The organism is Rhizobium sp. 01T417 (genome assembly GCF_056398905.1).
On record NZ_JBFTQH010000011.1, the window covers coordinates 1 to 55,894 of the forward strand.

Genomic DNA, 55,894 nt, shown 5'->3' on the forward strand with positions numbered 1-55,894 from the left:
ATCATCTGCGCACTCAGAAGATCATCGCCTTCAATCGGCAGAACCTGTCGTTCACGGAACGCTACTTCAATGAGAAGTTCGCCGAATACGACCTCACCGCCAACATTGCCTTCAGCTGCGATGACACCTATGCGCTGGTGTCGCTGGTCTCTGCCGGGCTTGGTATCGGCTTTGCACCGGAATGGACGCTTGATCTTCCCAATCGCGGCTTTGAGCTGAAGAAGGTAAGCGGGATCGACTTTAGGATCGGGCTTGGGATCGCCTGGAATAAAGAGGATCCAACCGCTGGGCGCGATGATATCGTCGATATCGCACGGTCGCTGGCAAGGCGCGGCTGACAGCATAGCCTAGCCGGATGGCAGGGACGGTCGGTGCAGGGCACACTGGGTTAGCGCTGGCCGAATAGCGAATGACGGCTGCGGTCTGGATGTCGTCGTAAACACTCATCGCCCGACCTCGTCGTCATCAGCATATTATTCGACCGCGCGCTCCATGTCGGCGAACAAGGCGTCGGACATGGTGTCGATCGACCCGATCGCTCGGGCATCGGCGCCCTTCATGAGCCGCTCGTAGTCTTCTATGTTCAAGATAACGAGACGCGGTTTGCTGCGCTGAGTGATCGTCACGGGATGACGAAGCGCTTCGGCGATGATATCGCCGGATTTCCGCGAAAGATCGCTTGTCGTATAGGATCCGTTTCGGCTGGCCATCTCTTTAATCCTTCGAAGTCGTTCCCCGGACTATGATCAAAGTGATGCTGTGAAATCCAGCAATTACAGCAATGCTGTATTTGCTTGAAACGAGGCGCCGCTGTTTTCTCGGAGTCTCGTGATCCTGATAAGTCCTGTTTGGGCGAGACCAGATAAGCTCTCGACCATTCCTTACATCCCGGCAGATGCAATGGCGCTGTCGCTGGCTGGCGAACGCTCCTTCAAGGCAATGAGCGTGCAATGATGGATGGCCTTCGCTAACCGTGCGCGCTTGCCGAAGGCTGCCTCTTTCAAGGCGGTGACCAAAACCGTTGAGCGGGTGAACCAAACCTGGTGGATGCTGCCGGAGCGCGAGGTCGTTCCGATTAGGTGCTCGAGCGGACCGACGCGCACGTCAAGATGATGACGCCAATACTTGCGACGCACGCGCACTAGCAAAATTCTGAGACATCTGGGTCGAGGCCTGGTCTTGCGGCACTGATCAGGCGACAGCAGTGGTTGTACTGCGCAAGACGAGATGGGTCTCAAGAACGCAGCGCACGTCACGTATGGCATGGGACTGCAGCATGTCGAGAAGCAGCGAAACGGCGACGCGGCCCGCCTCGACGGACCGGTTCGAAACCGAGGTGAGTGCCGGAAAGGTGACGGCGCCCAGCACGTCATCGCAACCGATGAGGCTGAAATCGGCTGGTACGGAGACATGGTTTTCGGACAGTCCGGCCAGAACGCCCTGCGCCGTCACGTCGTCAAAGGCGACAGCGGCTGTCGCGCCAGTCGAAAGGATCGCCTGGACCACATTGCGGCCGGACTCGTAGCTTGGCAGGGCTGCCGCCACGATGTCGACCTCGATGCCGGCCGGTGTTGCCGCACTGCGGATTGCCGCGCGTCGCTGCTTGTTCGACCAGGAGTTTGCCGGCCCGCTGACATAGGCGATCCTGCGATGGCCGAGCTTCGCCAGATGCTCGACAGCCTGGCGCACGCCTGAGCTGCTGTCGATGAGGACACGGGGAATGCCCGCGATATCGCGATTGATCAGCACGAGTGGCAACTTTTCGGCATGGGCGCGGATACGGTCTTCCGAAAGTCGCGAGGACGCCAGCACCAGACCCTCGACCTGGCCGGCGAAACGCCCGACGAGCTTGTCTTCCTGCTTCGGGCTTTCGCCGGTATTGCCGAGGAAGATGCAGAAATCAGAGCGGTCCGCTTCGAGCTGGGCAGCCTGAATGAGGGGCGGGAAGAAGGGATTGGCGATATCGGGGACGATGAGGCCGACATTTCCGTGCCGCCCCGTGCTGAGCGCGCGGGCCGTGTGATTGGGAACATAACCGAGTGCCTCGGCGGCCTTCATGATCCTTTCGACGGTTTCCGGCAGCAGCATCCCGGGTCTCGTAAAGGCGCGCGACACACTGGAACGCGCCACGCCGGCCGCATCCGCGACCTGACTGATGGTAACGCCCTTGGCACGCTTTATCATGGTGACCGGAAACCCTTGCCCTCAGGCTCCGCTTACCACGAAGTTCGGAGCCGCATCAATCAACAGGCCCACACTGCCACTCAATCGCTTGACATGCAACCGGTTGCATGGAATTCTCCCTCCAACGAGAACAAAGGGAACTTGACTGGACGCCTGCGTCATTGCGGCTGTGCGATGCCTGTTCCCATGTCCTGACGTGGAGACCAATTTGAACCCTGCCACCGCTCACCGTCCGTCGCCGCAAGCAAGCCGGGTCATCGACCGGCTGACGGTCGAAAGCTTCGCCACACGGGCCGAGATGGGGGCTGCCGCTGCCGCAGACATTGCCGGCGCACTCGTTGGATGTTTGTCACGGCAGTCGAGCGTGCGCATGGTGTTTGCGGCCGCCCCCAGCCAGGCCGACATGCTTTCGGCGCTCGTCACTCAGCCAGGCATAGAGTGGCGGCGGGTGACGGCATTCCATATGGACGAATATGTCGGCCTCGATCCGGCCGCGCCGGCGCGGTTTGCCAATTGGCTCGACGCCCATGTCTTCACGCGGCTGCCGTTTGCCGCTGTCCACCGTATCACGCCGGAGCCGGATGCCGAGGCGGAGATCGCGCGCTATTCCTCGCTGATGAACGAAGCGCCGATCGACTTGATCTGCCTCGGCATCGGTGTGAACGGTCACATCGCCTTCAACGATCCGCCGGTTGCAGATTTCAATGATCCTCTGGACGTGAAGATCGTCGAGCTGGACGAGGTCTGCCGCCAGCAGCAGGTGGACGACGATTGCTTTCCCGACCTTGGATCGGTACCGCACCGGGCCATTACATTGACCGTGCCGCGCCTGCTGCGGGCAGGTCGTCTGTTCTGCGTCGTGCCGGGCGCGGTCAAGCGCGATGCCGTGTCGAAAACCCTCTACGGGCCACTCAGCACCAATTGCCCGGCCAGCATCCTGCGCAACCATGAGGCCTGCACCCTCTATATCGACAGGGACTCCGACCCCGATGCCTGAGACCGACACCATTGATGCCGATGCGCTTTGCGCCGATTATTTTGCTGCAACGCAGGCGCTGATGCGCCGGGTGCTGGAAGAGGAGAGGGGGCCGCTCGATCAGGCGGCGTCAAAGCTTGCCGATCAGATCGCCGTCGATCGCCTGGTGCATATCTACGGGCCGGGTGGTCACTCGAATCTGGCCTCGCAGGAAGTCTTCTTCCGTGCCGGCGGGCTGATGCACATCAGCGCCATCCTCGATGAAGGCACGCTGCTTTCGAACGGCGCGCTGCGCTCCATGGCGATCGAACGCACGCCAGGCTATGGCAAGGTGGTGATCACCAATCAGCGTCTCGGCGAGGGCGATCTGCTGATCCTGGTAAACGCTTACGGGATCAATGCCGCATTGATCGATGCGGCGCTGGAAGCGCGCCGGCGCGGCGTCTTCCTGATCGGCATCAGCTCTTTCCAGCATGCTGCCAACACCTCCCCCAATCATCCGGCCCGCCACCCGACAAAGCAGAATCTGCACGAAATCGTCGACATCGCGATCGACTGCAAGGTGCCGATCGGCGATGCCATTGTCCGCGTGCCCGGCATGGGCGAAAACATCGCGGCGGTCTCCACCTTCGCCAACGCCTTCACGCTGAACTGCCTCGTCATCCGCACGGTTGCGAGGCTCGCGGAGCGCGGCATCGAGCCGCCTGTCTGGCGCAGCGGCAACGCGCCGGGCGGCGACGAGGCAAACGCCCGCTTCATTGAAAATTTCCAGGGTCGGGTGAAGGCGCTCTGATGGTCACCGTCGACGGCATCGATCCTCGCAGCCAAAAGGGTATCAGCATCGATATCCTCGACGGGACGATAGCCGCGATCCGACCGGCAGAAAAGACGGACAAGAGCTATCTCTCTAGCGGCCTGATCGACCTGCAGGTCAACGGGTTTCGGGGCTTCGACCTTAATGCCGGCGCCGTGACGGAAAAGGTCATGCTGTCGCTCTGCGAGGAACTGTTGAGCGTCGGCGTCACCACCTTTCTTCCAACACTCGTCACGGCCCCGGAATCGGTGATCCTCCGGGCGCTCGAGGTGATCGCCAAGAGCCGCGCCGGCCACCGGCTGATCGCCGAGATGGTGCCAGGAGTGCATGTCGAAGGCCCATCGATCTCAAGCATGGATGGTCCGCGGGGCGCGCATCCCTTGGCGCATGTCCGGCCACCCTCCATGGCCGAATTTGAGCGCTGGCAGAAGGTATCCGGCAATCTCGTCACCATGGTGACACTCGCGCCGGAGCTGGAAGGCAGTATCGACTATATCAAGGCCCTGAGCGCAAAAGGCATCCTCGTCGCACTCGGCCATACGGATGCGACGCCCGATGAAATCCACGCGGCGGCGGCCGCCGGCGCAAGCCTGTCCACGCATCTTGGCAATGGCGCGGCGGCCGTCTTGCCACGCCATCCGAACGTCATCTGGGCGCAGCTTGCTGACGATCGCCTGACTGCCAGCTTCATCGCCGACGGCTGGCATCTGTCGGCCGATACGTTCAAAGCCATGCTGCGTGCCAAGGGCATGGAGCGGGCATTCCTCGTATCCGACATGGTGGCGCTCGCCGGCATGCCGGCCGGACTTTACGAGCAATTGATCGGCGGCACTGTCGAGGTCTCGCCGGAAGGCCGGATCGGTGTCGCCGGCACTCCCTATCTTGCCGGCGCCAGCCTGCCGCTTTCGGCAAATGTCGCGATCGCTGCCGAAATGGCCAGCATGCCTCTGGCGGACGCGCTTTTGCTCGCCACCCGCAACCCCGGCCGGTACGTCGGCGGGCGCGGGGGGCTGGATGTTGGTGCGAGGGCCGATCTCATCCGCTTCGACTGGTCGCAGGGCGATCGCACGCTCCAGGTCCAAGAGGTCTGGGTTCACGGTGAAAGGGCATTCTGCCGATGATCCGGGCCGGAGCTGCCATTATCGATATCACTCCGACGCCAGGCGTGCCGATGTCCGGCTTTGCGGCCCGGAGCCTGCCGGCCGAGGGTGTCCATGATGGCCTGACGGTCCGTGCGGTGGTGATTGGCGAAACTGCCATTGTGGTTGCCGACGTCATTGGTATCGATGCAGCGATGAGCGCACGGATCCGCAAGCGGTGTGCGCTCCCAGCCGAAAACATCGTCGTGGCGGCTCTTCACACGCACGGGGGCCCGGTTTCGATGGCGGGGAGGCTGAGCGTCGCCGCCGATCTGACCTATCTGGAGCGACTGGAAGATGCCTGCGTGGCAGTGATCGACAAGGCGGTCTCCCTGCGAAGGCCAGCGCGGATCACGGTCGGGCAGGGCAGCGACCCGGGGGTCGCCCGCAACAGGCGCCACCCCGGCGGGCCGGTGGACACATGCCTGCCGGTGCTGCGTATCTGCGGCGAGGACGGCGCGATGATCGCGGTTGTTACCGCCTATGCCTGCCATCCGGTCGTTTTGGGCGCCGACAATCGCCATTGGACTGCGGACTATCCGCATTTCGTCCGTCAGGCCCTTGAAGAAGCATATCCGGGGAGCGTCGCACTGTTCACGACCGGCTGCGTCGGTGACGCCAATACCGGTCACTCTGCCCATGCCTCGATCACGCTCTCGGCCAGTCAGGACCGCACGTTCGATACGGCCGGTCAGGTCGGCCGCAGGATCGCCGAAGCTGCGCTTCATGCCGAAGAACAGCCGGTGTCCGATCGGGCGAGCGCGCGCAACGGCACCGTTGCGCTTGGCTTTGAGCGGCGCGAAACGGAAACAGCCGCTGCCCTTGAACAACGCTGGCGGACTGAGGCTCTGACCGCTGAACCGGCACACAAAGCGCTGCTCAGCTATTGGGCCGACTGGGCAAAAACCATTGCGCAGGTAATGCCTGAACCCATTGCCGCGCGCGTTACGGTTCTCGACTGGGGTGGTGTGCCTGTTGTCGCCTTGCCAGGAGAAATCTTTGCCGAGACGGCACTGTCCATCCGTGCTGCGCTCGGACGCGACAGGCCTGCCTTCGTCATCGGTTTTGCAGATGACAATCCGGGTTACATCCCGCCGGCGAGCGAGTTTCGGTTCGGTGGCTACGAGGTCGATGAGGCGCACCGCTATTACGGGCTGCCGATGAGCTTTGCCCCGGGCGCCGCAGAAGCGCTTGCCGGATGCGCGATCGCACTTGCGACCGACAATTGAGGAGGAAGCATGGGGGGTACAGGTAAACGTCAAAAACCACGCAAGCTTGACACGCAACCGGTTGCATGAGAGCTTTTTGTCAATAACAACAAGGGAACAGAATATGAAAAACGCATCAGTCACGACCAGGATTTCCACCCGGGTATTGCTCCTGAGCGCAGCCCTTGCCGGCACGTTGACTGCCGGCGTGACGGCGGCTTCTGCCGAAACGCTGACGGTCTGGAGCGGCTATCCGGAAATGGCGCCCTTCTACCAGCACGTCGCCGATGGGATGAAGGCCAGCCATCCGGACCTCGACGTGAAGGTGGAGGCGATTGCCCTGCGCGAGCACGAGAAACGGGTGGCGCTCGGCCTGACCGGCGGTGGCCAGGAAGGCGCCACCGTCATCGAACTCTCGGGCTCAACTGCCACCCGCTACCTTGAAAACGACATCCTGCCGGAGGCGCCGGAAGACATTTCCGCCTTCGTCAAGGATCCCAAGAATTTCGATAGGTTCTTCACCGATATCGCCAGCTATGACGGCAAGGTCTACGGCGTTCCACTCTTTCGCGGGCAGGGCTCGCTTTTCTACAATACCGACATGTTCAAGACCGCCGGCCTGACCACGCCGCCGAAGACCATGGAAGAATACACCGAATATGCCAGGAAGCTGACCCAGCGCGATGGATCGGGCAAGCCGACCGTTTCCGGCTGGAGCTTGCGTCTGTCGGGGGGCGGCCAGGGTATTGCCGAGAAATTTTGGACCAACATGCATCAGTACGGCGGCGCGATTCTTGTTCCTGCCGGCGACGGCAAGTGGAAGACGGATTTCGCCAATGAGGCGGGCCGCAAGGCGCTCAAGCAATATCTGGAACTTGTCTTCACCGACAAATCGGTAACGCCGGAAATGCCGGCCGATGCCGATGCCTTCGAGCGCGGGCAGACCGCGATGTTCATTCGCGAATCCTGGGTCATCGGCGACATTGCCCAAAAGGCGCCCGACCTGAAATATGCGACGGCGCCGCTTCCGACGGGATCGATCGCGTTGCCGACCAATCTCTATGTCGTCGGCGACGAAGACGCGGCCAAGCTCGGCTGGGAATTCGCCATGGCTGCGAACTCGCCGGAAAACCTCGTCTGGCTGCTGCAGAATGTCGGCTGGCTGCCGAACCGTTCGGGCGTCGATTATGCGTCGGTCACCTCCAAGCAGCCGGCCTTTGCGGCCTTTGTCGACTATCCCGAAGGCTACAAGTTCTTCACGCTGCCATCGATCGGCCCGATCGAGGAAATCCTCACCCGGGTCGCCGCCCAGCTCGTCGTCGCCTTTGCCGATCCGTCGCTTGCTGCCGACGATGCCAAGATCGATGCTTTCCTGAAGAAGACGAGCGACGAAGTGGACACCATCCTCGACCGCGAAGGCCTGCTTGCGAAATAGTCGCTGGCAGTTTTCGTCAACATTGCCCGCCCGGGACAACGTGACATTGTTCCGGGCGCTTCAAAGGGTCGGGGTTTGCGCCCCCGTGTGCGAAGCCGCTCGTCTACGAGGTCACCTGAATGCTGAAGCGCAAACGATTCCTCTTTGCGATCCTCGCGATCCTGCCGACATTGGCGATCTTTGCCTATGTGCGGCTTTATCCAATTGTCGACACGTTGAGGCTCAGCCTTTTCCAGTGGAACATCCTGTCGAAGAACAAGCCCTTCATCGGGCTTGCCAATTTTCGCGAGTTGACTGGCGATCACCTGTTTCTGGATGCGTTGGTCAACACCACGATCATTGCCTTCGGGGTGCTGATCCTGACCATCCCGATGGCGCTGATCATTGCCGCGTTGATCTTCCACCGCACGCGCTCACGCATGGCCGGGTTTTACGAAACCGCGGTGTTTATTCCCCATGTCGTGTCGCTGGTCCCGGCCGCAATGGCCTGGAAGTGGATCTTCGATGCCCGTCTCGGGCCGCTCAATGCAATGCTGACCTTCTTCGGCATTCCAGCGCAGAACTGGCTGTTTGATCCGGTCCTCTCGGTCATCTGCATCATCGTGCTGTGCTCCTGGCAAGCACTCGGCTATGCGGTGCTGATCTATCTGGTCGGCTTCAAGAGCTTGCCGGTTTCGCTTTACGAGGCCGCCAAACTCGATGGCGCCTCGGGACCGCAGAGCTTCTGGTACCTGTCGATCCCGATGCTGAAGCCAATCACCCTTTACGTTTCGGTCGTGACGCTGGTTTCGGGCTTCAACGTTTATGCCCAGGCCTTCGTCCTTGCTTCCGATGCGCAAGGCGCGCCCGGGCGCCAGGTGCGGGTGCTCGTACTCGACATGCTGGAAAACAGTTTCCGCAATTATCGCGTCGGCTATGCCGCTTCCGAGGCCGTCGTGTTGCTCGTTATCGTCCTGGTGTTGACGCTGATCCAGTTCTCCATGCTGAGAGAAAGGGGCAGGGCATGACTGTCGAACTCGCCATGCTCCATGTCGAACCGACTGCCGACGAGTTGGCAGAGGGACGGCGCCTGCGCCGCAAGAAAAAGCTGACCAACCTTGCGATCGACGTGTTCCTGTTGACCGTCTCGATCCTGATGTTGCTGCCGCTCGTCTTCCTGGTTGCAAATGCCTTCAAGACGCCGGCGGAAATGCTGGCCTGGCCACCGACCGTCATTCCGCACGACCCGACGACCGCCAATTTCAAGACGGTTCTTGCTGACACGCCGCTTATCCACTGGATCGGCAACAGCATCGCATTCGCGGTGATGTCGACGATTGCGATCGTCGCGACCTCGGCGATTGCCGGCTACGTTTTTGGCAAATTCCGTTTCCGGACGATGAACATCCTCTTCGCGCTGTTCCTGGCAACCGCGATCGTGCCGTTCGAAGTCTACATGATCCCGCTCTATTTCGAGGCCAAGAGCCTCGGTATCCTCAACTCCGTCTGGGGCCTGCTGCTCGGTTACCTGGTGATGAGCTTCGGCATCTTTCTCATCCGCCAGAATGTCATCCATTCGATCCCGGACGAGCTTCTCGAGGCCGCGCGCATCGATGGCGCCGGTGAGTTCTGGATCTTCTTCCGCATTGTGCTGCCGCTGCTTCGTGGCGCGCTCGGGGCTCTTGCCGTGCTCGCCTTCTTCCAGGCCTGGACCGCCTTCGCCTGGCCGATCATCGTGGCGACGACGAGGTCGAGCTATACGATCGAAGTGGGCCTTGCACTCTTCCAGACCGGCTTCACCGTCGATCTTGGGCGCCTCAGCGCCGCTTCCGCCATCGTCCTCATCCCATCCATCTTGCTGTTTGTCATCCTGCGAAGGAACTTCGTTCAGGGCGTCGCCAGCACCGGTCTCAAGGAGTAACGGCAATGGCCTTCTTCGACGAGGCACGCAAGACCTATGTCGCGGCCAATGCCGGCACGCTTTATTGGGTGCTGCAGCGACCCGTGCTCGGCGGCGGGTTCTTGAATACAAAGCAGAATAGTCTGACGCTGAAAGACTATAGCGGGCAAGACGGCATGCGCGGCCCGGATTACACCTATGGCTGGATCCAGGGACGTGGGTTGGAAGCACTGGTCGGCCACGCCGGGTTCTTCGAGCGGGAACTGCCGCCACTGGCCGAAAAGCTCGATGCTGCCGGTCGGCGTCTTTACGATGTTCTGGCGGCTTTGCAGATGTCGGACGGCCATGCCTATTTCTGCTACGACCGCGCGATGGACGCGATTTATGCGGACGGCACCAACCGCACCTTCGCGCAAGAGAAGCCGGCTCTGATCTATTCCTATTCAGACGCCTTCGTCGCCAAGGCGCTGGTCGCAGCCGCAAGCCGCTACAGTCTGCCTGCCCTTGCCGATCATCTCGCCTATTTCGACAGGGTCATTGCTGCAATAGAGAGTGGACATTTCCAGATCGATGAGCGTCGTCCACTGTCACTCGACAGTCTCGCCGACCAGGCCGATGATTTCGGCCCGCGCATGATCCTGCTTGGCGCTGCAGGCATGCTGAAGCGCTTCGGCCATACTGCTCATCTGGAATTTGCCGATCGTTTCATCGCCCATGTCATCGACCGGCACTTCGACCCCGTGACGGGCCTGCTGCGCAATGTGCCAGGGGAGGATCTCTGCAATGTCGGCCACGGCATCGAGTTCGCCGGTTTCGCGTTTGACTATCTCGATGACAATGCCGATCCGGCACTGATCGAGATATTGGAGCGCATCGTTATCTCGTCTTTCGACACGGGTTTTGTCGAGCCCGGTATCGCATTGACCGTCTCGATTGCGAGCGGTCAGGCACAAAGCCCCTATTGTCCCTGGTGGTCGCTCCCGGAAACGATCCGGGCGGCTGCGCTTGCCCATGCGCGCACCGGCAGTGCCGGCAGCCTGCGGGTTTGGAATGCAGCCCATGCCGCTTTCTTCGAGCGTTACTGGCGCGGTACGCCGCCGATCGCCTACCAGACCATGACCAGGGACGGGCCGGTGGACTTCGTGCCCGCCACACCTGACCTCGACCCCGGTTATCATACCGGTCTTAGTCTGCTTGCGGCCATTCACGCCGCCGATTGCCTCCAAACGACAACTCGAAATTCAGGATAAACCCATGGCTTCCGTTGAAATCCAGAATGTCCGCAAGAGCTATGGCGACTTCGAAACCATCAAGGGTGTTTCCGTCGAAGTGCCCGACGGCGCCTTCGTCGTGCTGGTCGGGCCTTCAGGCTGCGGCAAGTCCACCTTGCTGCGGATGATTGCGGGGCTCGAAGAGATTACCGGTGGCACGATCCGTATCGATGGCCGCGTCATCAACGATGTCGAGCCGAAGAACCGTGACATTGCCATGGTCTTCCAGAATTATGCGCTCTACCCGCACATGACGATTGCCGAGAACATGGGCTTTTCGCTGCGGCTCGCCAAGACCTCGAAGGAGGAGATCGCCAGGCGGGTGGCCGATGCCGCGCGCATCCTCGGCCTTGCCGACTATCTCCAGCGTTACCCCAAGCAGCTTTCCGGCGGCCAGCGCCAGCGTGTCGCCATGGGACGTGCGATCGTGCGCAATCCCAAGGTCTTCCTGTTTGACGAGCCGCTTTCCAATCTCGATGCCAAACTGCGCGTCCAGATGCGTGCCGAATTGAAGGATATTCACGCCCGCTTCAAGACCACGACCGTTTACGTCACACATGATCAGATCGAGGCTATGACCATGGCCGACCGCATCGTCGTCATGCGCGACGGTATCGTCGAGCAGGTCGGTTCACCCCTCGACCTTTATGACAGGCCGGTCAACATGTTCGTTGCGAGCTTCATCGGGTCGCCGTCGATGAATTTCCTGTCGGCAAGGATCGGTGAGGACCGTCAGTCGGTCGTGACGGAAAACGGCATCCATCTGCCTGTCGGGCATGAGGCTTCGGTCGCATGCGGCGGCGCCGTCAGCTACGGCATCCGTCCCGAACACCTCACGATCGCGCCGGATGGGCAAGGCATTCCGATTGTGGTCACCAATATCGAACCCACCGGCTCGGAGACGTTCGTTCAAGGCACTCTCGACGGCCAGAAGATCTCCGCACAGCTGCGCGAACGTCTCTCTATCAAGACCGGCGAGGTACTCAATCTGACGCTTGCGCCGGCAAACAGTCATCTTTTCAACGCAGCATCAGGCATGCGGCTCCCATAGGAGATCGAGATGCCCATGCCGCCCATGTCTCTTCGGGCATGACAGCCGAAAGCGGCGAAAAGACCTCGGCTGGGAGCGACGACGAAGGAGGAGCGGGACAATGGCGAAGACAAGGGTCGCGATGATCGGGCTCGGTATGGCGGCGGGTCATCATGCCCGCGCCCTGCTGGATCTCTCCGACCGTATCGAATGCGTGGCCGCGTACAGCCGGACGTCCGGCCGGCGAAAGGCCTTTGCCGAACAATTTCCGACCATCCCGACGAGCGATAGCCTCGATGCGATCTTCGCGGATCTGTCCATTAAGGCGATCCTGATCCTGACGCCCCCGAGCAGTCACCTGGAACTCGTCCGTCGCGCTGCAGCGGCCGGAAAACATGTTCTGCTCGAAAAACCATTGGACATTTCCCTCGAACGCTCCGAAGCGACCGTAAGGGCGGCAAGAGACGCCGGCGTACTCCTCGGGGTGGTACTGCAAAACCGCTTTCTCGACGCGGCGCTCAAACTCGATGAAATCGTCAAGTCCGGGCGCCTGGGCGATCTTGTGGAGGCATCGGCTGCAATCCGCAACTGGCGACCGCAAAGCTATTACGACGCCGAAGGCCGCGGAACGATGTCGCGCGATGGCGGTGGTGTGCTGCTCACCCAAGGTGTTCACACGATCGACCTGCTCCTGAACTATGCGGGCACGCCTGCAGCAATTTCCGCATTCGTCCGCACGACCCCTATTCACAGGATGGAGATGGAGGACCTCGTGACGGCGGCCTTCTCTTTTGAAGGCGGCGCGATCGGATCGCTCAATGCGACTACTTGCGCCTATCCGGGACTACCGGAGCGTATCGAATTGATCGGTACGAAAGGTACGGCAGTCCTGACGGGTAACAGATTGGATGCAGCCTTTGTTGATGGCACCAGGGAAATGGCGGGTGGCGAAACGATCGGAAGCGGAGCGGGGGCAAATCCGATGGCGTTCGGCCATGAGATGCACCGCGCACTGATCGGAAATTTCATCGATGCGATCGAAAATGGCGGCCAGCTTCGCGTCAAAGGCGATGATGCGTTGAACGCTCACCGGTTCATAGACGCGGTCCTGGTGGCTGGCACTCGACCTCTTCCTGACGCGCGGCTTGATCGCTGATGGTGGCGCGGCAGAATGGTCGCTGCCGGCGGCGCCGGCTACCGCAGGATTTACGCCATCCAGTTTCGCGCTCACCACAGCGCGTTACGCGCTGTGGTTCTCCGACAGGTTGAGAGCGAGCTTCAATGGGACTGGGGTCCACCTATTGGATCAGGTGACCTATTCATATTCACTGACGACGGCCACGGGCCAACGTAGGTCTCGATCAACACCGTGGCGATGCCTTCGACCGACCGATGGCCCTGGTCGAAAAGCTTCACTGCTGCGTGGTTAAGAAGCCTGGATGCCTCTTTGTCCGGATCTACGTCGTAGTACCGATACCACTGCCTGACAGCTCTCGAGAGAATTAGAAAATCGGTGTCCTGCATTGCCGCCTCCTTCGAACAGGGAACAAGTAGTGCCACATTCTAGATCTTCAATCCCGAGACTCGATCACGAAATGGACGCAAACATCGGCCTCGACATTGCAGACCGTCGAAAGCCACGAAGGATCGAACGCATAGGTGAGTTGTCCGTTTCGGTCTTCTGAAAGAGCTTTTGATCCCATAGGCTGGCTTCACTTGTCTGTCGGTGGCGGTGCCAATTCACGCCGCGGGGGAGCGCCGATGACGCCGACGGAGGGCGTTTTCAGATGACATTCAAACTGCCGAGGTCATTTTCCAGGCTGCTGAAATCGCAGAAAATGTATCGAAAATTGCTTGCAAAGGCGCTTCGCACACCGACCCGAACCGTATCCAGAAAATCGCGCAGCCCGGTCGCAGCGAAGCCGAAGCTCAGCGAAGTGACCGGGTTCGGTAGCAATCCAGGACGGTTGACGATGAAGCTCTTCGTACCCGGCAAATTGCCGGCAAAGCCGCCATTGGTCGTGGTCCTGCATGGCTGCAGGCAGACGCCCGAAAGCCTGGATACGGGAGCCGGATTCTCCAAATTCGCTGCACTGCGGGGTTTTGTTCTCCTTTATCCTCAGCAGAACGAGACGAACAATCCGCAGCGATGCTTCAATTGGTTTCGGCCGAGCGCGGTGGCGCGGGACCGTGGCGAGTTGATGTCGGTCCGCCAGATGATCGAGTACACATGCCGCCACCATCGAGTAGATCGGTCCAGGGTCTACGTTGCGGGCCTATCTGCCGGCGGAGCCATGACTTCGGCGCTCGTCGCCACCTATCCCGATCTTTTTGCTGGTGCTGCCATTTTCGCCGGGATGCCGTTCGGCGCGGCAAGGGATGCAATATCGGCTATGCGCGGCATGAGGTCCGGTATCAAGCGAGAGCCTCAGCAGTGGGGCGACCTGGTGCGCAGCGCTTCTCCAAACACGAAAGAATGGCCACCGATCTCGGTATGGCATGGAACGGCTGACAGTGTCGTGAATCCGCTCAATGGACGCGCCTTGGTCTCGCAATGGCTCGAAGCGGCGGGCATGGACAAAGCGGTCGGGCGAACGAAACAGATGCCATGGGGCACTCTCGAGGAATGGAAACGGGGAGACCGTCTGCAGCTGTCATTCTATTCGGTTCACGGGCTGGGGCATGGGTTGCCGCGAAGGTTCTCAAATCAGAAGGAGAGGGTAGCTGATGCTTACGTCCTGCCGTCGGAACTGTCTGCGCCATTGGAACTCATGCGAGCATGGGGGTTGCGATCCTGGCGTGCCGATTGATCCGACGCGTTGTTTCGACGCGTGTCCGGTCGCGTAGGGAAGAAATGGCGGACTGTCGCAGCCTCCCTGACGCTCCCTCGTTTCCACCGGCGGCGAGAGTGTATCCGATTGGTCTCTCCCGAGGCGACTGCGCCAGTTGTTTTCGATAACGCCACTGGAAAGATTGCCGTTCTTCTCCGCGAGAAGAACCCGAAGTCCAAGAAGATTGTGAACGTGATTTGTCTGTATGACAAGAAGTCCGGAAAGGCTTCGATCGCCGAGTACCAATGGCTGGGGCAGTGACACTGATCTCGTGATCCGTATAGACCCTAGCGCTTCAAATCGGCGGCGATCATCTCGCTACCGATTTCGGGAGAAGATGGCCAGTGAGCCTGTCGGCGTGCCTGGAGGGATTCATACTCACTCAGCCTCGCGGGGTCGGGCTGTATGATTTGACCGTCCTTAAGGAAGGCGAGTTCGTCGTAGCCAGCAGGCATCGACCCGACGAACTCCGCCGCCTGAGCTAGGATCATCCTGAATGCGATGGCAACCTCGTGGGCATCGATCGTCGCGTCACTCATGACCCGATCAAAGTCGTCTTGTCGGTAGACAGCATTCCGGCCCAGTTGCTCGATGAGGCTTTCCGGAGTGTAGCCCGGATCCTTGGCTGGAGCTGCCCAGATGGCGGCGCCCAGTGGGAAGTGGTTTTTGTGGAGGTGAAGTAGATCGAGGACGTCTCTCGGCTCCTTGCGGGAGGCGGCCGCAAGAAGCTTGTTCGTCGCCAAGTCGAACATGTGCAGCTTGAAGCCGAACAAGTCGTCCGGGATGGACTCAAAAAATCGGTAGTCGCTGTCGATTACCCAGTCGAGCAAAGTGCTTTCGCCATCCTTCGTTACGATGGCCTGATATTTCTCGGGGTGCCGGGTTGGCCATCTGATCTCGAACCCGGCGGCTATCAACGACTTTGCATCGATCTCGACTGTGTTTCTCAGCATGTTGACACGGTCGTCTTCGCTGAAGAGGTCATGGAAAATGTCGATATCGTCGGAATACCGGGCACTATCCCTGTTGATGACAGTGCCGTCAGCAATATGACTGCCGGGATGCCTGTTAGCGGCGATAGTCGCCATCGCTTCTTGCTGAATTCTACGAAGCGGCACGGCAGGCCTCTTCGAGGCGGACAGCGAGCTGTCGCGTCGTCATATTGCCGTTGCGCTTGAGGCGGGCGACGGCGTCGAGCACGTCGGCCACGGTCGGATCCTGCATTTCTCTCGTTGACCACAAACACAGTGGGCCATACAGGGCGAATGCTTCGTGGTAGAGGGCGCGCGCGTCCGCCGATACGGCTTGCCGCACGGCGCTCTCCGTTCGTTCTCGTGCTAAAGCCCTCATTTCCATCAGCATCCGTGTCATCTTCTCTTTCAAGAAAATAGGATACGGCCGAGCGCTTCGCAAGCGGCCATACGCTGCTGGGACAGCGGCTCAGGCCGTCAGCTTCATGGCAGGTTGGTCTGTTTATCAGTCGTGATGTCGCTCCAATGCATCCCCGCTGTAATAGAAAGCTTGCCTGCCCAGGTTCACCTTCCTTCGAGATGATGCTGGATCCGTAAGGTTCTCGCGAAGTGATCATGATCGCGTCATTCGGTGCCGGACGCGCGAGATGCTGCGCTTCATCCCACGGAACGATGTCACGCGATGGCGGTGGTGTGCTGCTCACCCAAGGTATTCACACGATCGACCTGCTGTTGAACTATGCGGGCACGCCGGCAGCAATTTCCGCATTTGTCCGCACAACCTCTATTCACAGGATGGAGACGGAGGACCTCGTGACGGCCGCCTTCTCTTTTGAAGGCGGCGCGATCGGATCGCTCAATGCGACAACTTGCGCCTACCCGGGACTGCCGGAGTGCATCGAATTGATCGGTACGAAAGGTACGGCAGTCCTGACCGGTAACAGATTGGATGCCGCCTTTATTGATGGCACCAGGGAAATGGCGGGTGGCGAAACGATCGGAAGCGGAGCGGGGGCAAATCCGATGGCGTTCGGCCATGAGATGCACCGCGCACTGATTAGAAATTTCATCGATGCGATCGAAAATGGCGGCCAGCTTCGCGTCAAGGACGATGATGCGTTGAACGCTCACCGATTCATAGACGCTGTCCTGTTGGCTGGCACGGTAGTGAAGCAAGGGCCCGACCTTCACAGGTGGCCGGACCCTCCTAGTGCCGCCTCGGGGGGGCATATGAGCGCGGCCCGGGGGAAATAGTCGATTCGGACGTTCCCGGTCAATCACGAAACCATAGCATTGAAATGCGCATTTGAAGGGCCATCGGCGAGCGCGCGCTCGTTTCCCAAATCGGCGGGATCATCCAAAAGAGGTAGGAACGAAAGCGCGCCCTATCCGTTTTGGGGTCGGGCTTTGCTTAATCTCTCCCAGCGAAGCCTCAATGTTCCATTGCCCCGCAACCGCGACTGCCGGGTTCAAATACAAACTCCCACCCCGCTTCCTTCAGCGGGGTTTTTTCTGTTGGCGGCCTTGCGTGGACCTTGGCCTCGCTCGGCGGCCGCCGACAAAAATTGGGGGTCGTACGCGGGACTTTTACGACAGCGGGCGGCCTTGAATAGCAGCCCGTGTTCGCTCGAAACTGGGCGGCGAAATTGGCGACATTATGCTGCCAAAGTGCCTCTCGAGTTCCATAGTCAGATCTTCTTCTGATGTCATGCCACGGTGAAAAAGCCCGACGAGCAGTTTCGCTGCAACGTTATAGCTTTTGGGATTGGAAACGCTGTTGGCCGGGCCATAGCCAGCCGCATCCAATACGCCTTGCAGCATGAGGAGGTCTTTTGATTTCAGGACGACGTGCAGTTCGGAAGACATCTGGTCCTCCTTCTTTTGGGGCGAGGGCATTTTGCCCCGAAGCAGCAGCGCCCGTAAAATAGACTGCTGACCTACAGACCATGCTCCACGCTCTTTCCTCACGCAACTTAATTCACACAATCAATGTTTTTATTCGTCCTTTATAACAAAACCAAAGATTGTCGTTGCGTTTCATGCGAGGAGTGTCTATATGGCGGCTATCGGCATTGCTGATGAGCGCTGGAACATGTCTGTCGCTCGCAATCGCCGCAGTTGCTTTCTGCTTTTGACCACGGATGTACTGGCATTGGTATGAGTAGCGATGTGAGGAAGGTCGGTGCGGTTTAGCCCCGGCCTTTTTTGTTTGCCGAGATAGGCGCCAGGCCTCAGCGCTCACTCCTGATCGTTTCAGTCGCGAGGAAAAGCAGGTGCCCCGCAAGGGTTCTGGCGAACGCAGCCCTTGGGCAGTTTACAGTTTGGAAAGTGAAACGACGCAGACCGGAATATCTTGCCGTCCCATCTTTTCAGCGAACAACTTTGAGCTTTGTTCCGAGCAACCAAGGTCGCGCATGGAAAAGATCCTGGTGGCGTGGCTGACTGAGCGCTTCGCCGCAGTCACAAAGCTGATTGGGGCGTGTCGCCTAGGCGAGCCGGAACACTACCTTTGCATCAAGAGCCGCTGCAAGGAATGCGGACTGGGCTTCTCTCTGGGTTACTCCTCCTGCCATGGTACCAGCGCAGGCCTGCATCGCCGAGAAGAAGGCGCGGCCTTGTGTCACCGGCCAGTTCGCAAATAGCATGTCCAGGGCTTCATCTGCGGATGCAATGGTGTGCAACACATGGTTGCGTTCAACGACTAAAACGACCCAACCTGACGACACAGGGTCTCCGATTCCGCTTCAAAGGGACATACACTGATCGATCGGCAGCCACTCTTTAAACACCGCCCGTGACACGTTGTTCCCGCTATTTCGCGGGAAGACGAAGCAGGAGCAATTCCAGCAACTCTCGGGGCGCGAGCGTCGAATTCGACGACATGAGCTCTATGGCGACATTTGCGGCGGCTTGCGCCTGGATGCTTTCAGGATCGGTTCGGGTCGCCGTGAGGAAGCTCATCTCACGGTTCCCGCTCAAGGCAAGAGCACGTCGTATCTGGCCTTGGTCGCCAACTGCTCAAGGCCGGGCAGGGATGGTCGTGCGTGACGAGTAGCCGCATTAGGCGGGCGTCATGAGGCTTCCTATCTCCGAAGGGCAGAGACCATCATTCGGCTCATTGAGCGCAGGTCTCGCAGGGACGAAGCCCTTAACCTCCAACGATTTCGCTGAACTGTACGATTGGCACGATGTCCGTATAGTTTGCGACATCCGCGACGATCTCCGCGCGGTGAGGACCGAACGCCTCCTGGAATGTCTCAAGGGTCGGCGAGTAGATGTGGCACGCCGCGACGAATTCCGGCACGCTTCCTGGGTCGCGACCCCCGAGTCCCTTATCGACCTCGTAGCGCAGGCAGGCATCGCCCATGCGTTCCTGGATCAGTGGCAAATGGCGTGTGCGGTAGTAGTCGTGATCAAATTTCGAGCCCCCATCGGCCGGATAGTAGACGCTCATTTTGATCATGGTCGGGCTCCTGCTTGGGCGCTTCTTCACTGGTCCGAGGGGTTTATAGCCTGAGTCCATTATATTCGAGAAGCTGCTCGTAGTATTCCTAAAGGGACATCCCTACGCAGAGGGACGGGGTCACGTTAAGCCACGTGTGCGCGCCGGCCATTTCAAGAATCAACCCTGCGGCCCGGGTGGACTCGATCGGAAAAAACCTGGATTGATGCTTGTCTGGTTAACTACGGCCCCGACACGTCGACTGTCCCGCCGCCGCAATATCTCGTCGTCCCATAACCTGCTAGCTTCGGGCCTGTGGAAGAACGTTCTGGAAGTGCCACGCAAAATGGATCGGGAGGGACGTTCGAATGGAGGCATCGAGCACTAACAAGCCTTTTTTGCAGAAGAAACGCATCCGCGGGCTTTGGCTCGCAACGACGACCTTTTTTGTTGTCGTGTTCCTAACTCGTCCCCTGTACGCAGGAGCAGCTTTGCACCAACTATCTGAGAACATTGGCGTCGTTCTCGTCATCGCAGGTGTTCTCGGCCGTCTTTGGGCAACGCTGTACATCGGCCAACGCAAGAACAGACAGCTAATAACCACCGGCCCTTATTCCATAACCAGGAACCCGCTTTACGTTTCGTCGATGCTGGCGATACTGGGCGTGAGTTTGATGATCGGGTCCGTTTTGATCATAGCCGCTTTCGTGCCGACTTTCTTCTTTCTGTTCGCCTACGCCGCGCGGCGCGAGAGCGAATATCTCAGATCAAAATTCGGCTCTGCCTATGACGACTATGCGGCACGAACTCCATTTTTTATGCCGAACCCGCTATTGATGAAGCTGGACGCAGAAGTCACCTTCCGCACCTCGGCTTTGTCTACCGCGTTCCGTGACTCCCTTTTCTTAGTAGCGTTGATTCCTCTATGTAATCTGCTGGAGTTCCTGCACAACGAGGGATACCTCCGAGCAGTTTTCTATATTCCATGAGCGAGATTGTTTGATCTCAATTACTTTCGATTGATTTCGGAGCCAACGGAGCAGGCTCAACTACTCAGCGGTAGTCGGCTTGTCTCGGGGTGGAATCTCCGGCCAGCCCTACAGGACTAGTATTTCTTCCAGTGCGCCTTGTCCGCCTTCCCTGCACGAAGTGCACGCGGTGGTACATATGCGGGTCTATTGACCGCGCATGTCGCGACAGGCCCACTGTCGAATAATCAGCGCTTGAAAAGCTGGCCACTCATTTCGTCATCGTCGATAATGACCTTCAAGTCGCCACTGCGGAGTGTTGCGAAGGATCAACCTCTCGTTTGTACGAATAACTGTATTCATAGCCTATCGGTGACCCGAAGTGCATCGCGGAAAAGAGTGGGTGGTAGCGCAAACCAAGTGCCTCGAAGCGATGGAAGGTCTGCGAGAGGGCGGCGTCTGTCGCAGCAGCTATCGCAGCTGAGATGCTGATGATCAAGGAAGAGTACATTCAGCAGCGGCCGGAAAGGCGTTCTGCGAGACAAGCGGGGCAGCGGTCCGGAGATTCTATGAATGTCTGAGCGCTATCCAATCACCCAAGACGACACCATCCAGAAGCCCTTCCCGGTCACGGCAATAAGGCCGACAACGATGAGGAAGGCGAAAATAGTGCCAGGGATCTCGAAGCGGTTCACACCTTCTCCTGACACTTTAGGGCGGCATCTAGCATAAGCTCATAGCCCTCCTTCAAGCCTCCGCACACATGGCAGCCATAGCCGTAGTGGACTTCTTCGGGAGCCAGCATCTCGGGCGTTGGCTCGCGCATCGCTTCGATCGCAGCAACAGCCTTGACGCGGAACCCGCGCTTTTGGGTATCGTGAACGTCCGCCCACGTGATCTCGCGGCGAACGGCGTCAAACGGTTCCGCTTCGTAGATCGCCCGAGCAACCTTCTCGACCATATCCATCACATCACCTTCCGTGTAGAACCTTCAGCCTATCATAAGTCTCTTCCACCAACCGGGATGCTTCTCGGACATCAACCGCTTATCCATGGTGCGGCATGATCGTTCGCCTCTGCCAGGGAATGTGGTTTATCGCCCATATCCATTGGCCCTTCTTGAGGCTCGTGAGATCGAGGAAGATCCTCCCGAACTGTAGATCACCTTCCCATGCTGCAAAGTCTTGGTGGCTTTCGTCAAGCCACGTCTCTCGCCATTTGTGTTTGTTTCGATGCAGCGCCTGCTCGATAAACTGAGCGAGTTGGTCGGAACTCACGAGTTCCGGTAAGTTAGCGCTGGGCGGATCAGCCTGCCCGGACAGCACCGCTGACTTGGCGGTCCGGCGCGAGGGGTTAGGCGTGGGGCCGCACCTATGGCGCCATGTGGTCTCTTGGAGCGTCGTCTCTAGCTTGGCACAATTCCTCAACGTAATTGGCCAGCACCGGATCATTTGAGAGGTGCAGTTGAAACTCTTCGTCGTCCATTTGTCCCGAACGATATGCATCAATCAATGCCTGCTGCTCTTCGCTTAGAACACCTGTGTTGGGCCAGATGGCATCGAGCTCGGCCAGTTGGCATTTCAATCTGCTAGGGCTGTCGGTGCTATAGGTCGGCATGCGGCTCTCCTTTGATGGGAAAACTGATCAAAGGCCTTCGTGTTCCGAGTGCGCTTCGGTGCTCATCGTGACAGGTGCCTCATCCAACAGCGGCGGCCATGGCGTCAATCTTCATCGGAACACTCGCTGTTGGCTTCGTAGGTGGCGAGGAGGGTCAGCACGAAGGCGTATCGCGATGTGGTCGGAGCCCCCACGATTTGGCTCGGTCAGACGAGAGGTGTGAAGATCGGTGACACTCCCACAATGGACGAATGCAAGACTATGCTCGGTGACGCGCTCGTCGAGTTGGAAGGGATATGCGCGCCTGTCTCAATGTTCCCGTTTGCCCCGCTACATGTACGACGGCGACTATGACGGGCGGGATATCGTTACGCCCAACTCTGCTGGACACGGAAATACGACGGATACCGTCATGGCCACCGGGTGGTGCGACAAAGGAAAGTTTGCGATCAGGGCTGGACACTGCCCAATGGCGTCGAGCTCTTCGATGGCAACGAATCGGATGCGGGTGTCCGAGCCGGCCGGACCGGTCAGGGCAGGTCCACTGGTCCCCAATGTCTCGCAGGTAGAACACAGCGTGGTCCACCTCAGAGGTTTTAGAGCGCCGCCGGTGTGCCGCCAGGATCGAGGCGCCTCATTTCGAGCATCGCTTCGCAGGACGCATCGGCCAACAGAGATAATTGTTCTGGATCACGTACTCCCTGGCGGTAAATCTCAATGACAATGGCCGCGAGATGAACTCTGTCGTTCTGATCGTTGATCAAATGTTTTTGCGCGACGTCCTTCAGGATTTCATCACAGATGGACAAATCGTTCGATGTAAGCGCTTCGTCGCGTTGTCGCATTGTGTGGTTCCATGCCGTTAAACATTCGGTACTCAAACATGAGAAGGGCTTTCCGGGTCGGCGGGACCGGGAAAGCCCTCGATCCTTCGTCGCTCGTCGAGGTCTCGGGCGCGTGCGACTCGGATCAACCACAGATTGCCTTTTGTTCTTCACGGAAGAAATAGGACTGAAGCCTGATCCTCATTTGGACCTTAGTCTGACGGAGTGGCAAGCAAGACTGAATGCGCCTATCCTGGTGAGGCTGTCCGTCGAACGCAAATCGTTTGCCTTCGCGAACAACCGTTGTGTGGAACGGATTCGTTCTCAGCGACGCGGCCAGGCGGAAAGGCAAGGCTGAAAAGGCTATTGAGCCGAAGATGCCTTTACTGTGTTCCGCATCGTACTCGATACGGCGTCGCAGCGCCTGATCCTGCGCTTCCTTCAATATCTGGTAGACGAGGAACGTGAGAAGAGCGGCGGGTCGAGCCTCCGTTTGCATCCATATGTGCGACCTTGTGTGCGGTCGCACAGGACCGCTGGCCAAGATGGCTTCCTGACCGGATGCCGAGGACGGTCGGTGCCGGGCGCGATATCTTGGGTGGCACGCCGAGGCGCCGGTCGCGTTGGTGTTTGCCGCTTGAACCTGTGGATCCGCTTGAACCCGCGTCCCCCGCGTCCTGCTGCGGCTTTCGGTCCTGCCAGGCTCGCACTGGCCGCAACGGCGTTGCCGTCCTCCACTGGCGTTTCGGCCCTTCGGGTGCCGGCCAGCGCTTGAAGCCCGGCTTTTGGACCGCCGTAGCAGGTCGCGATGGTCGCGACCCCAGGAGGTTCCAACATGACAAGGCAGCAAACCAGCCAACGATCCGACATCCACAGCCGCATCACCGACAAGATCATTGCCGCTCTCGAACAGGGTGTCCGTCCCTGGATCCAACCCTGGCATAACGCTTATCCGTCCGATCCGGTCTCACGACCGCTGCGCTTCAATGGCGCACCCTATTCCGGGATCAACGTCATCCTCCTCTGGTCGGAGGCAATTGCCCGTGGCTTCTCGTCCTCGACCTGGATGACCTTTCGCCAGGCGCTCGAACTTGGCGGCGCGGTTCGCAAGGGCGAAAGCGGAACGACCGTCGTCTTTGCCAGCTCGATCATCCGTACCGAAACCGCTGATGGCGGCGATGATGTCGAACGCTCCATCCCCTTCATGAAAGCCTACACCGTCTTCAATGCCGATCAGATCGATGGCCTCGATGCCCGGGTCCAACCAACAGCAAGCCTGTCGGATCCATTCGACCGCATCGGTGAGGCCGGTCGCTTCTTTGCCAACACCGGCGCCATGATCCGTCATGGCGGTTCGTCCGCCTATTATGCCGCGAACCACGACTATATTCAGATGCCGCACTGCGACGCCTTCCGGGACGACGCTTCTTACGTTGCCATCCTCTCTCACGAATTGACGCATAATGCCGCGACCCGGATTATGCCGCGTCTCTTCAAGAACCCGTGGCTCGCAGGGTGATTGCGTCAATCGCGTTCGGCATAATCTTCGTGGCTCCAACAACAAGGAGCCCACGAAAGATGCCTGCAATTCTAGACACCTGCATCGAGGCCTACCTGGACTCGTTTACCCAGCGTCTCGTCGCCGCCGATTATAAGGCGCCGACCATCAAAGAGTACCGGTCGATCATTCGAAGGCTTGGCCAGGTGATGGATGCGGAAGGGATAAAGCCTTCGAAACTCACGCTTGACCAGGCCGACCGGCTAGGACGGACGTTGCCGCGGAAGTATTACCAGAATGTCCGCCCACACAAGCTCGCCCTTCGGTTTGCCCAGCATCTGATCGAAATTGGCGTGGTCGAGCCCACGGCGCTAACCGAAGCGCAGATCGCGCGCGCCGACTTGTTGGCAAGGTTCGAAACCTATCTCGTCAAACAACGAGGCCTCAGTCAGCGTACGATCTATCACTCGATGCGCTTCGCCAACCGTTTCCTCGACTATCGCTTCGGAGAAATGATGGTCGATATCGGTTGCTTGCGTCCCACCGATGCGATTGGGTTCGTGGAGCATGTCTTGGCAAGCGCGCGCCGCGACAAAACGATTGGTACGCATGTTCGGACTTTCCTCCAATATCTGTTTGCATGTGGGGCTACGTCGACCAATCTGGCGCTGAGCGTGCCGAAAACTGCAAAGTCCTGGAGCCCGCGACTGCCACGACATCTGTTGCCGGAGGGTGTCGAGGCGGTGCTGGCAAATGTGCGCGACAATCCAAGGCACGGCGCACGGGACTATGCGATGCTGCTGCTCATGGCCCGGCTTGGGCTGCGTGCTGTCGAGGTCATGGCAATCCAGCTCGACGACATCGATTGGCGCGCGGGCGAACTCATGGTGCGCGGCAAGGGCAAGCTGCACGACCGGTTACCGATCACGATGGAGGTAGGCGATGCGCTGAGCCGCTACCTTCGTGAAGAGAGAGGCCTGGCGACGTGCCGCACGATGTTTGTCACCCATCGCGCGCCGCATCGACCGTTCAAAGATAGCCAGATCGTCAACAACGTCCTCAAAGAGGCATTGAGGGCAACCGGCCAGAAGCCGGTGACACCCTATGTGGGATCGCATCTGCTCCGCCATAGTCTTGCGACCCAATTGGTGAACACGGGGGCTTCGTTGGATGAAATCGGCGACGTGTTGCGACACCGATCACGAACATCGACGATGATCTATGCACGCCTCGACATTGAAGGCTTGCGATCGATCGCACAGCCTTGGCCAGTGGCGGGAGGTGTGTGATGAGCCTCACCATCCAACTCGACCGCTATCTGAGTGTCAGGCGCAGCCTGGGCTATGATCTTGGCACCGCTGCTCGCATCCTTCGTCGCTTCACCCGGTTTGCTGACCGCGAGGGCACCACACATATCGACACGGCGTTATTCCTGCGTTGGCACGCCACGCTGGCTGAGGCCTGCTCCTCGACCAGAGGAGCGAGGCTGACTGTTGTGCGTCTGTTCGCACAATGGCTCAGCAGCTTCGATCCAGCTCATGAGGTGCCCCCGCAAGGGCTGCTACCAAGCTCGATCCGACGATCGCGTCCACACATTTACAGCGACGATGAAATCAGAACAATCATCGCGACCGCCAAAGAACTGCCGTCGGTCTACGGTCTGCGAGGCCTGACCTGCTCCACTCTGTTCGGGCTCATCGCGGTAACTGGTCTTCGTATCAGCGAGGCGTTGGCGCTTGACCGGGATGACATCGACACATTGAACGGCGTGCTGCGGGTACGGCAGGGCAAGCTTGGTAAAGAGCGCTTGCTACCGCTCCATCTCAGCGTCGTCACGCACCTGATCGATTATATTGCCGAACGGGACCGGCTGATCGGCCATCCGGTCGTGCCGCTGTTCGTCACCGACAAAGCTTCACGGCTCACCGACTGCGGGGCCCGATACAACTTTGCGCGGGCATGCCAGGATGCCGGCCTCAGAACCCATCAACCACACTGCAAACATGGACGGGGACCGCGCATTCACGATCTTCGCCACAGCTTTGCGGTGAAGACGATGATCCATTGGTACCGCACCGACAAAGACCCGGCACGCGAGATGATCCGGCTGACCACCTATCTCGGTCACGGCAGTCCTGCCAACACGTACTGGTATCTGGAAGCGGTGCCCGAATTGCTCGGTCTGGCAATGGCGCGAGCGACATCCGACGATGGGGAGGCAGGTCGATGAGTATTCCTACCTTGCCTTCGCTCATCCAGCGCTTCTTCACTGACCGGCTCCGCATCCAGATGGAAGCAAGCCCCCATACGATTGCCGGCTACCGAGATACGTTCCGACTTTTGTTGCGGTACGCGAGTGCACGACACAGCAAGCCGCCGGTCAAGTTGACGATCGAAGATATCGACGCCGATCTGGTTGCCGACTTCCTCGTCTATACCGAGACCGCCCGAGGCAACAGCGCACGCAGCAGAAACACCAGGCTCGCAGCGATCAGATCTTTCTTCCGCTATGTGGCGATGAGCGACCCGACTTGGCTGCTACAATGTCAGCGCATCCTCGCCATGCCCAACAAACGCTACGTGCGGCGGGAGGTGACGTTCCTCGACAACAACGAAATCGCTGCCTTGCTAGCAGCGCCTGATCGGAAGACATGGGCGGGGCGACGCGACCATGCGCTGCTGTTACTCGCGGTACAAACCGGGCTCAGGGCCTCCGAGCTGGTCGGCCTCAAGTGTGGTGACGTGGTGCTCGGGTCCGGCGCTCATATCCGCTGCATGGGAAAGGGCAGGAAGGAGCGCGCCACACCGCTTCGCCGTGAAACGGCCAAGCTCCTGGCCGCTTGGATCGGAGACGGTGAAAAGGGCAGACCGCTATTCCCATCGATCAGAGGGGAGCCCCTGAGCCACGATGCCCTTGAGCATCTCGTCCGCAAACATTGCCTGACGGCATCACGCACGTGCCCCAGCATTGGCTGCAAGCGGGTTACGCCGCATACGCTGCGCCACAGCACGGCGATGGACCTGCTCCATCACGGCGTCGATCCTGCGGTCATCGCGCTCTGGCTTGGTCACGAGAACGTCGAGACCACCCAGATCTACATCCATGCCGACATGCGAATGAAAGAAAAGGCGCTTGCCCGCGTCGCGGCTCCGGCCACGCCTTCGGGGCGGTTCCGGCCCGACGATAACCTGCTCGCCTTCCTGGAAGGGCTCTGATTATCCCGAACAGCCGCATGGCCGAAACCAGGCTAACAGGCCTCCAACGGAGGCCATGCGGCATAATCCGGATCGCGGCATTATGCGTCTTATGCCGATATCGGCATAAGACGCACTGGACATCGGCCAAGGGACGGCTCGATCGCGATCTCAGCCGTTATGGGAAGGATCGCAGTGAGCGCGCCCGGGAAGAACTGATTGCCGAACTGGGCAGCGCATTCTTATGCGCCGATCTCGGGATCGTTCCGGAACTCGAGCCGCGTCCCGATCATGCAAGCTACATCGATAGCTGGTTGACCGTGCTCAGCGGCGACAAGCGCGCGATCTTCACGGCGGCCTCACAGGCACAGCGTGCCGTCGATTACCTGCACCACCTGCAACCAAGCTTCGTAGACGAGGGGGCGGCGTGAGCCGCCCTTTCACGCCTGATGATGCCGCATGGAAAACACGACCCCGCCCAATCCGAGCGGGGGTCTTCCCATTTACTCGTTCAGTGCATCCTTTGGCCAGCGCGAGATTTCCACGGCTTCTGATTAAATTCGCGAGCGATGACCGCTGCTCGCGGCTTGGCCAAGATACTGACGTCTCGGACTTGAAGTGTAATGAAGAAAACGGCACGCGCGGAGAGCGCCACCTCATCTCAGCTTTGCAGCTTTTCGAACAGTCCTGCAAATTCAGGGTCCACGTAATATCTGAGCTTTCCAGCCGCAATCGGCCGCTGTCCTGCGATGAACAGGATCTCGACACTGGCGGGCAGGTTGCGGACCTCATCGGGGGTCAGAAGCGGGCGGGCGACATGCTGCTCGGCCAACGAGAGACCGGTCTTTTCGGAATCGAGTGCGCGCGCAATCGTATTGAACACGACAGTCTCCTCACCGAGCAGGTCGGAGACGAGCCGGGCACTGTCATGATCATTGACCCCGAAGACCTGCAACACGCCGGCATTCGATAAAAACGTGCCGGCCCGCTGGCCATAGGTGGCGCGTAGCTGATGAATGTCCTGGACGATTGGCCAGAGCTGCACGCCGTAGCCTGCCATCAGCCCCATGGCCCGTTCGATCGGGGCGAGATGACCAAGGGCTGCAAACTCATCGAGAAGATATAGGACGGGTGGTGCCGATGAACGTGACGCCGATGAAACTGGCGCCAATGAAACTGACGAAGGGGAAAAGCGCGCCATCTCGATCAGGCTCTGGGAGATCAACAGGCGCAGCCAGCGCGAGTAGGCCGCAAGCCTGTCTGGCGGCAACACCAGAAAGACGGTTGCCTTTTCTGACTTCAGATCGCCAAACCGGAAATCCGATCGAGACAGCACGTTGGTCATGCGCGGGCTGTCGAGGAAATGCGTGTGCCGCTGGGCGGCCGAAAGCACGCCGCTTGCCTCACGATCGGACTTGCCTAGATGCCGATTGGCCGCACGCGCGATCAGTCCATTGACCGCATCACTGTCCTGCATCTCGTCGAGCAGGATGCGGAAGGCTTCTGGTGCCAGCGTCAGCATGTGCCTCAGCATCGTCAGCGTGCGCCTGTCGTCGGGCTGGGTTGCAACGACATGGAGAAGCAGTCCCGCAATCAGGGCCTTGGCTTCCTCGTTCCAGTGGGCATCGCCCGCAAGGCCTGGTTCGTCGAACACGAGCGCATCGGCAAGCGTGGCCGCGTCCTCGGCGACATCGATACTGTCAGCGTCAAAGCCGCTGAGAGGATTGAAGGCAGCCGATGGCTTGCCGGTAATGCCGAACGGATCGAGGATATGAACCGGTCCGAAGCGGAGCCGTGCATCGCCCGCTACCCTTGCATTCTCGCCTTTCGGATCGACGCAGATGATCGAACGATCTGCCGTCAACAGGTTCGGGATGATCGTTCCGACGCCTTTGCCACTGCGGGTCGGTGCCATCGTGATGAGATGGGCCGGTCCGTCATAGCGGAGAAGCCGGCCCGAGCCAGGCGCGCGACCGATCAGCAGGCCATCAGGTGATCGCGTCAGCGGTTTGATTTCCTTTTTGCTGGCCAGGCGCGCCGAGCCATGCGTGTCGTCGCTTGCCATTCCAAAATGCCTGATCAGGGGGGCGGACAGCATCCGCAGGAGCAGCGCCAGTGCAAACAGGAAAAACACGCAGTTGCCGACAAGGACAAGGATGCCTCCTTCGCTGCTGCCGGGAAGGCGCCAGGTAAGATAGTCGATCCCGATTGAGACGATCAGGATGATCGACACATAGCTCATCGCATGCATGGCGAACGACTTTGCGTAGCGGAACGGAAACGTGATCATTGCAACGATCGCCCATAGCGGGTCGCGCGCGGCCATGCGCATCATGTTTGTCACAGCCCGTTTGACGAGAGCAGACTGGGTCATTGGCCCACCTCACCTTCGATGCTCGCGGTGCCCGAGGTCGGCGCCTGCACCGTTAGCAGGTCGTCAAACAGCTGCCGGTCGGCGTCCCGGACCAGGAACTTCGTCAGTTCGGATCTGAGCCACGTGGCGAGCCCTCCCGATATCTGCACATCGCGGTTGGTCAGCCGATGCAGGATGAGCGCGCCGATCAGCACCTTGCGCCTGGTATCGATGCTGCGCTCCTGCTTGCTGAGGCGGATCTGCAATGTCTTTCGCCGCGCTTCCAGTTGCGCCAGCCGTTCGCCGATTGATTTGCGTGCCACGTACTGTCTCCCCTTTGACTGTTGCTGAAGCGCATGTCCGGCCAGCGTCGTCCGCGACGAATGCGCGGCCATGAGGCTCATCGAACCCTTGCATTCCGGCAACTCGCAAATCTGCGGGTAGATGCATGCAGCAGGCTACCGAGACACTGATCGCGCGCATCGCCTGCATGCTCCCACCAGGGCCGGAGGAGGCAAGCCGACGAGGGCACAAGGGCGCACTTACGAGTTGCGGGGCAACTCAGTGCGCGGGCCGGCAGACCCCGCGGGAAGAGGAGGACTATGGCGATCTATCATCTCAGCATGAAGGCGATCGCTCGCAGTGGCGGGCGCAGCGCTGTCGCCTCCGCCGCCTATCGTGCTGCGGCGCGGCTCACCAATGAGCGCGACGGGATGACCCATGACTTCACCAACAAAAAGGGTGTCGAGCATGCCGAGATCGTATTGCCCGCTGAAGTGTCGGCTGATTGGGCAATGAAGCGATCGGTCCTGTGGAACGCCGCCGAGCGTGCGGAGAAGCGAAGCGATGCGCGTATCGCCCGGGAATTCGAGATCGCGCTGCCGCACGAGCTCAATCCAGATCAGCGCTTGGCTCTGACCCGAGCGCTCGCCCAGCATCTCGCCAATCGCTACGGAGCGGCCGTCGACTTCGCAATCCATCAGCCCGACGTCAAAAGCGATCTGCGCAACTGCCACGCGCATCTGATGATGACGACCCGAGAGGTGAAAGAGTGTGGCCTTGGCGATAAGACGTTGCTTGAGCGAGAGAACCGATGGCTTCTCGCCAACCATATGCTCCCATCGCAGTTGCAGTTGCAGGAGCTCCGGCAAGCCTGGGAGCGCCTCGCCAATCGGCATCTTGCGAAAGCAAGCGTCGATGTTCGCATTGACCACCGCTCGCACCTGGAGGCTGGGCTGACGATCGAGCCGACCGAACATGTCGGTGTTCACGCGACCCAGATAGGTCGCCAAGGTGGGCAAGTCTCGCGTGCCCGCATCGCTCCGCAATCGGCAGATCGAAATGCAGAGACCATTCGCCGGCGTCCCGAAGAGATTCTAAAGCTCATCACCAGCGAGAAGAGTGTCTTCAACCGTTACGACATTGCCCGGGCCCTGCACCGCTACATCAACGATGATCCGCAGACATTCCAGAATGCCTTTTCATCAGTCATGTCGTCCAAGGCACTGGTCGAACTGAAACCTGAAACAGCGGATCGCGGCGGCAGCGGAGAGGCACGCTATTCGACGATGGAGATGGTTGCGGTCGAGGGTGCGATGGCATCCTCGGTGGTGGCAATGAAAGGACGTCAAAAGCACTGGGTCTCGAAGCGGCACGTTGAAGAAGCGATTTTCGATCAGGACCGGCTGATCAAGGCGAGCGGTGCATCATCGGGGCAGGGCCTGTCGGGCGAACAGCGTCGTGCGATCGAACATGTCACCGCGCCTGGTCAGATCGCAGTGGTGCTCGGCATGGCCGGTGCTGGCAAGAGCACGATGCTGGCAGCCGCTCGGCGGGCCTGGGAGGCTCAGGGCTATCGTGTTCACGGGGCAGCGCTCGCCGGCAAGGCGGCGGAAGGGTTGGAGGAATCGTCAGGCATAGTGAGCCGTACTCTTGCGTCCTGGGAATACAGTTGGCAGGCCGGTCGCAGTCGCCCCAAATCGAGGGATGTGTTCGTCATCGACGAAGCCGGAATGATTGGAAGCCGGCAGCTTGCGCGCTTCGTCGAGGAGATCAGAGAGGCTGGAGCAAAACTCGTCCTTGTCGGAGACCATGAACAGCTCCAGGCGATTGGAGCAGGAGCGCCGTTTCGAGCAATCGCAAACGTGGTCGGACATGCGCAGCTTTCTGAAGTTCGCAGGCAAAGATCGGATTGGCAAAAGCGGGCCTCAATCGACTTTGCCTCTCACCGGACCACTGCTGGACTGTCAGCCTACAACGCACACGGAAATCTTCATCTGAAGGCAAGCCGCGAGGATGCTTTGAAGGCGATGATTGCGGATTATGTTGCTGACCGATCGGCAAACCCTAATGGTACACGCATTGCGATGGCGCACAGTCGCAAGGACGTGGCTTCGATCAATGCTGGAATACGGGCAGCATTACAGGAGCGTAGTGGCCTTGCGAAAGGCGCTAAAGGATCGGACGTTCAGGATCTTGAACTCACTTACCGGACGAACAACGGGATACGCGCCTTCGCCCGGGGCGATCGGATTGTTTTCCTGGAAAATGATCGCGACCTCGGCGTCAAGAACGGCATCTTGGGTGAAGTGATATCTGTCGCGCCGGACGCAATACAAGTCCGGCTTGATGGAAGCGCACAGGCGGCAAATGGCCAACGCTGCGTGACCATGTCGGTCAATAGCTATCGGGCGTTTGATCACGGCTACGCGACAACAATCCACAAGACCCAAGGGTCGACGGTGGATTGCAGTTTCGTTCTGGCATCGAGGACCATGGACCGACATCTGGCCTACGTCGCAATGACCCGTCATCGTGAGAAGGCACAGCTTTATGCGGGGTTGGACGAGTTCAAGACGGTGCGGTCCTTGAGTGAGACACTCAGCAGGTCAGGGGCCAAGGAGACCACGCTCGACTATGCCCCATCGGTTGCCGGCCGACGCGGCATAGGTGATCACCATGGCAAGGGCGGCGCCGAGGAGGAGCGGTCCGTTCCAGCAGGAAACACTGTCGCGCCCACGCACGAAACGCCGTCGCTGAGTGGTCACAATGTGTGTGAAGGCGTCCGTCCTGAGAGGCTTGACCACGGTCATGATCGTCCGGTGCTAATCCCGGCAATCGCGAAGTATGAGATGAGCGTCGATGACGTCGCACGCTTGAAAGCGATGCCGGTATTTGAACGCGATTGGGAATCCGCGAAGTTGCTTGCCCGACGGATATACTCCAACGCACATGCCGCCATTGACGGGTTGCGGGGCCGCATTGTCGAAGGAAACGCAGACCCTGCTGAACTCGGGAAACAGCTTCGCTCCACACCGGAGACAGTCGGCACTCTCGTCGGAAGGACAGGAACATTCGGAGAGAACGCCGAGCGCCGACAGGCACTTGGCCTCGTCAACGCCCTTGCGTTTCGTGTCGAACAATCCGGAAAGACTTGGCAACGCCGTTTTGAGGCGGAATGCAGTTCCGAGCAATGGAGGCGAGAAAAGGAGGATGTGATCGACGTGCCTGGTCTCAGCAACCATGCCGAGGCGCTGCTTCGGAAGCTCGATGATTTGCCTTACGCGGAAAAGGGGGCGTTCGTTGCACAGCTAAAGGCGACGATCGAGGGCTCCAGGGCGCTCGACGAGGCAAGTGAGACGGCGAGTGCGATCGAAAGACGCTTCGGCCGCGCCAATCCGTCTGATCTCGCCGGGCAGCTGAGGCGGGCTGGGCTCAATCAGACTGGCGATATCGAGCGCATCCGCGACGTCGTACGTCTCGCCGATCGTAGCCACCGGGCCGAACTCACTCGGCAGAGTGAGATGAAGCGCTCGCTTTCACGGAGGAAGGGGTTGCGATTGGGGATGTAGCGTCGACAATGCCGAACGCGCTGGCTGTCATCAGGTGGTCATGGCGGAAGGCAAAAACTCGACTTGTGCGCCGTTCAGCAATGTGCAGACTTCATGTGGGTGGGGGACGGGAACGCGTGTCGGAGAAGGTGTTCGTAAGTGCGCAGGAAGTCGCTGATAGAGCGGGCGTTTCACGATCTGCTGTGTCGCGGACATTTACGCCAGGTGCCAGCGTCTCACCCGAGACCCGGCGACGGGTGCTCGAGGCAGCCGAAACGCTCGGCTACCACGTAAATGCTCTTGCCCGCGGTCTCATGCGCAATGAAAGCGGCATTGTTTGCCTCATCGTGTCCGACGTGGCGACACCCAATCGTTCGGCTTTGCTACGCGAACTGACAATGTTGCTGCAGAATGCCGGCAAGGTGGCGATGTTGATCAACACGGACCGCTCGGACGGAAGCGTCGACCAGGCCCTTCGCCAAGCGATACGCTATCGCGCAGATGCTTCGATCATCCTGTCAGGAATGCCGGACAAATCAATCGCACAACTCTGTCTGCGAAGCGGACAGCGGCTTGTCCTCATCAATCGCGATGACGAACAGCCCGGTCCATTGCGGATCAATCTTGATGATCGCGAGGCGGCCGGGCAGGTGGTGACAGCCTTCGTCAGAGCGGGATGCCGGAAGTTGGCTTTTGCCAACTCGGAAGCCGGAACACCAAGCTTGATGGCTCGTGAGCGGGGATTCGTCGCGGCGGCGAATGCGCTCGGAATGGAGGTTTTTGTCGAACGTCATGGGTGGACGGGTTACGACGCGGGAAAAGTCCTCGCACAGCGAATGTTGACGCGCCGGGAACGCCCGGATGCCGTCTTCTGCGCGACCGACCTCCTCGCATGCGGGTTCATGGACGCCGCCCGCCACCAGTTTTCGATATCGGTGCCAGACCAGCTGTGCATTGCAGGCTTTGACAATATCGAGCAGGCCTCATGGTCCTCGTATGACCTGACGACCTTCGCCCAGCCGGTTTCAGCGATAGCTTCCAAGGCGATCGACTGGCTCTCGCATTCGCAGCCGGACAATGATCGCGCCCTCCAGGAGCAGTCGATCAGACTTCATGCCGAACTGGTTTGGCGCGGCTCGATTCGAGGCGGCTAAGTCGATCTGCCCGGCCGCGTTATTTCCATTCCCAGAACAGAGCGGATGCAAAAGGCCTGCGCAGCACCAAACTGTCCGTTCGAGCCGTCTGCTCGTAGGATGTGGCTTCCGCCTCCCCATTTAATCCGACAAAGTGCATCCGGGTGGACGCCGTCTTTGGTTGTCCCTTCCGACGGTAGTCAAATTGCACCGCACAGGTCGGGTACTGCCAATTATCGGTTAGAAGCTCGGCGAACTGCTTGGCATCCTGCTCGCGCCCCTGTCCAGTGAAGGCCAGAAACTGGCCAAGATTGAAGAACCCGCTGAACAGCGCATAGGCGCTTTCCTGCTGCATCCGGACAGCTTGCCCCGTCGTAAAGTCGCGTCGATAGGAGAGGCCTTCCGTTTGCCCCTTCGCTTTTTTTGCGGAGTAGCTGACAAGGTTCTTTTGGGCCAGCAGTTCCATCGTCAACGCGTAGCTCTGATAGCTCTCCGCGTTGGTGTGCAGGTCATCGATCCTGGCTTTCAGGTCAACGATGTAGTCTCGATACAATGCGGCGGCCATCTCAACTGCTCCGGTGACGGTGGAGCGCGCTTGCTATCAGATTGTGCGGCGTGGCCAAACCGATATCGCGCCTCCCAAACCGTTCCTGCGGAAAAATCGTATCAGATGTGCAGCGCGTGCCCCAACGCCTTCAGTGCTGCTTCCTGCACGGCCTCGCTCCGTGTCGGATGCGCGTGGATCGTGCCCGCGAGGTCCTCCAGCCGTGCGCCCATCTCGATTGCCAGCGCAAAGCTCGCCGACAGTTCTGAGACACCCGCACCGACGGCCTGCAGGCCAAGAACGAGACCGGTATCCGCACGCGCCACGACCCGCACGAAGCCTTCCTCGGACACCATCGTCATTGCGCGGCCGTTTGCGCTGAACGGGAATTGACCGACGCGGATCGCGTAGCCTTGGGCGCGCGCCTCCTCCGGCGAAAGTCCTGCCGTTACGATTTCCGGATCGGTAAAGCAGATCGCCGGGATGCAACGCTTGTCCCAGGCTCGCTGCTTGCCGGCAACGATCTCCGCAACCATTTCTCCCTGCGCCATGGCGCGATGGGCCAGCATTGGCTCGCCGGTAATATCACCGATCGCATAGACGCCCCGCATCGAGGTGCGACAGCGATCGTCGATACGCAGATATGGTCCTGTACGATCGAGATCGAGCTCTTCGATACCCGATCCCGATATTTTGGGGCGGCGACCGACGGTCACCAGCACGCGGTCGGCGGGAAGCAGTTGTTCTTGGCCGTCCGACGTCTCGACGGCCAGCGCATTGCCGTCGTCCGAAAGACCCTTCGCTTTTGCGCCTGTCAGGACCCGAAGGCCAAGTTCTCCAAGCCGTCGTGCAACCGGCCGCACCAGGTCGGCATCATATTGCGGCAGTATCTGCTGCATCGCCTCGACGACCGTTACCTCCGACCCCAGCTTCGCAAATGCCGTGCCGAGTTCGAGGCCGATATAGCCACCACCCACGACGACAAGTTGCTTCGGCAATTCGGCAAGCGAGAGCGCCTCCGTGGACGAGATGACCCGACCCCTGAACGGCAGGGCTGCGAGTTCCACAGGTTCGGAACCCGTAGCAATCACCACCGTCTCGGCACGAACGACCTGCGTGCCGACCTCGGTTTCGACCTCCACGGTTTTGCCGTCGCGGAAGGCCGCACGGCCGTGAACGATCTTGACCCTGGCCTTCTGAAGCAGGGCGGAGACGCCTCCATTCAGCCGACCGACGATCCCATCCTTCCAGGCGATGGTTCTCGCAAGGTCGATCGAAGCAGCCTCGACACGAATGCCCATTGCGTTCTTGCCAGCAAGCATCTGTCTTGTGGAACCAAACTCCTCGGCCGCATGGATGAGCGCCTTTGACGGAATACATCCGACATTCAGGCAGGTGCCGCCGGGCTTGCCCGCCTCGACGATGACGGTATCGAGGCCGAGTTGTCCGGCCCTGATGGCGCAGACATAGCCGCCCGGCCCGGCGCCGATGACGAGAAGCTTGCAGACGATCTCTTTCATGGATGTTAGCCTTCGATGAAGATAAGGGCGGGCGTCTCGAGGAGGACCCGAACACGTTGGACGAAGGTGGCGGCATCCCATCCGTCGATGATGCGGTGGTCGAAACTCGAGGAGAGATTCATCATCTTGCGCGGTACGAACTGGGTGCCGTCCCACGCCGGGCGCACAGCGATCTTGTTCACGCCAACGATCGCGACCTCCGGATGATTGATGACTGGAGTCGAGACGATGCCGCCAAGCGCCCCAAGCGAACTGATGGTGATGGTCGAACCGCTTAATTCATCGCGGGTCGCGGTGCCCGCGCGCGCCGCATCCGCCAGGCGGCCCATCTCGGTCGCGCAATCCCAGATGCCACGCGCCTCCGCGTTCTTGACAACAGGGACGACAAGCCCGGCGGGCGTCTGTGCGGCAATGCCGATATGGACACCGCCATGCCGGGTGAGGATGCCCTTGTCGTCGTCGAAGGTCGCGTTCACGTTCGGTTGTTCGGCGACGGCCTTCACGATTGCCCGCATCAGGAACGGCAGGACAGTGAGCTTCGGCTGCTCCGGTTTGCGGTCGCGGTTCATGGTGGCCCGCAATTCCTCCAGGGCAGTCATGTCGACTTCCTCGACATAGGTGATGTGGGGAATGCGAGAAGTCGACAACGACATCTTTTCGGCGATGCGGCGCCTGAGGCCGGTGAGCTTGATCTCCTCAGTCGACGTCCTTTTCGCGATCGCCACCGGTTGGGACGGCACTTCGCCGCGTGCGATGAATAGCTCGACATCATCGCGAAGAATGCGGCCGGCGGGTCCCGATCCCTTGAGTTGGCGCAGGTCGACACCACTTTCCCTTGCAAAAAGCCGCACGGATGGTGATGCCAGCGGCTTTTCTGCCGGTCCCGGAGCCTCGTGGCGAAGCACACTCGCGGCCTTGGTGACAGGCCGGGTGTCCGTCTCGACGGCAGGGGGCAGACTGTCCGCAGCTTTTGCCGGTGCTTCGGCAGGAGGTGCCTTCACGTCGCCTGTCGTCTCGCCATCGCCAGTCTCGATCCTGACAAGCGGCGCCTTGACGGCGATCTTGTCGCCAATTTCAGCGCCCAACCAGACGACGGTCCCCGTAACGGGCGAAGGGATCTCGACCGTCGCCTTGTCGGTCATGACGGCGGCGATGACCATATCCTCCTTGACCGGGTCGCCCGCCTTGACGTGCCATTCAACAAGCTCGGCTTCCGCCACACCTTCGCCGACATCGGGCATCTTGATCGTGAATTCGCCCATGTGTCAGGCCTCCATGACTTCGGCAAGCGCCCGTCCAACCCGTCCGGGGCCGGGGAAGTAGTCCCATTCCTGCGCATGCGGATAGGGCGTATCCCAGCCGGCAACGCGCATGACCGGCGCTTCGAGATGGTAGAAGCAGTGCTCCTGCACGAGAGATGCGATCTCTGCGCCAAACCCCGACGTCAGGGTGGCCTCATGGACGACGACGCAGCGCCCGGTCTTGTTGACGGACTGCACGATGCTATCGAGGTCCAGCGGCAAGAGGCTGCGCAGATCGATCACCTCGGCATCGATGCCCGTGTCTTCGGCGGCAGCAAGCGCCACGTGCACCATCGTGCCGTAGGCGATGACCGTCACGGCTGAGCCCGAGCGCCGGATGTCGGCCTTGCCGATCGGGATCGAGTAATGGCCCTCGGGCACCTCTCCGAGGTCGTGCTTCGACCATGGCGTGACCGGACGCTCGTGGTGGCCATCAAATGGCCCGTTGTAGAGCCGCTTCGGTTCCAGGAACATCACCGGATCCGGATCCTCGATCGAGGAAATGAGCAGCCCCTTCGCGTCATAGGGATTGGAGGGTACGACGACCTTCAAGCCGCAGACATGTGTGAACAATGCCTCCGGGCTCTGGCTGTGGGTCTGGCCGCCGAAAATGCCGCCGCCAGTGGGCATTCGCAACACGATCGGACATGTGAAGTCGCCGTTCGAGCGATAGCGGATGCGGGCGGCCTCCTGGGTGATCTGATCGTAGGCCGGATACATGTAGTCGGCGAACTGGATCTCGACACAGGGCTTGAGACCATAGGCCGCCATGCCGATAGCGGTGCCGACAATGCCGGACTCGCTGATCGGCGTGTCGAAGCATCTTGTCTTGCCGTACTTCGCCTGCAGTCCTTGGGTGCAGCGAAACACGCCGCCGAAGTATCCGACGTCCTCGCCGAACACCACCACGTTGTCGTCGCGGGCCATTGAAACGTCCATGGCGCTGCGCACCGCTTCAATCATCGTCATCCTGGCCATGTCAGAAACCTGCCTTCTGCCGCTGGCGACGAATGTGTGGCGGCATTTCCGCGTAGACGCCTTCGAAGATGTCTCGCACCGAGGGCTTGCCCCCTGCATGCAGGGTGCCGTGGTGCTCGGCCTGCTTCTGGGCTTCAATCACCTCATCGATGATTTCCGCTTCGGCCTGGACATGCCGCTCTTCCGACCATGCGCCCCTGATGATCAGGTGCTTTTTCAAGCGCAGCACTGGATCGCCCAGTGGCCAGGCTTCGGACTCCGTCTTTGGCCGATAGGCGCTCGGATCATCAGATGTCGAATGAGCGCCAACGCGGTAGGTGACATATTCGATCAGGGTGGGGCCGAGGTTTCGCCGCGCCCGCTCGGTTGCCCAACGTGCGACTGCGTAGACCGCGAGATAGTCGTTGCCATCGACGCGCAGGGCCGGAATGCCGAAACCAAGTCCGCGCGCTGCAAACGTGCCGGAGCCGCCCCGCGCGATCCCCTGGAATGTTGAAATCGCCCACTGATTGTTGACGATATTGAGGATGACAGGGGCTTTGTAGGTAGAGGCGAACACCAGAGCGGAATGAAAATCGGACTCCGCCGTCGAGCCGTCGCCGATCCAGGCGGCCGCGATCCTGCTGTCGTTCTTGATGGCCGACGCCATGGCCCAGCCGACCGCCTGGACATATTGGGTGGCGAGGTTGCCCGAGATGGTGAAAAAGCCGTGTTCCTTCGACGAATACATGATCGGCAGCTGGCGCCCTCGCAACGGATCGCTTTCGTTCGAGAAGATCTGGTTCATCATCTCGACCATCGGATAGTCGTCGGCGATCAGGAGACCTGCCTGGCGGTAGGTCGGGAAGTTCATGTCGCCCTTGCGAAGCGCCTTACGGAAGGCGCAACTGACGGCTTCCTCGCCGAGATGCTGCATGTAGAAGGACGTCTTGCCCTGCCGCTGCGCCATGAGCATGCGAGCATCGAAGGCGCGAAGCTTCATCATGTTGCGCAGGCCGGTCAGCAACTCTTCGTCGGAGAGCATGCCCGACCATGGGCCGACAGCCTCTCCCTCGCGGTTGAGGACACGAATGATCGAATAGGCGAGGTCGCGGATCTCTTCCGGCGCAACGTCGATCTCGGGGCGCGGCACCACGCCTGCCTTGGCTATCTTCACGTTGGAGAAATCGGGTAGGCCGCCCGGCCGGACGGCAGGTTCCGGCACATGAAGGCTCAGTTGAGCTGTGTCCGTCATATCGTATTTTCCCTCCCAACTGCGATGTTCGCATCTCTCCTCAAAGAGGAACGTCGCAGATCTTGTTCTTATAGATTGCGCGCGATCACCATTCTCTGCACGTCGCTCGTGCCTTCATAAATCTGGCAGATGCGCACATCCCGATAGATGCGCTCGACCGGATAGTCCGCCATATAACCGTAGCCCCCATGGATTTGGATCGCATCCGAACAGACCCGCTCTGCCATCTCGGACGCGAAGAGCTTGGCCATCGATGCTTCGGAGAGGCACGGCAGGCCATTGTCGCGCAGCGCCGCAGCGTGAAAGACGAGTTGGCGCGCTGCTTCGATCTGGGTCGCCATATCGGCGAGGCGAAAGGCGACCGCCTGGTGCTCTATGATCGCCTTGCCGAAAGCCGTGCGCTCGCGTGCATAGTCGCGCGCTGCCTCAAAAGCGGCGCGTGCCATGCCGACAGCCTGAGCGCCGATGCCGATGCGACCGCCTTCGAGATTTGCCAGCGCGATCCGGTAGCCTTCGCCCTCCGCACCCAACCGCAATTCGGCCGGGACGCGCATGCTGCTGAAGGCGATCTGACAGGTGTCGGTCGAATGAAGGCCAAGCTTTTCCTCGACGCGGACGACTTCGTAGCCCGGCGTGTCGGTCGGTACGATGAAGGCGGTAATCCCCTTCTTCCCGGCATCCGGATCGGTCACCGCAAAGACGATGATCATCTGACCGTTCTTGCCCGACGTGATGAATTGCTTGGCGCCATCGAGCACGTAGTGATCGCCATCGAGGCGCGCGCGGCTGCGCAGGTTGGACGCTTCCGAACCTGCTTGCGGCTCCGTCAGCGCAAAGCCGCCAATCCATTCGCCGCTTGCAAGCTTCGGCAGGAAACGCTGCTTTTGCTCCTCGGTGCCGAACTTCAGGATCGGCACGCATGCGACCGAACTGTGGACGCTCATGATGGTCGAGCATGGCCCGTCGCCTGCAGCGATCTCCTCGAGAGCTGCTGCATAAGCGAGCGTTCCGGTATTGGAACCGCCATATTCCTCGGGGACCAGCATGCCAAGAAGACCGAGTTCGCCCATCTCGCTCAGCTCTTCGCGCGGAAACCTGTGCTCCCGGTCACGTGCTGCCGCACCAGGAGCAAGTTGCTCGCGGGCAAAATCGCGTGCCAGATCGCGAATTTGCTGCTGGAGATCGGAAAGAACCATGCTTGCCTCCTTGCTGTCCGCTCTAGTGCCGCTCGATGGCCACGGCGGTCGCTTCGCCGCCGCCAATGCACAGAGCTGCCATACCGCGCTTCAGGTCGTAGCGCTTGAGGGCGGCAAGCAACGTGACCAGGATACGCGCGCCGGATGCGCCGATCGGGTGGCCAAGAGCGCAGGCTCCGCCGTGCACGTTAACCTTTTCCTCTGGTAGCCTGAGGTCGCGCATCGCAGCCATGGCGACAACCGCAAAGGCCTCGTTGATCTCGAAGAGATCGACGGTCTCGAGCGGCCAGCCGGTGCGATCGGAGAGCTTCTGCAAGGCGCCGATCGGAGCCGTGGCAAAGAGATTGGGCGCCTGCGAGTGCGTGGCGTGTCCAGTAATGGTCGCGAGCGGTGCCAGTCCTTTGCGCTCGGCCTCGGAACGACGCATCAGCACGAGGGCGGCCGCACCGTCGGAAATCGAGCTGGAGTTGGCAGCCGTCACGGTCCCGCCGTCGCGAAAGGCGGGCTTGAGGAGAGGGATCTTGTCGATCTTCGCCTTGCCCGGCTGCTCGTCCCGGCTGACCGTTTGTTCGCTCTTTCCCGCAGCGATCGTGACTGGCGCGATCTCGGCGTCGAAGCAGCCGGTGTGGATCGCCTCTTGCGCTCGGGTCAATGATGTCACCGCATAATTGTCCTGCGCCTCGCGCGTGAACTGGTAAGCTTCGGCGCAGTCCTCGGCGAAGGTGCCCATCAAACGTCCCTTGTCATAAGCATCCTCCAGCCCGTCGAGGAACATATGATCGATGACGCGTCCGTGGCCGAGCCTGTAACCGCCACGGGCACGATCGAGAAGATAGGGCGCGTTGGTCATGCTTTCCATGCCGCCGGCGACGCCGATCGTGGCGCTGCCCGCTGCCAGGAGATCATGTGTCAGCATGACGGCTTTCATGCCGGAGCCACACATCTTGTTGACGGTGGTTGCACCGGTCGAGAAAGGCAGGCCCGCGCCGATCGCCGCCTGCCGGGCAGGCGCCTGGCCGAGGCCGGCCGGGAGCACGCAGCCGAATACGACCTCGTCGACGGCATCCGCATCCACGCGGCTTCGTTGAAGTGCCGCGCGGATCGCGGCGGCACCGAGGTCGGGCGCCGTTGCCCCTTTGAGTTCGCCTTGGAAGCCGCCGATCGGCGTGCGCGCCGTTCCGACAATGACGACAGGGTCCTGTAAAGCCATGTTCAAGCCTCCTGGTCAAAACGCGCTAGCGCGCGCTCATGCGCAGTGCGCCGTCGAGGCGAATGACCTCGCCGTTCAGCATGCTGTTTTCACATATATGGCGCACCAGCGCCGCAAATTCCGCAGGCCTTCCGAGGCGCGGCGGGAAGGGCACGCTCTTGCCGAGCGCTTCCTGCACCTCATGTGGCATGCCGGCCATCATCGGCGTCTCGAAGATGCCCGGGGCGATCGACACGACCCGAATTCCATGGCGGGCAAGCTCGCGTGCAATCGGAAGCGTCATCGAGGCAATGCCACCCTTGGACGCTGCGTATGCGGCCTGTCCAACCTGTCCATCGAAGGCCGCGATCGATGCGGTGTTGACGATGACGCCGCGCTCCCCCTCAGCGTCCGGGTCCTGCTGCTGCATGGCAGATGCCGCCAATCGGATCATATTGAACGTGCCAACGAGGTTGATGGTGATCGTGCGCACGAAGCTGTCGAGATCGTGGGGGCCGTTGCGACCGATGATCTTCTCGCCCGGCGCCACGCCTGCGCAGTTCACAAGCCCGCTCAGGCCGCCAAAGGCCTCCATCGCAGCGGCTACGACAGCTGCACCATCCCCGGCGCTCGTCACATCGGCCCTGACGTATCTTGCGTTCACCCCGAGTTCCGCGGCGATCGCTTCGCCGGCAGTCTCGTTGAGGTCGGCGATGATGACGCGCGCGCCGTTCTCAGCCAGCATGCGCGCCGTGGCAGCGCCCAGGCCAGAACCTCCACCGGTAACGATAAAGCTTCCTTCACGGATCAGCATCGGTTTGCTCCCATCACCTTGCGATCGTCTGCCCGGACTGTGACATCTCCCCGCCCCAGCCCAAGCTGACGGATTCTATTCCGTCGCCATATTGCAAGCGATGACAAAAATGCTGCATTGTTTCGGACAGTTTTGCCATAGGTGGAGGAGCTGGTGGCTGACATTGAGAGACGCATGATCGCGCGCGGCTTCGTCGAGGAGGCGCTTGACAGCTTGCGCCGAACAGGGCGGCCGACAGCGCCAATTCTTGCGTCGCTGGGGCTGCCCGAGGTTATCGATGAGCCCGTATCCGCCGAGAGCTATGGCGCTCTCTGGCTTGTGATTGCCAAGGAGCTCGATGACGAGTTTTTCGGGATGGGCGGGCGTCCGATGCGCAGCGGCAGCTTTACGCTGCTTTGCCATTGTGTCCTGCACGCGCCGACGCTCGGCCACGCGCTGCGCCGGGCACTGCGTTTCCTCGACGTGGTGCTGGACGATCCGCGTGGCAAGCTTGTTGTCAGAGACGGGCTTGCCCAGATCGAATTAACGGATGCCTGTGAAGCACGGTCGGCCTTCGCCTATCGCACCTATTGGATCCTTATCCATGGGATAACCTGCTGGCTGGTCGGCAGGCGCATTCCGATTCGGCTTGTCGATTTCCGTTGCGCCGAGCCGACGCAGGGGGCTGACTATCGGCTCTTCTTCGGAGCGCCCGTCAGGTTTGGACAACCAACCAGTCGCCTCGGTTTCGACAGCGCAATGCTGGATTTGCCGGTCACGCGTACGGAACAGGCGCTGAAGCAGTTTTTGCGGGGCGCACCGGCCAATATCCTCGTGCGCTATCGCTACGATGCGGGGCTCGCCTCCAGCGTCAGGCGGCGCTTGGACAAGGTGCCTCCGGCCGCATGGAAGACATTCTCGGATCTCGCTGTTGAAATGCGCATACCGCCCTCAACCTTGCGTCACCGCTTGCGTGACGAAGGCCAGAGTTACGCCGGCATCAAGGATGACATACGCCGCGATCTTGCCGTCGATCTGCTGCTCAACACGTCGAAGACAACAGGTGATATCGCCGCCCAGCTTGGCTATTCGGAGCCCAGCGCCTTCTTCCGAGCCTTCCGCAAATGGATGTCGAAAAGCCCCGACACGTTCCGGCGCGAGGGCAGTGGCGTGGCCGGGCAGGACGGGCGCAGCTCGCGGACGATGCGTCACGTATCCCGGATCGAGCCCTGAACGTTTCAAAGTCCGTCACTCGGCGCACGAAAATACCCGGCTGACAATGGTATTTAAACGGCGCACCATTGCCGTGCCGAGTACGAGGGGCGTCGTCAGGGGAGGGCAGCCAGGGATATGGCGGCAGCGAGCATTGCGGACTATCATGTTCCTCCGTGCATCGGTGCTTCGGATGCCGGAACGTGTGCCATCGAGCGCATGCGTGTTCTCGAAAGGAAAGGTTGATCGGTATGCCTGCCGCTCGCGAGGATTTGCAGGGCTTTTTGCGCGGAGAACCGGATTGCATACTCGTCGAAGTGACGGGGGCAGTCGGCTCGACGCCGCGCGATACCGATGCCTGGATGCTGGTGTCCAAGAGCCGTTCCTTTTCAACGATCGGCGGCGGCCAACTGGAATATATGGCGATCGACCAGGCACGACGGGCACTCCGCCAGTCCCAGACGGTAGCGACGATGAGCATTCCTCTCGGGCCTGAGATCGGTCAATGCTGCGGTGGTCGCGTTGGCCTTTCCTTCACCGCGGTCACAAGCGAACTGGCCGATGAGTTGATTGCTCGGGCCGATGACGAGATCGCCCAACGGCCCCATGTCTATGTCTTTGGAGCCGGTCACGTTGGCGACGCATTGGCCCTTGCACTGTCACTGGCGCCATTGCGCACAATACTGGTCGATACCCGTGAAGACGAGCTTGCCGCCTCGCGTGCTTCGGGGATCGAAACGTGCCTGACCGCAATGCCCGAGGCGATCGTGCGCAATGCACCGGCAGGAAGCGCGTTTGTCATCCTCACCCACGATCACGCTCTCGACTTTTTGATTGCCACGGAAGCACTGCGTCGGGACGATGCCGCCTATGTCGGGATGATCGGCTCGAAGACGAAGCGTGCGACCTTCAGGAATTGGTTATTACGCGAAGTGGGCAGGCCAGAGCTTCTTGATCGCCTCGTCTGCCCGATCGGCGGCACCGCCATAAAAGATAAGCGCCCCGCTGTCATCGCAACGCTGGCGGCTGCCGAGATTATGGTGGCGGTGCTATCTTTCGGCGCGGGGGCCATTAGCGGAAAGCACAAGCTTAGGGCTGACGAATGACCTTTCGACGCTACCGCTTCCTCGAGGGAGTCGTCGGGTTCCTGACCGACCGTGGTTTGCTACGATGTCACGATCGGTGGCTATCCGATGCCAAAGGGAACTTTTGACAGAGGCGTATGAATTTCGCGCCTTCGATGCAATGTTGTTCTGCCTCGCGCGGCAAGCAGCCTGTCCATTTCATGCCGGGAGCTGCCGAAACTGGTCAGCAGCCGCCGCGCTTCTCCCTTGTCGAGGCAATACTGTCTCTGCAACATGGCCGGTGAATACGATATCTCGCGTAACTCTTCTCTCATGACGTCTCCTTTCAACTAGGAAACAATCGCGGGCGCTCGGTCGTTCCTTCACTGCTTGAGACCGCGTGTAAGATTGGGCGAGGTCGAGGGCTACGGCCTGACGGCTAAGCCGACTTCGGTCGATGGGTCGGACGGACCGTGTGGCGTTCGATTCGCCCGGCGACTGAAAAGATCAGCACCTCGACGTCCATGTCGATCCTGTCGCCATCCATGAGCCTGACCACGTCGTCGATACCCGAGGTCGGGTGGCCATCGATCGCAAGCAGATAGTCACCTTCCCGAAGCCCGGCTCGCGCTGCGGGACTGTCAATTTCGACCCGGCGCAGTCGCACTGCCGTTGTCTGGACAAGCCCGGCTTCCAGGGCCACGCGGCGCTGCAGTTCCACGGTATCCGCTGCGATGCCGATATAGGCGCGCCTCACATGGCCGAACCTCAAGAGTTCCGACACAACATGCTTGGCGGTGTTGGAAGCGACAGAGAAGGCGATGCTTTGCGCACCTTGGATCACGGCCGTGTTGACGCCAATGACCTCGCCTGCCGAGGACACAAGCGGGCCTCCGGAATTTCCCGGATTGAGCGCCGCATCGGTCTGGATGATATCATCCATCAAGCGTCCGCTGGCGGCGCGCATCGATCGGCCGAGCGCGGATACGATGCCTGCCGTCACCGTCCACTCGAAACCGAGCGGATTGCCAATTGCGATTGCGATGTGGCCGCGCTTCAAGCTCTTCGAGTCCCCAAGCTTGGCCCAGGCGCCCGGCCAGTCGTTCGCTCGAATGAGAGCGAGGTCGCTGTCCGGATCCCGGCCCAGCACCTTGCCCTCGATCACAGCGCCATCTGGCGTTTTGATGCGAACGGTTTTGGCATCGTCGACGACATGGTTGTTCGTCACGACAAGACCATCGGGAGAGATCGCGAAGCCGGAACCGTGTCCGGCGCGGCCGCCCACCCTTTCAATGCGACTGACCGCGGGGCCGACGAGGTCGACCGCGTTCGATACAGAATGAGAATAGGCATCCAACAGGCTAGCGTCCTGAGACGGTTGGATGTCACGATCCAGGAATCCCATGAAAACTCCTCCGACGCGCAAGCGTCGCTTTGAGGAACGGCAGCGGCTGCAAAGGCGAGGGGCTGTCGGTTCGACAGGTTGAAATAGTGTCTATTCAGATGAGATTGCGCGCAACTTAAATCAAGGGGTGAGTCCGAGCTGCTGTCGCGGGCACGTTCACAGACGCCGGCATCGAGCCGGCCCATCACTGAAATTTGACCCAGGGGATGCAAGGCAACGTCGCCTGCGTGTGAAGCTGTGCTACATTTTTGACTGCTTGTATAAGGGGATTGGAGTGCCATGTTTGCGACGCTCGCGATGCTGATCAGCCTCTCCGGTGCAGCCCCCGTTGTGGCGGAACCCGGGGGAGGCGAGGTTGACGTGAAACTCGTCCTCGCAGTCGATACCTCTCGATCCATGGATCAGGAAGAGGCTCGCATCCAGCGCGAAGGCTATGTCGAGGCGCTCAAGCACAGAGAATTCATCGATGCGGTGACCGGGGGGCTCACAGGACGCATTGCGATCAGTTACTTCGAATGGGCGGGCTATGTGGTGCCGGATTCCGTCATCGACTGGCATGTGATCGCGACGGAACAGGACGCGATCGACTTTGCCAACAAGCTCGAGCAGCGTCCGATCGCCACGCAGCGCCGCACGTCGATCTCCACCGCGATTGCGCAAGGGGCTGCGATGATCGTCTCCAGCCCCTACACCGGTATGCGACAGGTGATCGACGTCTCGGGAGACGGTACGAACAATTCCGGCAGTCCGGTTGCGCCGACGCGCGACAAGGCAGTGGAGACGGGCATGGTCATCAATGGACTTGCGCTCATGCTGCGCCCGTCCGGGGCTCCAGGCGGTCTCGACAGGTATTATGCGGATTGCGTGATCGGCGGCCCAGGTTCTTTCGTCTTGCCAGTCTACAAGATCGAGGATTTCGCCGTCGCGGTGCGGCGGAAACTTGTGCTTGAGGTCAGTGGTCTTCCTCCACCGCCGGCGACACAGCGGATCGCCGGCCAACCCGCGACCGACTGCATGATCGGCGAGCGGCAATGGCAGGACATGTTCGAGCGATGATCGCGAACCGGGCTGTCGCCCTCTCAGCCCATCAATGTGTCGCGCAGCACATCGAAGACGCGGGCATCCAACGTCTGGGAAACATTGAAGCGCATAAAGTTTCGGGCTGATTGCGAAAGGCTGAACGCGTTTCCTGGGGCGAGGACAATTTTCCGTTCCAGGGCAGCGCGTGCAACATCGGCCGCATTGGCGTTTCCGGGCAACCGGCACCAAAGAAACATGCCTGCCGAGGGTTCCAGCCAGGGAACGATGCCGAGGTTCTTCAGCTTCGCCGAGACGTTAAACATCGCCTCCGAGAGCCGGCTGCGCAGAGCCTCGACATGCTTGCGGTAGCTGCCATCACTGAGGACCTTATAAACAAGTTCGGACGAAAGCCGCCCGCCGCCGAATGTCGTGGCGATCTTGAGGTCGATCAGTGCATCGACCCATTCCGGCTTTGCGGCGATGAAACCGCAGCGGGCCGAGGCCGACAGGGTTTTGGAGAAGCTTCCGATATGAATGACCCTGTCCAAGCCATCAAACGCCGCAAGACGGGGCGCCGGCGTGTGCTCGAAATCGGCGAAAATATCGTCCTCGACGATGGTGAGTTCGAATTGATCAGCGATCTTCAGGACCTTGTGGGCCGCAACAGGAGAAAGCGTCGCGCCTGTCGGGTTGTGGATTGCCGAGTTGGTGATGTAGAGGCGTGGTCGATGTTCAGCGACAACCTGGCCGAACAGTTCGATGTTCGGACCTGAGGGTGTATAGGGAACGCTGACGATCCTGGCACGATGGGCCCGCAGCAGCGCCTGGAAATTGAAGTAGCAGGGATCATCCACCAGCACGACGTCATCAGGTTCGAGAAGGAAACGGCAGAGAAGATCGATCGCCTGTGTGCCCGATTCCGTCAGCATGATCTGATCCGGGGAGGCCTCCACCCCTCGCTCCGCCATGCGTCGTGCAATATGCTGGCGCAACGGCGGTAATCCGAGGGGCGAGCCGTAGTCGGCGAACGCCGTGTTGTCGGCACGCGAAAGTGTTCGCAAGGCCCGTCGAATGCCGTTTTCCGGAAGCCAGGACGGTGGGAGCCAGCCGCAACCTGGCTTCAGATCTCCTTCATCGGCTTCAAGCGACTGCCGGGAAACCCAGAACGGATCGACGGCTCGGTCCAGCTTGGGGCCGATGTCGGAGAGGGAAAATGGAGCGGCTTGGTTTGCGACGTAGAAACCGGAACCCGGTCGAGACAGGATCACGCCTTCGGCAACCAGGCGCTCATAGGCGTCGACGACGGTCGACGTCGAAACGCCGGATGCTTTGGCCATTGCCCGAACGGATGGCAATTTCGCGCCTGGCGTCAGGGTGCGGCCGGCGATCCGTTGCCGGATCGTAGCCATGACCGTCGCCACCCGGCTGGTGTTGATTTCGGTATTTGCATCCATCTGTACTGCTGCCTCAGGCATAACAGTTTTCTTGAACTGTACCAGATTGTCGCTGGCGCTGCCATGACTTTAGGCCGATAAGGACGGCATGTGAGAAAGGCAGTGTACATGGACCGCACCGCATCTGGGTGGCTTAACGGCCTGATTGGCGTAGTGATTTTCAGCGGCTCGCTGCCCGCCACGCGTGTGGCGGTCATGCAGTTTGATCCGGTGTTTCTGACAGTGGCGCGAGCGGGAATTGCAGGAGCACTGGCGCTTTTGCTGTTGCTGCTGTTCAAGGAGAAGCGTCCGGCAAGAGACGATCTGATATCGCTGGTCGTGGTTGCCGCAGGCGTGGTGGTCGGCTTTCCATTGTTGACTGCGCTTGCCCTGCAGCATGTTACCTCGGCACATTCGGTGGTCTTTATCGGGCTCCTGCCACTTGCCACCGCCATCTTTGGCGTGATCCGCGGCGGGGAACGTCCGAAGTTGGCATTCTGGTTCTTTGCAGTGATGGGAAGTGCGCTGGTCTGCAGTTTCGCCGTGGCGCAGGGACTGAGTGCTGCACCCCTCGGAGACGCCTTGATGATGGCGGCGATCGTCGTCTGCGGGCTTGGTTACGCCGAAGGGGCGAAGCTTTCGCGGAAACTCGGCGGATGGCAGGTCATTTCCTGGGCGCTCGTTCTGTCGCTGCCGCTGATGATCCTTGCATCGATCTGGTTCATGCCAACAAGCTTCTCGGGCATCAATGCCCCTGCGTTGGCGGGCCTCGTCTATGTCTCTTTATTCAGCATGCTGATCGGCTTTGTTTTCTGGTATCGGGGCCTGGCACAAGGCGGAATCGCGAGCGTCGGTCAACTTCAATTGCTTCAGCCCTTCCTCGGCCTGACGCTTGCCGCAACGCTGCTGCATGAAACGGTGACCTGGACGATGTTTGCGGTAACCGCAGCGGTGATTGCCTGCGTGGCGGCTGCCCGCAAATTTGCCCGATAGCGCGGCGCCTCGTTGTCGGCAGCGCTTTTCAGGCGCCGTCGAACCTGAGTGCTCCTTCCGCTTCCAGACGAACGCGGCCCCTTCCGACCCTGACAATCCGGATTGGGGCCTGCTTCTCTTCGAGCCGCCGGCGCAGCAGCAACAGCCGGGTCTCGAGATTGTCCTTGATCTCCGGCATCCGGCCGCCAACGGCCAGCCGCATCTCCCTGTTAGTGAACTCGTTGCGGCCGTCGCTCAGGTGCCATTCGAGCATCAGACGAAGCAGCGTACCGGCAATGCCCTTCACGATATAGGTACCGTCGACGAACACGCTGTCGTCCACGCGATGATGGACAACGCGGATATCCCGGCCGCTGGCCGCAGGTTCGCACGCAAGCGCGGGTGCACCCTGCGTCGGCTCGGCCGACGCTGCCTCCCGTTCGCTCGCCCTCAAGGCGCTGGCGGCCTGTCCCGCGAGAATTTCAAGAGCTGCCTCATCTTCCTCGCGAAAGGCCAGCCGTTCCGCGCTTTCGACGAAAAGTACTCCGGTCACGGTGCCTCGAGCTGACATGGGAACGGCGATCTGGCTCATTACCATGGGCAATTGCGGAAAGGCGACGATACGCGTGGCGTTTTCCGATGCCTCTGCCTCCATGCCGATCGCTTCCCCGAGTCGGCGCACGCGGCTCATGTCGCTGACCTTGATCGTTTGCCCGCTCGTTGCCGCCGCGCCGATCAGCCCCTCACTCCTGGCGATTTCGGATCCCAGTCCCGAGCGGTCGTAGCCGAGGCTGCCGGTCGTGACCAGGCAGCCGCGATGACTATCATGGATGAGCACGACCGCATTTCGATATCCTAGAACGCGCTGAATACCGGCGAGCAGGCTATCGATGATCTCGTCCGCTTCTCCCTGCCGTTCGATGGCCCGGATTGCGTCCGAGAGAGCGGGAAGGCTGACGGGATCACGGCCTGTCGGGCTACGCGCGGTTTCCACTGGGGAGGGGACCTTCTCGATCCGGCGCACCCGGAAGATATCCGCGCTCCGCAGCCGCATGACCTCCGACATGCCGACCTGCGCGCTGCTCGCCTTGAGCTGGAGCGCTATCTTGTCGAACAGCTGGCCGGCATCGACGGAGCGCACGAATCCGATGTCGAGCAGGAACTGGTCGCCCGTGAAGCCATCGACGAGGATCAGCGCGACCTGAGGGTTGGCGCGCACGTTCGCCGCCGTCTTGGCAAAGAACTGATTGGAGAGGGCAACGTGGTCTTCGTCGACCCGCACCACATGAGACAGATAGGAGATGTTTGGCGTTCCGTCGGCCGCGGCAGTGGCGATGATGGAGGGAATGACGCCTTCGAAGCAGGCTGACAGGTCGCTGAGACGCAAGCTCATCTGGGCCTCGCGAAAGCCAGCATGCCGGCAAGCGGCCCGGGCGTCTGGATGTATATTTCACTCACGGAAAGCCGAACGACCTTGGCCTCGCGAGCAGTAAGCCACGGCGTGATGATGCGCCCGGGCACTCCAAGGGCTTCAAGCTCGCCCGTGGCTGCCGCGATGAAGCGGTCGGCACAATCGATATCATGTGCCTCCGTGTCCCGCATCGAGGCGGCCCCCTTGAGCTGAAAGCTTACATAGTCAGACGGACTGACGAAGGTGGCGGCAATCCGGCCCGTCTGCCRGACGGAGGTTTCGAGCCGAGGCCATTGCCAGGACGAGAAGATGACGTCGATCGTCTCCCGGTCGTCGAAAATGTGGAAGCCGACACCGCGTCCAGCGGATGGGTGCCCCGTTTCGTCAGCGGCGGCTATGATGCACATAAGTGGTCGCTTGAAGAAATCGAGAAGCTTGTCGTCGACCTGCACCGCCGCCCCCACTGCGTGTCCTAACCCTCTTTAGCATCCTTTTAGGATATTCGGCACGGTTTGCACATTCTTTTAGGAACGCGCGTTTTTCCGGCGCGCTATAGAAACGCCGCACGGACTGGACCGTCTGGATAACCACCTGCCCCGTCGTTTGTGGAAGCTACAAACGCCGAGATCATGCCGGCATATCGGACCGGCACGGCATCCGAACCCGTCCGGGCACGAAATCGTCGCAACCGAAACGGCTGAAGCCTGGAGTGAATGATGGAGAAGTTTACGCATGCGGCGGTATCGCCGCCGAACCATGGAACGCCCGCAATGGCGTTCGGCAAGCATGTCATACGCATGATGGCGGCCAACACCGGCGGTTCGTTCGGTATGTTTGAGGCCATCGTGCCGCCCGGAGAAGGTCCGCCGCTTCATATGCACGAGCGCGAGGATGAGTTTTTCCGTGTGCTGTCTGGCCGCTTCGGTTTCTGGTGTGCCGGTGACTATGTCGAACTGACGGAAGGGGGCTGCATCGCGCTGCCACGCGGCGTTCCGCATCGCTTCCGGAATGTCGGTGAAAGCGAAGGCCATATCATGGTCGTTGTGACGCCGGGCGGGTTCGAGAATTTCTTTCCGATCATCGAGCTTTGCAAGCCCGAAACGCCCGAACAAATCGCCTCTGTCGCGATGGATTTCGGCCTGACCTTCCTGCCCGTCGAAGGCCGCAAGGTCGCCTGATCCGGCGACGAGCCACCCTGAAATACAGCATCGAGAATTCAATAACGGTCCATCGAAAGGAGACCGAAGGATGACACGCGCGCCTTCAAACGAAAACGAAATGACGCTGACAGCCAATCAGCTGGATGCCTATCTTGCCAAGATCGGGGTCTCCCGGCCTATTTCTCTCGACCTTCAGAGCCTGTCGAGACTGCATCGCGCCCACCTCATGACATTCACATGGGAAGCGCTGGATGCCTTCATGGAGTGGCCGTCCTCGATCACACCGAGATCGGCTTTCGCCAAAATGGTGGAAGGAAGGCGCGGTGGTTGGTGCTACGAGATGAATGGCCTCTTCGGTGCGGCTCTCGATGCACTCGGCTTTCGAGTGACCCGCCTTTGCGGCGGCGTCGACCGTGAAAAGCTCGGGGACATCGCGATCGGCAATCACCTGACGCTACGGGTCGATCTTCATCGACCTTATCTCGCCGAAGTGGGCGTGGCCGATGCCATCATCGAACCCGTCCCGCTTGCCGTCGGACCCATCAGCCAGCGCGGTTTCGATTTTTCGATCATGCCGACAGATGACGGCTGGTTGCGCTTCAACAATCACATGCGGGGTATAGCGTCCAGCTTCGATTTCCGGGCGGACCACAGCGACGAGGCGGCCATGGCAGCCACGCATGCCTGGTTGATGCAGGACCCGGGGTCGCCGTTCACAAATGCGCTTGGAGTTCTGCGTCATACCACGGACGGCTATGTCGCCCTGCAGAACGATCGCTTGCGCAGCGTAACGCCGAACAGCGTTCGCGAGCTGCGCATCACAAGCGCGGACCATCTCGCGGACACGTTCGAAACCTTTTTCGACCTCGACGTTCCCCAATTCAGACGGGTCTGGGAAAAGATCCAGGCGATCGGTCATAACAAGGCGGCCTGAAAAGGCCGCCCATCAACACTCTGGAACTCAAGGAAACATCGATGCTTCACATAATTCTATGACCATCTCGCCCTGAACACGGCACTCGCCATTGGCGGGGTTCGGGCATCGGCATAAGGTATGCCGCCTGTGGGGGCGCCCAAAAAGCCGTGAAACCTGAGAACTCCGTACTACGACATGGCCAAAGCGGCGGCCGTGCCATGCGAGGGATGCCAAAAGACCGAACCTCTTACGTCGCTGCGAGCAAGAGAATGTAAGCGACGACGGTCACCATCAGCCCCCGGAATGCGCAGACGACGCACCGGTATTTTCCACGCGCGATGGTCGAAAGAATGTCGGCGTTTTCGAGGTATTGTTCAAACAGATAGCCGGCGTCGCGCTTGCCCGCGGCTTCACAAAAGTGCCCTCGGTGCTTGTGCCAGGTGCCCCAGAACAGGGATGTTGATGAATTCAAGTGCCGAGGGAGGACGACGAGAATCGCAGAAAGAATCGAAAAGATTGAAGCCAGAGCAAGCGCGCCGGAGAAAAGAATGCCTATCGGCGTCCCGTGGGCGTAGCGGCTCCAGGCAAAAACCTCACGTCCCTCGCTCGATGTAACAAGAAACGCGAGCATGAACGTAAAAATATACGCAGCTTTTTGGTCTGAAATCTTGATTTGATCGTAGAATATGTCGTTTATCTTCTTGATGTGATCGAAGTACTCGGAGCTAATATCTGTATTTGTTGGAGGACTACTCAAAAAGTCCGTGGTGTTCTCGACGTCACTCACATTGCATCCCCATGCTGAAGTGTTTCCCTAATATTACACTCATGGAACAAAGCAAATCCCTGTGGTCCTCCTGCTTGACTTTTCAACTATAGGCAGACAAATCCTTCCAATATGTGGGGTAGATTTACGAGATACGCGTGCGGGGGCACAGCGATCGCGGTGATTGCGTTATATTTGACGCATCCGGCCGCGGCGGAGCCTATCCAGCGAACCGCGCGAGCTGCTGGCTCGGTGGTTGACCGCAAGACGGGAGAAGAGGTTCGTTTCGTCGATCTCTCCGATTGGCAGAACGTCGCTCTTCATCAAGACTTGCTCGGCGGCGACGTGCTGCGCACCAATGCCAATGGTCAATTGGCGATCCTGTTTGCCGATCACACGCAGGTGCGCCTGGGCCGCAATTCTGCGCTGCAGGTCAAGCAGATGGCTGCCGACGGTGACACGATTCTCAATTTGCAATCTGGTACGATCTGGGCACGCGCTCAGCGCGGTGGCCAGGGCCTGACGGTCGAGACGCCGGCCGCAGCGGCTGCCATTCGTGGCACCGACTGGACAATGACGGTCAAGGGCGACCAGACCTCACTGATTGTGCTCGAGGGCCGGGTAGAGCTTAAAAACGAGCACGGTAGCGTCGAAGTCGCACAGGGCGAAGCGGCAGTTGCGACGATCGGACAGGCACCGCGCAAGCTGGTCATTGTGACACCAGACGATCGCGAGCAGATGCTGTTCTATCTAACGCTGCGCGGTGGTTTTACCTTCATGCCTGCCTCGCCCCTGCCGATGCAGAAAATGAGGTCCGAGCGCAGCCGCATCGAGGCCAGGGCACCGGAAGCAAGAACCGCGGAAGACTGGTTGACGCTCGCCGAAGTACAGTTGTCATTTGAGGGTCGCCGGGAGGCACTCAAGTCGTTGGCGAGAGCTCGGGCGCTCAAGTTGTCGGTTACCCAAAGCGCCCGTGCAGATTTGATCGAAGCCCTGATCGCCGGCGCTGAAAAACGCTACGACGATGCAGCACGACTGTTCTCACGGGCCGAGCCTGCACTCGATCCGCAGCGCCGGAGCATAGCCGCCTACGGTGGCTACTATTCCCGCTCGCTACGCGACCCCGATCATGTGGAGACGCCCCCCGCATCGATCACGGGTCCCTATGCTGCGGTTATGAAG

At 60.1% G+C, this 55,894-nt stretch carries 54 protein-coding genes and 4 pseudogenes (1 of these 58 cut by a window edge); 30 read left to right on the forward strand and 28 right to left on the reverse strand.

What is annotated here, in order from left to right; genetic code table 11:
• The coding region (locus AC1DPR_RS13315) for a LysR substrate-binding domain-containing protein (RefSeq protein WP_477816452.1) at positions 1-338 on the forward strand (338 nt) is incomplete at its 5' end.
• A 135-nt stretch (positions 339-473) separates the two neighbouring features.
• On the opposite strand, the gene AC1DPR_RS13320 is transcribed toward AC1DPR_RS13315, so the two are convergent.
• Positions 474-710, reverse strand: coding sequence for a type II toxin-antitoxin system prevent-host-death family antitoxin (locus AC1DPR_RS13320; RefSeq protein WP_477816453.1), 237 nt, complete (start codon positions 708-710; stop codon positions 474-476).
• Positions 711-861: 151 nt separating this feature from the next.
• On the opposite strand from AC1DPR_RS13320, the pseudogene AC1DPR_RS13325 reads away from it, so the two are divergent.
• A pseudogene (locus AC1DPR_RS13325) lies at positions 862-1,145 on the forward strand (type II toxin-antitoxin system HipA family toxin); the annotation flags it as partial.
• A gap of 46 nt (positions 1,146-1,191) precedes the next feature.
• Here AC1DPR_RS13325 and AC1DPR_RS13330 read toward each other — a convergent pair.
• Positions 1,192-2,184, reverse strand: coding sequence for a LacI family DNA-binding transcriptional regulator (locus tag AC1DPR_RS13330; protein WP_018859985.1), 993 nt, complete (start codon positions 2,182-2,184; stop codon positions 1,192-1,194).
• A 208-nt stretch (positions 2,185-2,392) separates the two neighbouring features.
• Between AC1DPR_RS13330 and AC1DPR_RS13335 the strand changes: the two genes are divergently transcribed.
• The 10 genes from AC1DPR_RS13335 (at position 2,393) to AC1DPR_RS13380 (ending at position 13,092) form a co-directional block, all read left to right on the forward strand.
• On the forward strand, positions 2,393-3,181 hold the full coding sequence (locus AC1DPR_RS13335; RefSeq protein WP_477816454.1) for a 6-phosphogluconolactonase: 789 nt from the start codon (positions 2,393-2,395) through the stop codon (positions 3,179-3,181).
• The gene (locus AC1DPR_RS13340) at positions 3,174-3,953 is read left to right on the forward strand and encodes a sugar isomerase domain-containing protein (RefSeq protein WP_477816455.1); all 780 of its coding nucleotides are present in this window, start codon (positions 3,174-3,176) and stop codon (positions 3,951-3,953) included. Before AC1DPR_RS13335 ends, AC1DPR_RS13340 begins: the two co-directional genes overlap by 8 nt.
• Positions 3,953-5,095, forward strand: coding sequence for an N-acetylglucosamine-6-phosphate deacetylase (locus AC1DPR_RS13345; protein WP_477816456.1), 1,143 nt, complete (start codon positions 3,953-3,955; stop codon positions 5,093-5,095). Before AC1DPR_RS13340 ends, AC1DPR_RS13345 begins: the two co-directional genes overlap by 1 nt.
• The gene (locus tag AC1DPR_RS13350) at positions 5,092-6,342 is read left to right on the forward strand and encodes a neutral/alkaline non-lysosomal ceramidase N-terminal domain-containing protein (protein WP_477816457.1); all 1,251 of its coding nucleotides are present in this window, start codon (positions 5,092-5,094) and stop codon (positions 6,340-6,342) included. The genes AC1DPR_RS13345 and AC1DPR_RS13350 overlap by 4 nt, the downstream gene beginning before the upstream one ends.
• Positions 6,343-6,445: 103 nt before the next feature.
• On the forward strand, positions 6,446-7,756 hold the full coding sequence (locus AC1DPR_RS13355) for an ABC transporter substrate-binding protein (RefSeq protein WP_477816458.1): 1,311 nt from the start codon (positions 6,446-6,448) through the stop codon (positions 7,754-7,756).
• 119 nt (positions 7,757-7,875) lie between these two features.
• Positions 7,876-8,763, forward strand: coding sequence for a carbohydrate ABC transporter permease (locus AC1DPR_RS13360; RefSeq protein ID WP_113489362.1), 888 nt, complete (start codon positions 7,876-7,878; stop codon positions 8,761-8,763).
• Positions 8,760-9,656, forward strand: coding sequence for a carbohydrate ABC transporter permease (locus tag AC1DPR_RS13365; protein WP_245307757.1), 897 nt, complete (start codon positions 8,760-8,762; stop codon positions 9,654-9,656). The genes AC1DPR_RS13360 and AC1DPR_RS13365 overlap by 4 nt, the downstream gene beginning before the upstream one ends.
• A gap of 5 nt (positions 9,657-9,661) precedes the next feature.
• Positions 9,662-10,885 (forward strand): AGE family epimerase/isomerase, encoded by a 1,224-nt coding sequence (locus AC1DPR_RS13370; protein ID WP_477816459.1) that lies wholly within the window; start codon positions 9,662-9,664, stop codon positions 10,883-10,885.
• A gap of 4 nt (positions 10,886-10,889) precedes the next feature.
• On the forward strand, positions 10,890-11,957 hold the full coding sequence (locus AC1DPR_RS13375; protein WP_477816460.1) for an ABC transporter ATP-binding protein: 1,068 nt from the start codon (positions 10,890-10,892) through the stop codon (positions 11,955-11,957).
• A gap of 100 nt (positions 11,958-12,057) precedes the next feature.
• Entirely contained in the window at positions 12,058-13,092 is a 1,035-nt protein-coding gene (locus AC1DPR_RS13380; RefSeq protein ID WP_477816461.1) for a Gfo/Idh/MocA family protein, read from the forward strand.
• Positions 13,093-13,214: 122 nt separating this feature from the next.
• Here AC1DPR_RS13380 and AC1DPR_RS13385 read toward each other — a convergent pair whose 3' ends face one another.
• Positions 13,215-13,460, reverse strand: coding sequence for a hypothetical protein (locus tag AC1DPR_RS13385; RefSeq protein ID WP_113162279.1), 246 nt, complete (start codon positions 13,458-13,460; stop codon positions 13,215-13,217).
• Positions 13,461-13,723: 263 nt separating this feature from the next.
• Between AC1DPR_RS13385 and AC1DPR_RS13390 the strand changes: the two genes are divergently transcribed.
• Positions 13,724-14,746, forward strand: a complete 1,023-nt coding sequence (locus AC1DPR_RS13390; protein ID WP_477816462.1) for an extracellular catalytic domain type 1 short-chain-length polyhydroxyalkanoate depolymerase — start codon at positions 13,724-13,726, stop codon at positions 14,744-14,746.
• 308 nt (positions 14,747-15,054) lie between these two features.
• Here the strand turns inward: AC1DPR_RS13390 and AC1DPR_RS13395 are convergent, their stop codons facing one another.
• From AC1DPR_RS13395 to AC1DPR_RS13405, 3 genes and pseudogenes are all read right to left on the reverse strand, one after another.
• Complete coding sequence (locus AC1DPR_RS13395; protein WP_477816463.1) at positions 15,055-15,855, reverse strand: nucleotidyl transferase AbiEii/AbiGii toxin family protein; 801 nt, start codon at positions 15,853-15,855, stop codon at positions 15,055-15,057.
• Between the two features lie 16 nt (positions 15,856-15,871).
• Positions 15,872-16,081 (reverse strand): hypothetical protein, encoded by a 210-nt coding sequence (locus AC1DPR_RS13400; protein ID WP_477816464.1) that lies wholly within the window; start codon positions 16,079-16,081, stop codon positions 15,872-15,874.
• Positions 16,082-16,277: 196 nt separating this feature from the next.
• Positions 16,278-16,406, reverse strand: a pseudogene (locus AC1DPR_RS13405) (SOS response-associated peptidase); the annotation flags it as partial.
• Between the two features lie 4 nt (positions 16,407-16,410).
• On the opposite strand from AC1DPR_RS13405, the gene AC1DPR_RS13410 reads away from it, so the two are divergent.
• The gene (locus tag AC1DPR_RS13410; RefSeq protein WP_477816555.1) at positions 16,411-16,992 is read left to right on the forward strand and encodes a Gfo/Idh/MocA family protein; all 582 of its coding nucleotides are present in this window, start codon (positions 16,411-16,413) and stop codon (positions 16,990-16,992) included.
• 333 nt (positions 16,993-17,325) lie between these two features.
• Here AC1DPR_RS13410 and AC1DPR_RS13415 read toward each other — a convergent pair whose 3' ends face one another.
• From AC1DPR_RS13415 to AC1DPR_RS13430, 4 genes are all read right to left on the reverse strand, one after another.
• Positions 17,326-17,604 (reverse strand): hypothetical protein, encoded by a 279-nt coding sequence (locus tag AC1DPR_RS13415; RefSeq protein ID WP_477816465.1) that lies wholly within the window; start codon positions 17,602-17,604, stop codon positions 17,326-17,328.
• A gap of 620 nt (positions 17,605-18,224) precedes the next feature.
• On the reverse strand, positions 18,225-18,464 hold the full coding sequence (locus AC1DPR_RS13420) for a DUF982 domain-containing protein (protein WP_477816466.1): 240 nt from the start codon (positions 18,462-18,464) through the stop codon (positions 18,225-18,227).
• Positions 18,465-18,549: 85 nt separating this feature from the next.
• Positions 18,550-18,699 carry a hypothetical protein gene (locus AC1DPR_RS13425; protein ID WP_477816467.1) on the reverse strand — a complete coding sequence of 50 codons (150 nt, stop codon included), beginning with the start codon at positions 18,697-18,699 and terminating at the stop codon, positions 18,550-18,552.
• Between the two features lie 187 nt (positions 18,700-18,886).
• Positions 18,887-19,201: an EthD family reductase gene (locus tag AC1DPR_RS13430; RefSeq protein WP_112666604.1), complete on the reverse strand. Its 315-nt coding sequence runs from the start codon at positions 19,199-19,201 to the stop codon at positions 18,887-18,889.
• 347 nt (positions 19,202-19,548) lie between these two features.
• Here AC1DPR_RS13430 and AC1DPR_RS13435 point away from each other — a divergent pair, with 347 nt between their 5' ends.
• Positions 19,549-20,169: a methyltransferase family protein gene (locus tag AC1DPR_RS13435; RefSeq protein WP_477816468.1), complete on the forward strand. Its 621-nt coding sequence runs from the start codon at positions 19,549-19,551 to the stop codon at positions 20,167-20,169.
• A 670-nt stretch (positions 20,170-20,839) separates the two neighbouring features.
• On the opposite strand, the gene AC1DPR_RS13440 is transcribed toward AC1DPR_RS13435, so the two are convergent.
• Positions 20,840-21,115 (reverse strand): hypothetical protein, encoded by a 276-nt coding sequence (locus AC1DPR_RS13440; protein WP_113164355.1) that lies wholly within the window; start codon positions 21,113-21,115, stop codon positions 20,840-20,842.
• Positions 21,116-21,519: 404 nt separating this feature from the next.
• On the reverse strand, positions 21,520-21,765 hold the full coding sequence (locus AC1DPR_RS13445) for a hypothetical protein (protein WP_477816469.1): 246 nt from the start codon (positions 21,763-21,765) through the stop codon (positions 21,520-21,522).
• A 177-nt stretch (positions 21,766-21,942) separates the two neighbouring features.
• Here AC1DPR_RS13445 and AC1DPR_RS13450 point away from each other — a divergent pair, with 177 nt between their 5' ends.
• Entirely contained in the window at positions 21,943-22,119 is a 177-nt protein-coding gene (locus AC1DPR_RS13450; RefSeq protein ID WP_477816556.1) for a hypothetical protein, read from the forward strand.
• A 242-nt stretch (positions 22,120-22,361) separates the two neighbouring features.
• Here the strand turns inward: AC1DPR_RS13450 and AC1DPR_RS13455 are convergent, their stop codons facing one another.
• Positions 22,362-22,610, reverse strand: a complete 249-nt coding sequence (locus AC1DPR_RS13455; protein ID WP_477816470.1) for a hypothetical protein — start codon at positions 22,608-22,610, stop codon at positions 22,362-22,364.
• Positions 22,611-23,424: 814 nt separating this feature from the next.
• Between AC1DPR_RS13455 and AC1DPR_RS13460 the strand changes: the two are divergent.
• The 5 genes and pseudogenes from AC1DPR_RS13460 to AC1DPR_RS13480 form a co-directional block, all read left to right on the forward strand.
• Positions 23,425-24,078, forward strand: a pseudogene (locus AC1DPR_RS13460) (ArdC family protein); the annotation flags it as partial.
• Between the two features lie 89 nt (positions 24,079-24,167).
• Positions 24,168-25,376 carry a tyrosine-type recombinase/integrase gene (locus AC1DPR_RS13465; RefSeq protein ID WP_477816471.1) on the forward strand — a complete coding sequence of 403 codons (1,209 nt, stop codon included), beginning with the start codon at positions 24,168-24,170 and terminating at the stop codon, positions 25,374-25,376.
• Complete coding sequence (locus tag AC1DPR_RS13470; RefSeq protein WP_477816472.1) at positions 25,376-26,317, forward strand: tyrosine-type recombinase/integrase; 942 nt, start codon at positions 25,376-25,378, stop codon at positions 26,315-26,317. Before AC1DPR_RS13465 ends, AC1DPR_RS13470 begins: the two co-directional genes overlap by 1 nt.
• Positions 26,314-27,303, forward strand: coding sequence for a tyrosine-type recombinase/integrase (locus AC1DPR_RS13475; protein WP_477816473.1), 990 nt, complete (start codon positions 26,314-26,316; stop codon positions 27,301-27,303). Before AC1DPR_RS13470 ends, AC1DPR_RS13475 begins: the two co-directional genes overlap by 4 nt.
• Positions 27,304-27,413: 110 nt before the next feature.
• Positions 27,414-27,713: pseudogene (locus AC1DPR_RS13480) on the forward strand (zincin-like metallopeptidase domain-containing protein); the annotation flags it as partial.
• A 230-nt stretch (positions 27,714-27,943) separates the two neighbouring features.
• Here the strand turns inward: AC1DPR_RS13480 and AC1DPR_RS13485 are convergent.
• Together AC1DPR_RS13485 and AC1DPR_RS13490 are read right to left on the reverse strand one after the other, a co-directional pair.
• The gene (locus AC1DPR_RS13485) at positions 27,944-29,656 is read right to left on the reverse strand and encodes a type IV secretory system conjugative DNA transfer family protein (RefSeq protein ID WP_477816474.1); all 1,713 of its coding nucleotides are present in this window, start codon (positions 29,654-29,656) and stop codon (positions 27,944-27,946) included.
• Positions 29,653-29,958 (reverse strand): mobilization protein, encoded by a 306-nt coding sequence (locus AC1DPR_RS13490; RefSeq protein WP_477816475.1) that lies wholly within the window; start codon positions 29,956-29,958, stop codon positions 29,653-29,655. Before AC1DPR_RS13490 ends, AC1DPR_RS13485 begins: the two co-directional genes overlap by 4 nt.
• Positions 29,959-30,237: 279 nt before the next feature.
• On the opposite strand from AC1DPR_RS13490, the gene traA reads away from it, so the two are divergent.
• Complete coding sequence (traA, locus tag AC1DPR_RS13495; RefSeq protein ID WP_477816476.1) at positions 30,238-33,486, forward strand: Ti-type conjugative transfer relaxase TraA; 3,249 nt, start codon at positions 30,238-30,240, stop codon at positions 33,484-33,486.
• Positions 33,487-33,602: 116 nt separating this feature from the next.
• On the forward strand, positions 33,603-34,619 hold the full coding sequence (locus tag AC1DPR_RS13500) for a LacI family DNA-binding transcriptional regulator (protein ID WP_477816477.1): 1,017 nt from the start codon (positions 33,603-33,605) through the stop codon (positions 34,617-34,619).
• Positions 34,620-34,638: 19 nt separating this feature from the next.
• Here AC1DPR_RS13500 and AC1DPR_RS13505 read toward each other — a convergent pair whose 3' ends face one another.
• The 8 genes from AC1DPR_RS13505 to AC1DPR_RS13540 all read right to left on the reverse strand — a co-directional run bounded on the left by AC1DPR_RS13505 (position 34,639) and on the right by AC1DPR_RS13540 (position 43,374).
• On the reverse strand, positions 34,639-35,163 hold the full coding sequence (locus tag AC1DPR_RS13505) for a hypothetical protein (protein WP_477816478.1): 525 nt from the start codon (positions 35,161-35,163) through the stop codon (positions 34,639-34,641).
• Positions 35,164-35,264: 101 nt separating this feature from the next.
• A complete protein-coding gene (lpdA, locus tag AC1DPR_RS13510; protein WP_477816479.1) occupies positions 35,265-36,662 on the reverse strand; it encodes a dihydrolipoyl dehydrogenase in 1,398 nt (465 codons plus the stop codon).
• Positions 36,663-36,667: 5 nt separating this feature from the next.
• Positions 36,668-37,924, reverse strand: coding sequence for a dihydrolipoamide acetyltransferase family protein (locus AC1DPR_RS13515; protein WP_477816480.1), 1,257 nt, complete (start codon positions 37,922-37,924; stop codon positions 36,668-36,670).
• 3 nt (positions 37,925-37,927) lie between these two features.
• Entirely contained in the window at positions 37,928-38,941 is a 1,014-nt protein-coding gene (locus tag AC1DPR_RS13520) for an alpha-ketoacid dehydrogenase subunit beta (RefSeq protein ID WP_018857997.1), read from the reverse strand.
• A 1-nt stretch (position 38,942) separates the two neighbouring features.
• Complete coding sequence (locus tag AC1DPR_RS13525; RefSeq protein ID WP_477816481.1) at positions 38,943-40,175, reverse strand: thiamine pyrophosphate-dependent enzyme; 1,233 nt, start codon at positions 40,173-40,175, stop codon at positions 38,943-38,945.
• Positions 40,176-40,243: 68 nt separating this feature from the next.
• Positions 40,244-41,371, reverse strand: coding sequence for an acyl-CoA dehydrogenase family protein (locus AC1DPR_RS13530; protein ID WP_477816482.1), 1,128 nt, complete (start codon positions 41,369-41,371; stop codon positions 40,244-40,246).
• Positions 41,372-41,393: 22 nt separating this feature from the next.
• Positions 41,394-42,581: an acetyl-CoA C-acyltransferase gene (locus AC1DPR_RS13535; RefSeq protein WP_477816483.1), complete on the reverse strand. Its 1,188-nt coding sequence runs from the start codon at positions 42,579-42,581 to the stop codon at positions 41,394-41,396.
• A 25-nt stretch (positions 42,582-42,606) separates the two neighbouring features.
• Positions 42,607-43,374 (reverse strand): 3-hydroxyacyl-CoA dehydrogenase, encoded by a 768-nt coding sequence (locus AC1DPR_RS13540; protein WP_477816484.1) that lies wholly within the window; start codon positions 43,372-43,374, stop codon positions 42,607-42,609.
• Positions 43,375-43,527: 153 nt separating this feature from the next.
• Between AC1DPR_RS13540 and AC1DPR_RS13545 the strand changes: the two genes are divergently transcribed.
• Together AC1DPR_RS13545 and xdhC are read left to right on the forward strand one after the other, a co-directional pair.
• Positions 43,528-44,586 carry an AraC family transcriptional regulator gene (locus tag AC1DPR_RS13545; protein ID WP_477816485.1) on the forward strand — a complete coding sequence of 353 codons (1,059 nt, stop codon included), beginning with the start codon at positions 43,528-43,530 and terminating at the stop codon, positions 44,584-44,586.
• A 230-nt stretch (positions 44,587-44,816) separates the two neighbouring features.
• Positions 44,817-45,671, forward strand: coding sequence for a xanthine dehydrogenase accessory protein XdhC (xdhC, locus tag AC1DPR_RS13550; protein WP_477816486.1), 855 nt, complete (start codon positions 44,817-44,819; stop codon positions 45,669-45,671).
• Between the two features lie 397 nt (positions 45,672-46,068).
• On the opposite strand, the gene AC1DPR_RS13555 is transcribed toward xdhC, so the two are convergent.
• Entirely contained in the window at positions 46,069-47,034 is a 966-nt protein-coding gene (locus AC1DPR_RS13555; RefSeq protein WP_025660210.1) for a S1C family serine protease, read from the reverse strand.
• A gap of 279 nt (positions 47,035-47,313) precedes the next feature.
• Here AC1DPR_RS13555 and AC1DPR_RS13560 point away from each other — a divergent pair, with 279 nt between their 5' ends.
• A complete protein-coding gene (locus AC1DPR_RS13560; RefSeq protein ID WP_477816487.1) occupies positions 47,314-48,090 on the forward strand; it encodes a DUF1194 domain-containing protein in 777 nt (258 codons plus the stop codon).
• Between the two features lie 23 nt (positions 48,091-48,113).
• Here AC1DPR_RS13560 and AC1DPR_RS13565 read toward each other — a convergent pair whose 3' ends face one another.
• Positions 48,114-49,529 carry an aminotransferase-like domain-containing protein gene (locus tag AC1DPR_RS13565; RefSeq protein WP_477816488.1) on the reverse strand — a complete coding sequence of 472 codons (1,416 nt, stop codon included), beginning with the start codon at positions 49,527-49,529 and terminating at the stop codon, positions 48,114-48,116.
• Positions 49,530-49,616: 87 nt separating this feature from the next.
• On the opposite strand from AC1DPR_RS13565, the gene AC1DPR_RS13570 reads away from it, so the two are divergent.
• Positions 49,617-50,480 carry a DMT family transporter gene (locus AC1DPR_RS13570; RefSeq protein ID WP_477816557.1) on the forward strand — a complete coding sequence of 288 codons (864 nt, stop codon included), beginning with the start codon at positions 49,617-49,619 and terminating at the stop codon, positions 50,478-50,480.
• 28 nt (positions 50,481-50,508) lie between these two features.
• On the opposite strand, the gene AC1DPR_RS13575 is transcribed toward AC1DPR_RS13570, so the two are convergent.
• Together AC1DPR_RS13575 and AC1DPR_RS13580 are read right to left on the reverse strand one after the other, a co-directional pair.
• Complete coding sequence (locus AC1DPR_RS13575) at positions 50,509-51,852, reverse strand: GAF domain-containing protein (RefSeq protein ID WP_477816489.1); 1,344 nt, start codon at positions 51,850-51,852, stop codon at positions 50,509-50,511.
• On the reverse strand, positions 51,849-52,322 hold the full coding sequence (locus AC1DPR_RS13580; RefSeq protein ID WP_477816490.1) for a pyridoxamine 5'-phosphate oxidase family protein: 474 nt from the start codon (positions 52,320-52,322) through the stop codon (positions 51,849-51,851). Before AC1DPR_RS13580 ends, AC1DPR_RS13575 begins: the two co-directional genes overlap by 4 nt.
• A 264-nt stretch (positions 52,323-52,586) precedes the next feature.
• Here AC1DPR_RS13580 and AC1DPR_RS13585 point away from each other — a divergent pair, with 264 nt between their 5' ends.
• Both AC1DPR_RS13585 and AC1DPR_RS13590 read left to right on the forward strand, forming a co-directional pair.
• Positions 52,587-53,048, forward strand: a complete 462-nt coding sequence (locus tag AC1DPR_RS13585) for a cupin domain-containing protein (RefSeq protein WP_340652145.1) — start codon at positions 52,587-52,589, stop codon at positions 53,046-53,048.
• Between the two features lie 70 nt (positions 53,049-53,118).
• Positions 53,119-53,964: an arylamine N-acetyltransferase family protein gene (locus AC1DPR_RS13590; RefSeq protein WP_477816491.1), complete on the forward strand. Its 846-nt coding sequence runs from the start codon at positions 53,119-53,121 to the stop codon at positions 53,962-53,964.
• A gap of 229 nt (positions 53,965-54,193) precedes the next feature.
• On the opposite strand, the gene AC1DPR_RS13595 is transcribed toward AC1DPR_RS13590, so the two are convergent.
• Positions 54,194-54,733, reverse strand: coding sequence for a Pycsar system effector family protein (locus AC1DPR_RS13595; protein ID WP_477816492.1), 540 nt, complete (start codon positions 54,731-54,733; stop codon positions 54,194-54,196).
• Between the two features lie 111 nt (positions 54,734-54,844).
• Here AC1DPR_RS13595 and AC1DPR_RS13600 point away from each other — a divergent pair, with 111 nt between their 5' ends.
• On the forward strand, positions 54,845-55,894 hold the 5' end (the start) of the coding sequence (locus AC1DPR_RS13600; RefSeq protein WP_477816493.1) for a FecR domain-containing protein. The gene runs 2,727 nt beyond the window's last position; 1,050 of the gene's 3,777 nt are visible here — the first part of the coding sequence; its start codon is at positions 54,845-54,847; its stop codon lies beyond the right edge, outside the window.

Excerpts from the sequence above, each read along its gene's own strand:
- AC1DPR_RS13540 (WP_477816484.1), bottom strand. The coding sequence starts at position 43,374 with ATGCTGATCCGTGAAGGAAGCTTTATCGTTACCGGTGGAGGTTCTGGC.
- AC1DPR_RS13385 (WP_113162279.1), bottom strand. The coding sequence starts at position 13,460 with ATGCAGGACACCGATTTTCTAATTCTCTCGAGAGCTGTCAGGCAGTGG.
- AC1DPR_RS13475 (WP_477816473.1), top strand. The coding sequence starts at position 26,314 with ATGAGTATTCCTACCTTGCCTTCGCTCATCCAGCGCTTCTTCACTGAC.
- AC1DPR_RS13330 (WP_018859985.1), bottom strand. The coding sequence starts at position 2,184 with ATGATAAAGCGTGCCAAGGGCGTTACCATCAGTCAGGTCGCGGATGCG.
- AC1DPR_RS13430 (WP_112666604.1), bottom strand. The coding sequence starts at position 19,201 with ATGATCAAAATGAGCGTCTACTATCCGGCCGATGGGGGCTCGAAATTT.
- AC1DPR_RS13470 (WP_477816472.1), top strand. The coding sequence starts at position 25,376 with ATGAGCCTCACCATCCAACTCGACCGCTATCTGAGTGTCAGGCGCAGC.
- AC1DPR_RS13535 (WP_477816483.1), bottom strand. The coding sequence starts at position 42,581 with ATGGCTTTACAGGACCCTGTCGTCATTGTCGGAACGGCGCGCACGCCG.
- xdhC (WP_477816486.1), top strand. The coding sequence starts at position 44,817 with ATGCCTGCCGCTCGCGAGGATTTGCAGGGCTTTTTGCGCGGAGAACCG.
- AC1DPR_RS13590 (WP_477816491.1), top strand. The coding sequence starts at position 53,119 with ATGACACGCGCGCCTTCAAACGAAAACGAAATGACGCTGACAGCCAAT.
- AC1DPR_RS13440 (WP_113164355.1), bottom strand. The coding sequence starts at position 21,115 with ATGGATATGGTCGAGAAGGTTGCTCGGGCGATCTACGAAGCGGAACCG.
- AC1DPR_RS13570 (WP_477816557.1), top strand. The coding sequence starts at position 49,617 with ATGGACCGCACCGCATCTGGGTGGCTTAACGGCCTGATTGGCGTAGTG.
- AC1DPR_RS13465 (WP_477816471.1), top strand. The coding sequence starts at position 24,168 with ATGCCTGCAATTCTAGACACCTGCATCGAGGCCTACCTGGACTCGTTT.
- AC1DPR_RS13560 (WP_477816487.1), top strand. The coding sequence starts at position 47,314 with ATGTTTGCGACGCTCGCGATGCTGATCAGCCTCTCCGGTGCAGCCCCC.
- AC1DPR_RS13455 (WP_477816470.1), bottom strand. The coding sequence starts at position 22,610 with ATGCGACAACGCGACGAAGCGCTTACATCGAACGATTTGTCCATCTGT.
- AC1DPR_RS13515 (WP_477816480.1), bottom strand. The coding sequence starts at position 37,924 with ATGGGCGAATTCACGATCAAGATGCCCGATGTCGGCGAAGGTGTGGCG.
- AC1DPR_RS13395 (WP_477816463.1), bottom strand. The coding sequence starts at position 15,855 with ATGGCGACTATCGCCGCTAACAGGCATCCCGGCAGTCATATTGCTGAC.
- AC1DPR_RS13320 (WP_477816453.1), bottom strand. The coding sequence starts at position 710 with ATGGCCAGCCGAAACGGATCCTATACGACAAGCGATCTTTCGCGGAAA.
- AC1DPR_RS13375 (WP_477816460.1), top strand. The coding sequence starts at position 10,890 with ATGGCTTCCGTTGAAATCCAGAATGTCCGCAAGAGCTATGGCGACTTC.
- AC1DPR_RS13370 (WP_477816459.1), top strand. The coding sequence starts at position 9,662 with ATGGCCTTCTTCGACGAGGCACGCAAGACCTATGTCGCGGCCAATGCC.
- AC1DPR_RS13350 (WP_477816457.1), top strand. The coding sequence starts at position 5,092 with ATGATCCGGGCCGGAGCTGCCATTATCGATATCACTCCGACGCCAGGC.
- AC1DPR_RS13425 (WP_477816467.1), bottom strand. The coding sequence starts at position 18,699 with ATGAGCTTCCTCACGGCGACCCGAACCGATCCTGAAAGCATCCAGGCG.
- lpdA (WP_477816479.1), bottom strand. The coding sequence starts at position 36,662 with ATGAAAGAGATCGTCTGCAAGCTTCTCGTCATCGGCGCCGGGCCGGGC.
- AC1DPR_RS13530 (WP_477816482.1), bottom strand. The coding sequence starts at position 41,371 with ATGGTTCTTTCCGATCTCCAGCAGCAAATTCGCGATCTGGCACGCGAT.
- AC1DPR_RS13485 (WP_477816474.1), bottom strand. The coding sequence starts at position 29,656 with ATGACCCAGTCTGCTCTCGTCAAACGGGCTGTGACAAACATGATGCGC.
- AC1DPR_RS13435 (WP_477816468.1), top strand. The coding sequence starts at position 19,549 with ATGGAGGCATCGAGCACTAACAAGCCTTTTTTGCAGAAGAAACGCATC.
- AC1DPR_RS13525 (WP_477816481.1), bottom strand. The coding sequence starts at position 40,175 with ATGACGGACACAGCTCAACTGAGCCTTCATGTGCCGGAACCTGCCGTC.
- AC1DPR_RS13565 (WP_477816488.1), bottom strand. The coding sequence starts at position 49,529 with ATGCCTGAGGCAGCAGTACAGATGGATGCAAATACCGAAATCAACACC.
- AC1DPR_RS13380 (WP_477816461.1), top strand. The coding sequence starts at position 12,058 with ATGGCGAAGACAAGGGTCGCGATGATCGGGCTCGGTATGGCGGCGGGT.
- AC1DPR_RS13585 (WP_340652145.1), top strand. The coding sequence starts at position 52,587 with ATGGAGAAGTTTACGCATGCGGCGGTATCGCCGCCGAACCATGGAACG.
- AC1DPR_RS13390 (WP_477816462.1), top strand. The coding sequence starts at position 13,724 with ATGACATTCAAACTGCCGAGGTCATTTTCCAGGCTGCTGAAATCGCAG.
- traA (WP_477816476.1), top strand. The coding sequence starts at position 30,238 with ATGGCGATCTATCATCTCAGCATGAAGGCGATCGCTCGCAGTGGCGGG.
- AC1DPR_RS13520 (WP_018857997.1), bottom strand. The coding sequence starts at position 38,941 with ATGGCCAGGATGACGATGATTGAAGCGGTGCGCAGCGCCATGGACGTT.
- AC1DPR_RS13555 (WP_025660210.1), bottom strand. The coding sequence starts at position 47,034 with ATGGGATTCCTGGATCGTGACATCCAACCGTCTCAGGACGCTAGCCTG.
- AC1DPR_RS13410 (WP_477816555.1), top strand. The coding sequence starts at position 16,411 with ATGTCACGCGATGGCGGTGGTGTGCTGCTCACCCAAGGTATTCACACG.
- AC1DPR_RS13355 (WP_477816458.1), top strand. The coding sequence starts at position 6,446 with ATGAAAAACGCATCAGTCACGACCAGGATTTCCACCCGGGTATTGCTC.
- AC1DPR_RS13340 (WP_477816455.1), top strand. The coding sequence starts at position 3,174 with ATGCCTGAGACCGACACCATTGATGCCGATGCGCTTTGCGCCGATTAT.
- AC1DPR_RS13445 (WP_477816469.1), bottom strand. The coding sequence starts at position 21,765 with ATGCCGACCTATAGCACCGACAGCCCTAGCAGATTGAAATGCCAACTG.
- AC1DPR_RS13365 (WP_245307757.1), top strand. The coding sequence starts at position 8,760 with ATGACTGTCGAACTCGCCATGCTCCATGTCGAACCGACTGCCGACGAG.
- AC1DPR_RS13575 (WP_477816489.1), bottom strand. The coding sequence starts at position 51,852 with ATGAGCTTGCGTCTCAGCGACCTGTCAGCCTGCTTCGAAGGCGTCATT.
- AC1DPR_RS13345 (WP_477816456.1), top strand. The coding sequence starts at position 3,953 with ATGGTCACCGTCGACGGCATCGATCCTCGCAGCCAAAAGGGTATCAGC.
- AC1DPR_RS13415 (WP_477816465.1), bottom strand. The coding sequence starts at position 17,604 with ATGTCTTCCGAACTGCACGTCGTCCTGAAATCAAAAGACCTCCTCATG.
- AC1DPR_RS13360 (WP_113489362.1), top strand. The coding sequence starts at position 7,876 with ATGCTGAAGCGCAAACGATTCCTCTTTGCGATCCTCGCGATCCTGCCG.
- AC1DPR_RS13505 (WP_477816478.1), bottom strand. The coding sequence starts at position 35,163 with ATGGCCGCCGCATTGTATCGAGACTACATCGTTGACCTGAAAGCCAGG.